At 42.0% G+C, this 57,671-nt stretch carries 52 protein-coding genes and 1 pseudogene (2 of these 53 cut by a window edge); 29 read left to right on the forward strand and 24 right to left on the reverse strand.

Features of this window, described 5'->3' with window-relative positions:
* Both CQ839_RS15145 and CQ839_RS15150 read left to right on the forward strand, forming a co-directional pair.
* On the forward strand, positions 1–240 hold the final stretch of the coding sequence (locus CQ839_RS15145) for an L-threonylcarbamoyladenylate synthase (protein ID WP_103669128.1). Its footprint begins 435 nt before the window's first position; the window shows 240 of its 675 coding nt (coding positions 436–675); its start codon lies off the left edge, out of view; its stop codon occupies positions 238–240.
* A gap of 333 nt (positions 241–573) precedes the next feature.
* The gene (locus CQ839_RS15150; protein ID WP_103669184.1) at positions 574–1,977 is read left to right on the forward strand and encodes a 3' terminal RNA ribose 2'-O-methyltransferase Hen1; all 1,404 of its coding nucleotides are present in this window, start codon (positions 574–576) and stop codon (positions 1,975–1,977) included.
* A 120-nt stretch (positions 1,978–2,097) separates the two neighbouring features.
* Here the strand turns inward: CQ839_RS15150 and CQ839_RS15155 are convergent, their stop codons facing one another.
* The 7 genes from CQ839_RS15155 to CQ839_RS15185 form a co-directional block, all read right to left on the reverse strand.
* The gene (locus CQ839_RS15155) at positions 2,098–2,466 is read right to left on the reverse strand and encodes a DUF1304 domain-containing protein (RefSeq protein ID WP_103669129.1); all 369 of its coding nucleotides are present in this window, start codon (positions 2,464–2,466) and stop codon (positions 2,098–2,100) included.
* Between the two features lie 69 nt (positions 2,467–2,535).
* Positions 2,536–2,667, reverse strand: a complete 132-nt coding sequence (locus CQ839_RS25715; RefSeq protein ID WP_258040751.1) for a hypothetical protein — start codon at positions 2,665–2,667, stop codon at positions 2,536–2,538.
* 59 nt (positions 2,668–2,726) lie between these two features.
* A complete protein-coding gene (locus CQ839_RS15165; RefSeq protein WP_103669131.1) occupies positions 2,727–4,337 on the reverse strand; it encodes a patatin-like phospholipase family protein in 1,611 nt (536 codons plus the stop codon).
* 83 nt (positions 4,338–4,420) lie between these two features.
* Positions 4,421–6,274, reverse strand: a complete 1,854-nt coding sequence (locus tag CQ839_RS15170; RefSeq protein WP_103669132.1) for a lipoxygenase family protein — start codon at positions 6,272–6,274, stop codon at positions 4,421–4,423.
* A 120-nt stretch (positions 6,275–6,394) separates the two neighbouring features.
* Positions 6,395–6,634, reverse strand: a complete 240-nt coding sequence (locus tag CQ839_RS15175; protein WP_103669133.1) for a ketohydroxyglutarate aldolase — start codon at positions 6,632–6,634, stop codon at positions 6,395–6,397.
* A 75-nt stretch (positions 6,635–6,709) separates the two neighbouring features.
* Complete coding sequence (locus tag CQ839_RS15180; protein WP_103669134.1) at positions 6,710–8,062, reverse strand: S8 family serine peptidase; 1,353 nt, start codon at positions 8,060–8,062, stop codon at positions 6,710–6,712.
* Positions 8,063–8,209: 147 nt separating this feature from the next.
* Positions 8,210–8,413: a hypothetical protein gene (locus CQ839_RS15185; RefSeq protein WP_103669135.1), complete on the reverse strand. Its 204-nt coding sequence runs from the start codon at positions 8,411–8,413 to the stop codon at positions 8,210–8,212.
* Positions 8,414–8,782: 369 nt separating this feature from the next.
* Between CQ839_RS15185 and CQ839_RS15190 the strand changes: the two genes are divergently transcribed.
* Together CQ839_RS15190 and CQ839_RS15195 are read left to right on the forward strand one after the other, a co-directional pair.
* Entirely contained in the window at positions 8,783–9,403 is a 621-nt protein-coding gene (locus CQ839_RS15190) for a Uma2 family endonuclease (RefSeq protein WP_103669185.1), read from the forward strand.
* A 193-nt stretch (positions 9,404–9,596) separates the two neighbouring features.
* Positions 9,597–13,157, forward strand: a complete 3,561-nt coding sequence (locus tag CQ839_RS15195) for an NB-ARC domain-containing protein (protein WP_219817792.1) — start codon at positions 9,597–9,599, stop codon at positions 13,155–13,157.
* A 50-nt stretch (positions 13,158–13,207) separates the two neighbouring features.
* Here CQ839_RS15195 and CQ839_RS15200 read toward each other — a convergent pair whose 3' ends face one another.
* Positions 13,208–13,897, reverse strand: a complete 690-nt coding sequence (locus CQ839_RS15200) for a GUN4 domain-containing protein (protein ID WP_103669137.1) — start codon at positions 13,895–13,897, stop codon at positions 13,208–13,210.
* A 112-nt stretch (positions 13,898–14,009) separates the two neighbouring features.
* Entirely contained in the window at positions 14,010–14,576 is a 567-nt protein-coding gene (locus CQ839_RS15205; protein ID WP_103669138.1) for a hypothetical protein, read from the reverse strand.
* Positions 14,577–15,073: 497 nt separating this feature from the next.
* Between CQ839_RS15205 and CQ839_RS15210 the strand changes: the two genes are divergently transcribed.
* From CQ839_RS15210 to CQ839_RS15220, 3 genes are all read left to right on the forward strand, one after another.
* A complete protein-coding gene (locus CQ839_RS15210) occupies positions 15,074–15,271 on the forward strand; it encodes a transposase (protein ID WP_103669139.1) in 198 nt (65 codons plus the stop codon).
* A gap of 142 nt (positions 15,272–15,413) precedes the next feature.
* Positions 15,414–15,905: a hypothetical protein gene (locus CQ839_RS15215; protein WP_103669186.1), complete on the forward strand. Its 492-nt coding sequence runs from the start codon at positions 15,414–15,416 to the stop codon at positions 15,903–15,905.
* Complete coding sequence (locus tag CQ839_RS15220; protein ID WP_103669140.1) at positions 15,902–16,354, forward strand: hypothetical protein; 453 nt, start codon at positions 15,902–15,904, stop codon at positions 16,352–16,354. Before CQ839_RS15215 ends, CQ839_RS15220 begins: the two co-directional genes overlap by 4 nt.
* 186 nt (positions 16,355–16,540) lie before the next feature.
* Here CQ839_RS15220 and CQ839_RS15225 read toward each other — a convergent pair whose 3' ends face one another.
* Complete coding sequence (locus CQ839_RS15225; RefSeq protein ID WP_103669187.1) at positions 16,541–18,190, reverse strand: ABC transporter substrate-binding protein; 1,650 nt, start codon at positions 18,188–18,190, stop codon at positions 16,541–16,543.
* 177 nt (positions 18,191–18,367) lie between these two features.
* On the opposite strand from CQ839_RS15225, the gene CQ839_RS15230 reads away from it, so the two are divergent.
* Positions 18,368–18,859: a DUF2059 domain-containing protein gene (locus tag CQ839_RS15230; RefSeq protein ID WP_146048748.1), complete on the forward strand. Its 492-nt coding sequence runs from the start codon at positions 18,368–18,370 to the stop codon at positions 18,857–18,859.
* Positions 18,860–18,872: 13 nt separating this feature from the next.
* Complete coding sequence (locus CQ839_RS15235) at positions 18,873–19,271, forward strand: GFA family protein (RefSeq protein WP_103669142.1); 399 nt, start codon at positions 18,873–18,875, stop codon at positions 19,269–19,271.
* 94 nt (positions 19,272–19,365) lie between these two features.
* Here the strand turns inward: CQ839_RS15235 and CQ839_RS15240 are convergent, their stop codons facing one another.
* Positions 19,366–19,719 carry an iron-sulfur cluster assembly accessory protein gene (locus CQ839_RS15240; protein WP_103669143.1) on the reverse strand — a complete coding sequence of 118 codons (354 nt, stop codon included), beginning with the start codon at positions 19,717–19,719 and terminating at the stop codon, positions 19,366–19,368.
* Between the two features lie 422 nt (positions 19,720–20,141).
* On the opposite strand from CQ839_RS15240, the gene CQ839_RS15250 reads away from it, so the two are divergent.
* From CQ839_RS15250 to CQ839_RS15265, 4 genes are all read left to right on the forward strand, one after another.
* Positions 20,142–21,317, forward strand: a complete 1,176-nt coding sequence (locus CQ839_RS15250) for an LL-diaminopimelate aminotransferase (protein ID WP_103669145.1) — start codon at positions 20,142–20,144, stop codon at positions 21,315–21,317.
* 738 nt (positions 21,318–22,055) lie between these two features.
* Positions 22,056–26,771, forward strand: coding sequence for a pentapeptide repeat-containing protein (locus CQ839_RS15255; RefSeq protein ID WP_103669146.1), 4,716 nt, complete (start codon positions 22,056–22,058; stop codon positions 26,769–26,771).
* A 181-nt stretch (positions 26,772–26,952) separates the two neighbouring features.
* Entirely contained in the window at positions 26,953–27,378 is a 426-nt protein-coding gene (locus tag CQ839_RS15260; protein WP_103669147.1) for a thiol-disulfide oxidoreductase DCC family protein, read from the forward strand.
* A 108-nt stretch (positions 27,379–27,486) separates the two neighbouring features.
* Positions 27,487–28,356, forward strand: a complete 870-nt coding sequence (locus CQ839_RS15265; RefSeq protein ID WP_103669148.1) for an aldose epimerase — start codon at positions 27,487–27,489, stop codon at positions 28,354–28,356.
* A gap of 90 nt (positions 28,357–28,446) precedes the next feature.
* Here the strand turns inward: CQ839_RS15265 and CQ839_RS15270 are convergent, their stop codons facing one another.
* A complete protein-coding gene (locus tag CQ839_RS15270; protein ID WP_103669149.1) occupies positions 28,447–29,391 on the reverse strand; it encodes an NAD-dependent epimerase/dehydratase family protein in 945 nt (314 codons plus the stop codon).
* A gap of 216 nt (positions 29,392–29,607) precedes the next feature.
* On the opposite strand from CQ839_RS15270, the gene CQ839_RS15275 reads away from it, so the two are divergent.
* Both CQ839_RS15275 and CQ839_RS15280 read left to right on the forward strand, forming a co-directional pair.
* The gene (locus CQ839_RS15275; protein ID WP_103669150.1) at positions 29,608–31,467 is read left to right on the forward strand and encodes an N-acetylmuramoyl-L-alanine amidase; all 1,860 of its coding nucleotides are present in this window, start codon (positions 29,608–29,610) and stop codon (positions 31,465–31,467) included.
* A complete protein-coding gene (locus CQ839_RS15280; RefSeq protein ID WP_103669151.1) occupies positions 31,454–32,410 on the forward strand; it encodes an AEC family transporter in 957 nt (318 codons plus the stop codon). The genes CQ839_RS15275 and CQ839_RS15280 overlap by 14 nt, the downstream gene beginning before the upstream one ends.
* Before the next feature lie 188 nt (positions 32,411–32,598).
* On the opposite strand, the gene CQ839_RS15285 is transcribed toward CQ839_RS15280, so the two are convergent.
* On the reverse strand, positions 32,599–32,820 hold the full coding sequence (locus CQ839_RS15285; protein ID WP_103669152.1) for a hypothetical protein: 222 nt from the start codon (positions 32,818–32,820) through the stop codon (positions 32,599–32,601).
* A gap of 657 nt (positions 32,821–33,477) precedes the next feature.
* Here CQ839_RS15285 and purS point away from each other — a divergent pair.
* Genes purS through sixA form a run of 3 tightly spaced genes read left to right on the forward strand, consistent with a single transcriptional unit; the run spans position 33,478 to position 34,947 of the window.
* The gene (gene purS / locus CQ839_RS15290; RefSeq protein WP_103669188.1) at positions 33,478–33,741 is read left to right on the forward strand and encodes a phosphoribosylformylglycinamidine synthase subunit PurS; all 264 of its coding nucleotides are present in this window, start codon (positions 33,478–33,480) and stop codon (positions 33,739–33,741) included.
* The gene (gene purQ, locus CQ839_RS15295) at positions 33,738–34,448 is read left to right on the forward strand and encodes a phosphoribosylformylglycinamidine synthase subunit PurQ (RefSeq protein ID WP_103669153.1); all 711 of its coding nucleotides are present in this window, start codon (positions 33,738–33,740) and stop codon (positions 34,446–34,448) included. Before purS ends, purQ begins: the two co-directional genes overlap by 4 nt.
* A complete protein-coding gene (gene sixA, locus CQ839_RS15300; protein WP_103669154.1) occupies positions 34,441–34,947 on the forward strand; it encodes a phosphohistidine phosphatase SixA in 507 nt (168 codons plus the stop codon). The genes purQ and sixA overlap by 8 nt, the downstream gene beginning before the upstream one ends.
* Positions 34,948–35,006: 59 nt before the next feature.
* On the opposite strand, the gene CQ839_RS15305 is transcribed toward sixA, so the two are convergent.
* The 6 genes from CQ839_RS15305 to CQ839_RS25720 all read right to left on the reverse strand — a co-directional run bounded on the left by CQ839_RS15305 (position 35,007) and on the right by CQ839_RS25720 (position 38,737).
* On the reverse strand, positions 35,007–35,261 hold the full coding sequence (locus CQ839_RS15305) for a hypothetical protein (protein WP_103669155.1): 255 nt from the start codon (positions 35,259–35,261) through the stop codon (positions 35,007–35,009).
* Positions 35,262–35,448: 187 nt separating this feature from the next.
* Positions 35,449–35,595, reverse strand: coding sequence for a hypothetical protein (locus CQ839_RS15310; protein WP_181016214.1), 147 nt, complete (start codon positions 35,593–35,595; stop codon positions 35,449–35,451).
* A 15-nt stretch (positions 35,596–35,610) separates the two neighbouring features.
* On the reverse strand, positions 35,611–35,823 hold the full coding sequence (locus tag CQ839_RS15315; protein WP_103669156.1) for a hypothetical protein: 213 nt from the start codon (positions 35,821–35,823) through the stop codon (positions 35,611–35,613).
* Between the two features lie 717 nt (positions 35,824–36,540).
* Positions 36,541–38,139, reverse strand: coding sequence for a GUN4 domain-containing protein (locus CQ839_RS15320; protein WP_103669157.1), 1,599 nt, complete (start codon positions 38,137–38,139; stop codon positions 36,541–36,543).
* Positions 38,140–38,143: 4 nt separating this feature from the next.
* On the reverse strand, positions 38,144–38,566 hold the full coding sequence (locus CQ839_RS15325) for a hypothetical protein (protein WP_103669158.1): 423 nt from the start codon (positions 38,564–38,566) through the stop codon (positions 38,144–38,146).
* 45 nt (positions 38,567–38,611) lie between these two features.
* Positions 38,612–38,737 carry a hypothetical protein gene (locus tag CQ839_RS25720; protein WP_258040752.1) on the reverse strand — a complete coding sequence of 42 codons (126 nt, stop codon included), beginning with the start codon at positions 38,735–38,737 and terminating at the stop codon, positions 38,612–38,614.
* Positions 38,738–38,927: 190 nt separating this feature from the next.
* On the opposite strand from CQ839_RS25720, the gene CQ839_RS15330 reads away from it, so the two are divergent.
* The 5 genes from CQ839_RS15330 to CQ839_RS15350 all read left to right on the forward strand — a co-directional run bounded on the left by CQ839_RS15330 (position 38,928) and on the right by CQ839_RS15350 (position 46,722).
* Positions 38,928–40,337, forward strand: a complete 1,410-nt coding sequence (locus CQ839_RS15330; RefSeq protein ID WP_103669159.1) for a trypsin-like peptidase domain-containing protein — start codon at positions 38,928–38,930, stop codon at positions 40,335–40,337.
* Positions 40,338–40,558: 221 nt separating this feature from the next.
* Positions 40,559–43,228 carry a DUF3536 domain-containing protein gene (locus CQ839_RS15335; protein WP_103669160.1) on the forward strand — a complete coding sequence of 890 codons (2,670 nt, stop codon included), beginning with the start codon at positions 40,559–40,561 and terminating at the stop codon, positions 43,226–43,228.
* An 87-nt stretch (positions 43,229–43,315) separates the two neighbouring features.
* Positions 43,316–44,170, forward strand: coding sequence for a carboxylating nicotinate-nucleotide diphosphorylase (gene nadC / locus CQ839_RS15340; RefSeq protein WP_103669161.1), 855 nt, complete (start codon positions 43,316–43,318; stop codon positions 44,168–44,170).
* An 18-nt stretch (positions 44,171–44,188) separates the two neighbouring features.
* Positions 44,189–45,061 carry a bile acid:sodium symporter family protein gene (locus CQ839_RS15345; protein WP_103669162.1) on the forward strand — a complete coding sequence of 291 codons (873 nt, stop codon included), beginning with the start codon at positions 44,189–44,191 and terminating at the stop codon, positions 45,059–45,061.
* Between the two features lie 59 nt (positions 45,062–45,120).
* The gene (locus tag CQ839_RS15350) at positions 45,121–46,722 is read left to right on the forward strand and encodes an Hsp70 family protein (protein WP_103669189.1); all 1,602 of its coding nucleotides are present in this window, start codon (positions 45,121–45,123) and stop codon (positions 46,720–46,722) included.
* A 52-nt stretch (positions 46,723–46,774) separates the two neighbouring features.
* Here CQ839_RS15350 and eno read toward each other — a convergent pair whose 3' ends face one another.
* The 3 genes from eno to CQ839_RS15365 all read right to left on the reverse strand — a co-directional run bounded on the left by eno (position 46,775) and on the right by CQ839_RS15365 (position 49,812).
* Positions 46,775–48,058: a phosphopyruvate hydratase gene (eno, locus tag CQ839_RS15355; RefSeq protein WP_103669163.1), complete on the reverse strand. Its 1,284-nt coding sequence runs from the start codon at positions 48,056–48,058 to the stop codon at positions 46,775–46,777.
* 426 nt (positions 48,059–48,484) lie between these two features.
* On the reverse strand, positions 48,485–48,850 hold the full coding sequence (locus CQ839_RS15360) for a cyclic nucleotide-binding domain-containing protein (RefSeq protein WP_103669164.1): 366 nt from the start codon (positions 48,848–48,850) through the stop codon (positions 48,485–48,487).
* 197 nt (positions 48,851–49,047) lie between these two features.
* Positions 49,048–49,812 (reverse strand): TIGR00297 family protein, encoded by a 765-nt coding sequence (locus tag CQ839_RS15365; protein WP_103669165.1) that lies wholly within the window; start codon positions 49,810–49,812, stop codon positions 49,048–49,050.
* 81 nt (positions 49,813–49,893) lie between these two features.
* On the opposite strand from CQ839_RS15365, the gene CQ839_RS15370 reads away from it, so the two are divergent.
* From CQ839_RS15370 to CQ839_RS15385, 3 genes and pseudogenes are all read left to right on the forward strand, one after another.
* On the forward strand, positions 49,894–50,529 hold the full coding sequence (locus CQ839_RS15370) for a DUF1361 domain-containing protein (RefSeq protein ID WP_103669166.1): 636 nt from the start codon (positions 49,894–49,896) through the stop codon (positions 50,527–50,529).
* 158 nt (positions 50,530–50,687) lie between these two features.
* Positions 50,688–52,631 (forward strand): S9 family peptidase, encoded by a 1,944-nt coding sequence (locus CQ839_RS15375; RefSeq protein WP_103669167.1) that lies wholly within the window; start codon positions 50,688–50,690, stop codon positions 52,629–52,631.
* Between the two features lie 676 nt (positions 52,632–53,307).
* Positions 53,308–53,515 (forward strand): annotated as a pseudogene (locus CQ839_RS15385) (hypothetical protein); the annotation flags it as partial.
* A 95-nt stretch (positions 53,516–53,610) separates the two neighbouring features.
* Here the strand turns inward: CQ839_RS15385 and CQ839_RS15390 are convergent.
* Both CQ839_RS15390 and CQ839_RS15395 read right to left on the reverse strand, forming a co-directional pair.
* A complete protein-coding gene (locus tag CQ839_RS15390) occupies positions 53,611–54,369 on the reverse strand; it encodes an ABC transporter ATP-binding protein (protein ID WP_103669169.1) in 759 nt (252 codons plus the stop codon).
* Between the two features lie 76 nt (positions 54,370–54,445).
* Positions 54,446–55,672 (reverse strand): ABC transporter permease, encoded by a 1,227-nt coding sequence (locus tag CQ839_RS15395; RefSeq protein ID WP_103669170.1) that lies wholly within the window; start codon positions 55,670–55,672, stop codon positions 54,446–54,448.
* Positions 55,673–56,436: 764 nt separating this feature from the next.
* Here CQ839_RS15395 and CQ839_RS15400 point away from each other — a divergent pair.
* The 3 genes in view from CQ839_RS15400 to CQ839_RS15410 are tightly spaced (at most 8 nt apart) and all read left to right on the forward strand, a layout consistent with a single transcriptional unit that may run on beyond the window.
* Complete coding sequence (locus CQ839_RS15400) at positions 56,437–56,937, forward strand: DUF2231 domain-containing protein (protein WP_103669171.1); 501 nt, start codon at positions 56,437–56,439, stop codon at positions 56,935–56,937.
* Positions 56,934–57,545, forward strand: coding sequence for a DUF2231 domain-containing protein (locus CQ839_RS15405; RefSeq protein WP_103669172.1), 612 nt, complete (start codon positions 56,934–56,936; stop codon positions 57,543–57,545). Before CQ839_RS15400 ends, CQ839_RS15405 begins: the two co-directional genes overlap by 4 nt.
* Positions 57,546–57,553: 8 nt before the next feature.
* A protein-coding gene (locus CQ839_RS15410; protein ID WP_103669173.1) for a cytochrome c oxidase subunit II crosses the window boundary here: on the forward strand, positions 57,554–57,671 show its 5' portion. Its footprint extends 803 nt past the window's final position; 118 of the gene's 921 nt are visible here — the first part of the coding sequence; the start codon lies at positions 57,554–57,556; its stop codon lies off the right edge, out of view.

Genomic DNA, 57,671 nt, shown 5'->3' on the forward strand with positions numbered 1-57,671 from the left:
AATCAGTCGAAAGAAAATCTTGAAGATGAAGATTTCATGCCTCAATCTAAGAATGGGAAGCGGCGTAATGTTTGCGAATTACCTAAAATAGAACTCTTTGATCACTTTTACAAATTAGTTGATTTGATCATTGATGATGGTTCTGACCAGACCTTTGAAGTATCCACAATCATTGATTTAACCGATGATCTTCATCCACAGATTTTGCGTCAAGGCTTAGGAAAATTTGAACTTTCTTAATCAACTCAAGACTTATGGTAGCCAAGAACTCAAGTTCTTGGCTAAAAGCTAAAGTCCACTGAAGTGGACTAGGGAATATTTCTGGGCAGGTACTTCATCAACCCATTGAAACGGGTTTGAGCTTTTAGCCAGCACTTGAGTGCTGGGCTACTGATTATCACAGAGATGAATTAATTTACGTTAAAGTAATCTAAAGCCAAGTAATTCCAAAACACAAAAAGACGTAGCTATTTTGTGTTTTTAGAACCTTTACGGGGTTTAGCTTTTAATTCACAGAAGTGCTGTCGCACTTTTGTGAATTGGTATAAATCAACTGTTACACAGTGCAAATCTTTGCTCTTAACCATCACCACAACTCATCAACCTGCGACCGATCTCGGTTACTTACTGCATAAACATCCCGATCGCTGTCAGGCATTTGCGACCAACTTTGGACAAGCATCAGTATTTTATCCAGAGGCAAGTACTGAACAATGTACAGCCGCATTATTACTGGATATTGATCCTGTTAGTCTGGTGCGTGGTAAATCAAAATCAAGTGGGGAAAGAACTTTAGAGCAGTATGTGAACGATCGCCCTTATGTTGCCTCATCATTTCTGAGCGTAGCGATCGCTGAGGTTTTTCGCACTGCACTTTCTGGTCATTGCCAGAATCTACCTGAATTGGTCAATACCGCCATTCCATTAACCGTGAGTCTGCCCGTTTTGCCCTGTCGTGGTGGTGAATCCTTTTTGCGACAACTGTTTGAGCCATTGGGATATGAAGTTACGGCTCAAGCTTTAACCCTTGATGAGCAGTTTCCCGATTGGGGCAACAGCCCTTATTTCGCGGTTAGTTTACAAAATACGATTCGCTTGTCGGACTTGTTGAGTCATCTCTATGTGCTGATGCCTGTTCTAGATGACGATAAGCACTATTGGGTAGGCGATGATGAAGTCGAAAAGTTATTGCGGCATGGAGAAGGTTGGCTGGGTAATCATCCTGAGCGGGAGCGGATTGCAAATCGCTATCTCCGCAAACAACGTCGCTTGACGCGCATGGCTTTGGAACAGTTAATTGCGGAAGATGAAGCCGATCTTGATAGCAAGGATATGATTCAGGCACAAGAAGAGGAAGCGATCGAGCAGAAAATTAGTCTCAATCAACAACGGATAGAAACAGTAGTAGCTAAGCTCAAACAACTTGGTGCAAAGCGGGTGGTGGATTTGGGTTGTGGTGAAGGGAAATTATTGCGATCGCTACTTAAAGAAAATTGCTTTGAGCAGATTACGGGAGTGGATGTATCCTATCGTGCGCTCGAAATTGCAAAAGAGAGATTGAATCGAGATTATTTGTCAGCAAGGCAACAGGATAGCCTGCAATTGATACAGGGTTCGCTCACCTATCGCGATGATCGCTTAAATGGCTATGATGCAGCAACCTTAATTGAGGTAATTGAGCATCTCGATCTCAATCGTCTAGCGGCGATGGAACGGGTTGTGTTTGAGTTTGCGCGTCCCAAAAGCGTAATTATGACGACTCCCAACATTGAGTACAATATTCGCTTTGAAGGTTTGCCAAATGGAAAACTGCGTCACCGTGATCATCGTTTTGAATGGACGAGAGCGGAATTTCAAGATTGGGCGCAGGGAGTTGCGGTGCGATTTGGATATACTGTGGAGTTTGACGGTATTGGTTCTGATGATACTGAAGTCGGCTCTCCAACGCAAATGGCAGTATTTGCGATCGATTGTTAGGAATGTGTTATTGGATATTAGGTCAATTAATTCGATTACAAACTATTCCTCTTTCTTCGATGGTGATCTCCAATCTCACAGAGCACATCAATGAACTGGAGTTAGCAGCGATCGCTCATACTATTTATTTCCTATCCAGATCAATACCAAAGGGATAATTGCTGGAATGGTTTGAATAATTAGAGTAGTCCATCTCAATGTAATTGCGCCAAATACACCTGCAATAACCACACAACCTAGAAAAAAGATGCTCAAAATTGTTGAATTAGTTGGATAAAAAGCTGACCAAAACAAACCTGCTGCAATGAAGCTATTGTAAATACCCGCATTTTTAACAATGCGATCGGCTTCAGTAGCTATTCCTTCAGGAAAATCGAATCTCTTTTCAAGTAGCCACGCACCAAAAAAGATTTCTCCAATTGCTAAACCTGCATGAATCAGACCAACAAAAACAATAGCTATTTGGGTAATCTTGGGAAGTAGTTCCATTTTGTTTTTCTAGGGCTAGAGTAGTAGTGAATCAACTTAAGTTGTTTTGTTGGATATCGCAGTATTTTCTTACTTTTGCTCAAATGTCAAAATCGAGCTAGCGATCGCAAGAAGATCTTCGCGAGAGTTAGGTATTTCAAAATGCTTCACATAGGCATTAAGACTTTCTAACAGCGATCGCTCTACAGCACTATTAGTCATGAGACACTCCTTAATAAATTCGTTTGATAGCGTTTGATCGCCTATCTCAATAAACCACATCAAGAATGTCCTTTATCATTTAGAAGTAGCTTGCGATGCAGAAATCGTCCTGCTATTATCCAAACTGTAGGCTTGACAATTACAAATGTCCATAACCTTCTTATCAAGCGACGCACGCTGCCAAGAAGAACGCTTTTCTTTCTATCTTCTTCATCTAATTTATCATTAACAAGGTCGATTAATGCCATTAATCTTTCCCCAATTGCTTTCTGTATTTTTTCTCGTTTGCTCAGATCAACTGCCTTTAGAAGATCATCTATAGAACCATTAGCATAGGCTTCGTGGGTTGCCCTATTAACTGGTAGAGTTATATCTTTTTCACCTTTCCCACCTTTTTTCGTAACAACTTCCCATTTTAAACAGAGTTGATCCTCTTCGCCAAGCTCTTTCCAGTAAGCTAAATTGGGATTGGAAGTGTTTTTAGAAAATTTTTCAAGTGCTTCTCTTGCTGATTCTCTGCCAATATTGTAATCATAAAAACGGAATCGGATATCTAAGAAACCAGCAAATGCAGATAGTAGCTCTCCAATTAACTTGTCATTTTTCGTTGTGATCTGAAAAATAGGACTTTTATTATCCAAGTCTTTAATAATCCAATCTTGAAATCTGGCTTGATTAAAAATCGCTGCAAGCAAAGCCTTTAGAGTTGTCCAAAGATCGATTTGCTCTGTTCTCCCAAAATTGATGTTTGAAGTAGAAGTTTTATTGCCTGGGGCAACATAGAGATAAAAGTGCTTGTTTGGTTCCTCGTGAGTCTTCTCGGTGATAGAAGACTCTTTATCATCAACCCATTCCGCTAACTTTTTAGCCAGTCCCAATGGTTCATTCTCAAAAACGCCTCCATCCGTATAACTATAAGTATTACTTTCACGTCCAGCAAATTCACCTTTTCCTGGACACCGAGTGATTTTTCTTACTTCAAATGCAAATGGAAATGCTCCAGATGACACACTACACTCTCGTAGTTTTTGCCAACTAGTTGGATGCATATCAACCCATTCATCATCTTTCTTCCCGTCTTCACTCTTATGAGAAAGAGAAATTTCAAATAAGTTAATGCCATCAACTGAATGATCTAATCGACAAACAAATCGATCCTTATATCTTGTGTAAACAAATTCACTGTCCCCGTCTGTATTGTTTGGTTTTACAGTGTAATCCCAACCATTGAGATTAGACATTGCAATTCCCACAAAAATTTCTTTGGCAGCAGAAGGATGAGCCTCATGTAAAAGAGGAGAATCCTTTATATGGTTTCCTGCAATTCCTTCTACTGCTTTTGATGATAGTAGCGAAAATTTATACTCTCGCTTATCTTTATCAAGTAGCTTTTCAATATCAACCTCATTAACCCACGCATGATATAAAGGATTGTCGTATGGCTTACGCAATTCTTTGCCATCACAGAGTAACTTTTGTGCAAGAATACCTGCTGTCATCCCACCTGCTGAAGCGCCTGTAATCACATCAATTTCAATTCGAGATGAAGAATCTTTTGCAAGCTTCTCATTATGTTGAGCGATCGCCTCTAACACCTCATACATGACACCTGCTTCGTAGCTGCCCAATGAGACAGCACCACTGATTGCGATCGCTAATTTGCGTGACATATATTTTGACTCCGAATAGAATTATTATCTGGACGATTGACCAAATTACGAATGAATCTTCTTCTGTTAAATGGTCTCATGATTCAAATGTTAATGCTCTGAGGAATCTTAGAAGGTATCAAAAATTTGTATGATTTTTCTGGATGAGTCAAGTTTCTTAGGATAATCTTAGATTCAATCTCTTCTAAGTTCTTTTGAAACTCTTGTAATGGCTTTTGCACTTGAGCGTCAATCAAATTTGTGTAATCTCCAAGTTTAGTGTAGTAAACTGATCCAAGCAAATAAGTTAGGTTCAGTTGCACTTGTGCCTGCTTAATCGGAGGCAGCAATTTGAAGTAATCTTGCTCGGAAATGTCATCAATTTTTTTGGGATCAGGAGTATATCCAGCCATTGGCATCGCAGGTGCATAGCTCATCAATGGGGCTTGAGGATAATTTACGGCGGCATGTTGAGCACTGGCAGTAAAAATAATTTGAGTTGTAGCATCTACCAGATAAGATAAGGTTCTAATTTTACCATCTTGCCCAATCCCATTCAACTTCCCTCCATTAGAGGAAAGTAGTTCATTTAACCAATTTTGCAGCTCAGTATCATTTAGTACATCGTCATCGCTCTTGTAGTAAATAGATAAGTAGTCCGATACCCATTGATGCAGAGCATCCCAAATCATTAGGGCATCATCTCTGTAGGGATAGTCTGGCAACAAGTCGGGATCATTAACCCCTCGACGAACAAATGTATCGGGTAACATTGAATCATTAAAATTGAAACCTTGGATTGCCTTAGCCGAAAGTGCCTGAGATGACAGATATGTACCTGCTAGAACTTCATCTACAGGCTGATTTTTACCAGTTAAAAATTTTTGAGCTAGGTCATTAATTAGCAAAGTGCCTTCAAAGTGTGGGCGTAGCAAAATATTCAGAGGGTGGGCTGAGGCAAGTTGCCGATTAGTAGCGATCGCAAAAGGTTCAATTAGTAAATGTGTGAGACCTAAATGAGAAATCAGTTCATGGTGATTAGCATCAGCGATTTGGACAATTGTTTTAGCAATCAGCCAAGCCCATTTTGCCGAATCTGGATCATTTTGGGATGGAGGTGAAATAACGGGAGTTTCTTCTGGATTTTGCCCACACTGAATAGCGATTGGTACCAAAGCACGAGATTCTGATGTAACTGGCGGTACGGCAAAAAGGGCTAGAGGAGCGCAGAGGTACTTCTGCTTCTCTGGGATCATTTCACTTGGATCTGGATCAACCTTTCCAGTTTCAACGTTAGCAAGAATGGCATAGTCAGCCAGATACAGTCGCCCTTCCTCTCCAGCTCTCTTTAAAGAGTCTCCTGGCATTACTAACTGGTAATGCGCCTCAGTTACTGGAAATCGTTGATCTAAGGCAGTGACTCTCTCTATCACTAGAGGATTAGATCCAGCAACACGCATCCGTGCAAATTCTGAATCTTCTTGGAATCGATTGCTAGTTTCGGGTAACCGAATAGCCTGAAAAAGAGCCTCGTATTCGTCAAATCCATCTCCAGAACTATTAATACGTTCCGAAATCAACATCTTTAATGTTTCTTTAAGTGTCCGAGATTTCCCCATCCACCAAAATCCAAAAAGTCCCATAAGGTGAAACCCACCTGCTCCAAATTCATTAGACTTCAACCGCTTTCGCATCGTCAAATAGGTTTCAAAATTATTTAAGGTATCCTTACCCTCCTTAAGGTTTTTGACTTGAATACTATTAAGTAGGAGTTTCAAGGCAGCCTCTGCTACTAAAGATAACCACCTAACAGAAGGGTAGTCCTCAAAAGAGAGCTTCTTTAGCATTGGCAATGGCGCAATATATTCATAGTCATATTGATATTGCCCTTGCTTCTTACTCAATTTATTCTGTCGTTTAGCTGGATTTGGATCGTTTTTTGGTAGAAAAGGTGACATTGGGGATGTATGCAGCGTTCCTGCACAATAAAGTTTTAGATAAATTAAACTGAATCAGTAGAATTCCTATTAAATAGGAAGAGTTTTTCTATTTAATAAGTATTCATATTCGCTAGCTAATTACCAAAGCTCTGATTCAGGATTTGGTAACTGATATGGCGCTGACTCCTCAACACTTTTGACTCCATCGACATTGGAAACTGTCTGGATTTTAGTTGCATCAATCGATCCAGCTATTATCCCGACTTCTTCCATGGTTCGCTCAACAATCACACCTACAGCTTCTAGTCTTTTTACCACCTCAGGAATATGGTTAATGTAATTGTTGTCAACAGTTATCATCAAGCTTATATCAGACATCTTCAACTCTCCTAGACTTGAGTTTTCTGGCTCTGTAATACTCCAGCCACAATTCTAGTTATACCAAGAGAAGAACTAGAATTGTGGAGCTTGAACCAGCCCAACACCAACATCACTTCTACTGAGACTTAGAGGTTTAGCATTACGCATAATTTCATCCCAAAGTGCTTGTCCTCTCTTTCCAGTTGCTTCTGCATACAAAGCAGCAATACCAGCTACATGAGGTGTAGCCATACTTGTACCCATTTTTTGACCGTATGTGCCTCTAATTATTGGAAGGCTTGAGTAGACCATCGATTCTGGTCTATTTTTATCATCTCCTCCTGGTCCAGCGATATTTATCTCCCCACCATTATTTGGATGGATACCACCATTAGAGTACCAAGCAACTTCAAGATTAGGATTGAGTGCAGACACAGCCATAATTGTCTTTGAATTTCCAGGAATTGCAACTGGACTAATACTACCGATCCGACGATCACTATCATTGGCAGCCGCAGCAATAACCAAGGTTCCTTTCTCCATAGCTCGTATACCTGCATTTTCAAAAGCCGAAGAAGGTGAAAGACCAGGTTTACCCACTGCAAGCGATAGCGAGATAATATCACAACCTTTTTTTACTGCCCAGTTAATACCATCAACCACAGCAATACCTATGCCTTCTCCATTATCAAAAAATACTTTAGCAATGTAAATATCGGCATTGTAAGCAATACCGTAGCGAGGGGGGGTGCTGGGATTAAGAGGTCCGCATGCTGTACCAGTACAATGCGTGCCATGTCCGTGAACGTCCTGTACTGGTAATGTTTCCATAACTCCTGTAGTTGGATTTTTAATCTTGACAAATGACTCACCTACGATTGTGCGTCCTACAAAATCAGGATGGGTAAGATCAAGTCCAGTATCAACAATTGCAACCTTTATACCTCTGCCACTGAAGCTAGAGCTGAGCACATTTGTTGCTTGTAAGCCCCATGTAGCAACAGATCCGCTAAACGGTGCGGCAGATGAAGAAACTTCTGATAGTAATAAGCTATCGATTAGATTATTAATACCATTGCGGTATCCCTGCAAATACTCAGTCGATACTGATGTAAAAGGATCCATCGTTAGTCTTGTAAATCTCTCTGGCTCTATAGAGAGAATAGGGCTGGTACAATCATTACATGCTGTACGAATAGCTGCTATTTGTTGTGGATCTCCTACAACTGCTGCGATTCCTAGTTCATCAAATAGAACAGTATCTAAATTATTCAATTCCTCTGAAGTTGAAACTCCTCCATCAAAATCAGCTGTGCTAGCTGATCGGGTAAGACCTGCAACATCAGCAAGTGCACTCATACCATCGGTATACGCTTCATCTTTAAAAATTACAAGATATCTCCCTGTTGTATCAGAATCAGAAATTGGGAAATCAAGAATGCTCATAAAATTTTAAACTCTTAAATAATGTGTAAATGAGTTTTTTCGATTTCCTGTGGGCAGCAGTTAAAATTAGATAAGTAGGTTTATCTACATCGATCTTCTTCCAAAGCCGTTCAGAAATATCCTCTGAAATATTCTTTGTTGTTGGTTTTAGAATGATAAAGGTAGTCTTACTCCCTCACCTGATAATAGATGCGTAATGGTCGCTCCAGGTGGGAAAAAGTCAACAGTAATTCGATAATCAGTTGATTTACCTTTGTGTTTCTCAACTAACGCCAATAGTTTTGGATCGTCTACCTTAATACCAGGGATAGCATCAATAATAGCCAACAAATCCTTAACTTGAATATCCATTTAAATTTTTTCCTAATAATTAAATACAACTCACTTAAGCAATCAACTTAGTCATTCAGGCAAGCATTTACGCTAAACTGACAAAAAAAGAAAACTCTTTTTTTGTCAGTTTAGATAATGTTAGCTGTTAGTAGAATGTCTAAAGGTCAGAAAAGGTCGGATCAAGGTAGGATAATATCGGTATATTTATGTAAATTTTTTTGATAAATGAGGATTTTCTGGCGATAGCATAAATATCAGTCAAGGTTTAAGGCGAAAAATGACAGAAGATGAGCCGATCGCAACTCACAAAAAAACTAAATCTGCCTAATAAATTAGAGATAATATAGAAACCACATTTTTTGTCATAATCACCGCCCAACAGCCATGATGTTCCGCACCTTACCTCCAGTTACGACCTTCGAGGAGTTTGTCAAATTTCTCCCTGAAAATTCTGGAGTGCGCTACGAACTACATAATGGAAATATTATTGAAATGGCTCAACCAGTTGGAGAACACGAAGAATCTAAGGGGTTTTTGACTGTAGAGATTTCCTTTGAAGTTAAGCGTCTGGGATTACCTTACACTATTCCAAATCAAACGATAGTTAGACCTGAAGGCAAAGATTCTGGATATTTCCCCGATATACTGGTCGTAAACCGTCCTAATCTCATCAAAGAAGCCCGATGGCAAAAAGAAGCGATTCTCAGTCAGGGTGCTTCGATCGCATTGGCTATTGAGATTGTGTCAACCAATTGGCGTGATGATTATTATTTGAAATATGCGGATTATGAAGAGATGGGGATTGCTGAATATTGGCTTGTTGACTATGCAGCATTGGGTGGGCGTAATTTTATTGGCAATCCTAAACAACCAACAATTTCGATTTGTAATTTGGTGGATGGAGAATATCAATTTAGTAAATTTCAAGATAGCGATCGCCTAATCTCACAAATTTTTCCCGAATTAAACCTTACCGCAATCCAGATTTTTCAAGCTGGTACGATCTAGCTTTGATAGCTGTCGCCATGATCCAAAAAACATAAAGTGAAAGGGAGTCGCAAAGCGACTCCCTTTCACTTTATGTGAAGGTTAGAAAAGGGCGGAAAAAGGTTGGATCTTTTTAGTGTATTTATATGAACTTTTTTAAAACATAGAGCCTGTACTATCGATACTGTAGGAATGTCAGTTAGTTTAAGGTGGGATGATGTCAGAAGAAGAGGCGATCGCGCTCGTCAGAAAGTTATTGCCGCAAGGCAACTTAACAAAAGTTCAAGAGATTGTATTGCGTCAATCTTGGTCTGGACAGACATATTTAGACATGGCTGTAAACGAGGGTTATGACACAGGTTATATCAAAGATGTTGGCTCAGAACTGTGGCGATCGCTGTCTAAAGCACTCAATGAAAAAGTTAATAAAAACAATCTGCGCATAGTACTGGAGCACTTTGCTCAGAAACAACAGGATGCGACTTTAAACTTACAATCCGTCGCTAATTGCCAAAGCTGGGGTGAAGCGATCGATGTTTCTAAGTTTTATGGACGGAGTAAGGAATTAGAAACCATCAGCCAATGGATTTTGGGTGATCGCTGTCGCATCGTCACATTACTCGGTATGGGAGGCATGGGCAAAACTGCGCTCTCGGTGAAAATTGCTGAACAATTGAAAGGAGAATTTGAATATGTGATTTGGCGATCGCTGCGGCAGGCTCCTTCCTTTGATGACAAGATGACCGACTGCATCAAAATCCTTTCGCGGCAGGAAGTTGTGACATTACCTACTGACCATCATGAGCAAATTACTTGTCTCATCGAATACTTTCGCAAATCTCGATGTTTGTTGATTTTGGATAACTTCGAGACGATATTACAGAATAGTCAAAGGACAGGCTTTTACCGTGATGGTTACGAGTCCTACGGTGAGCTTTTGTGGCGATTGGGAGAGACTGGGCATCAAAGTTGTGTACTGATTACCAGTCGTGAAAAGCCAGCAGAGATCGCCGCCCTCGAAGGTGATGGATTAGCAGTGCGTACCCTTGCTTTGTCTGGAGTGGAAACCGCCGCAGGACAAACAATTCTCACCCTCAAAGGACTATCAAGCTCCGACAAGGAAACCCGCCAACTGGTTGATTGTTATTGCGGCAATCCATTAGCGCTGAAAATTGCCGCAACTTCCATTCAGGATTTATATGGAGGCAGTATCACCCACTTCTTAGCAGAAGGGATAAAAGTATTTAATGGTATTGGCAATCTTTTAGAACAGCAGTTCCAAAGACTCTCAGACCCAGAGCAGCAAGTGATGTACTGGCTAGCAATTGGTCGAGAGCCTCTCTCTCTAACGGAATTGCAAACATCCTTCATTCCAGCATTGTCTAAGCCGAAGTTAATGGAAGTGATCGAATCTTTGCGTTGGCGGAGCTTGCTCGAAAATAGCACTGGAAGATTCACACAACAACCTGTAGTAATGGAATATGTGACCACCCGCTTGATTGAGGTAATCTGCCAAGAAATCATCACCGAATCACCGCAATATTTGCTCACCCATGCGCTGATGGAAGCACAGGCAAAGGACTACATTCGCGATATTCAATCTCTTCTAATTGTCCAGCCTATCCTCGATCAACTCCAAACTACCTTTGGTTCAACGCATCAGCTTGAGCATAAACTCAGTAGACTGATTACAAAGCTGCAAACTGCGCCAATTGCCCCAGTCGGATACGGTGGTGCTAATCTGCTAAATTTACTCGCTCAATTGGGAACCGACCTCACAGGCTATGACTTTTCGCGACTGACGATCCGTAACTGTGACTTGCGATCACTGAACTTACACCATGTTAACTTTACCAAAACTACCTTTCGCGATTGTCTTTTTGCTGCAACCTTTGGGGGAGTTACTAGCGTTGCCTTTAGTGCCGATGGACTTTCCCTTGCCACCAGTGATACCAATGGTGAAATTCAGATTTGGGATGTCAGCAATGGTAAGCAACTCTTTATTTGCAAAGATCATAATAGTTGGGTTTGGGATATTGCTTTTAGCCCAAAACATCCAATTCTAGCCAGTTGCGGACAAGATCATACAATCAAACTTTGGAATACAACTAATGGAGAAGCTCTCAAAACTTTGCATGGACATAGTAGTATTGTCACCGCGATCGCCTTTAGTTCAGACGCGCAGATCCTTGCGAGTAGTAGCTATGACCACCGAGTTAAAGTCTGGCATTTAGGTACAGGAGCATGTCTGCAAACTCTAGAAGGACATCATGCTTGTGTTTGGACAGTTGATTTTCATCCCGCCTGTCAAATGTTAGCCTCGGCTGGAGAAGATCACAGCATCAAGTTATGGAATCTAGAATCTGGAATTTGTATCCGAACATTGGCGGCGCATCAAGAATGGGTAAAAGCGATCGCCTTTAGTCCAAACGGACAAATATTAGCCAGTGGCAGCTTTGATCAAACTATTAAACTATGGGATCTAGATACTGGTGAATGTTTGAGAACATTACTTGGACATACAGGAGCCGTAACTTCACTGGAATTTAGTCCGCAAGGCGATCGCTTAGTAACAGGCAGCTATGACCAATCTATAAAGATTTGGGATATCGCAACGGGGCAATGTCTGGATACATTGAAAAAACATACGAATCGGATTTGGTCAGTGGCCTTTCATCCCCAAGGAAACTTAGTGGCGAGTGGTGGGGATGATCATGCGATTAAAGTCTGGGAGCTGCAAACGGGAAAATGTACCAAAACCTTGCAAGGACATAGCAATGCGATTTATGCGATCGCCCATAGTCATCAGCACAACTTACTTGCGAGTGGCCATGAAGACCAGACGATTAAACTCTGGGATATTAATCTTAATGATCCACAAAACTTAAAGCCTGACCTTCAGCCTTTTCGGATACTGCGTGGACATAGTGATCGCATTTTCTCCGTTGCCTTCAGTCCCGATGCAAAGATTCTCGCCAGCGCCAGTGCCGATCGCACGATTAAGCTCTGGCATCCCCATACAGGCAAGAACCTCAAAACCTTGTATGGTCACAACAGTTGGGTTTGGGCGATCGCCTTCAGCCCCAATGGTAATTTGCTTGCAAGTGGCAGCTACGACCACACAGTTAAAATTTGGGATATAGATTCTGGTCAATGTTTACAAACATTGGTAGGTCATCCCAGTTCTGTACTAGCGATCGCCTTCAGCCCTGATGGAAAAACTCTCTTCAGCAGTGGCTACGAAAAGCTAGCTAAACAATGGGATCTCGAAACAGGCAAATGTCTTACTACTTGGGAAGCAGATTCTAATCGTGTTTGGACAATTGCGGTCAGTACTGACAATCAATATATCGCCACTGGCGGCGATGACTCGTTGGTTCGATTGTGGAACGTTGAGACAGGAGATTGTCTACATAAACTTGCTGGACATACTGGTCAAGTACTCGATCTACTATTTACACCTACAGGCGATCGCCTGATTAGCAGTAGTAGCGATCGCACAATCAAAATCTGGAATCTAATCACTGGACTTTGCCTAGCAACGTTACAGAATCATCTCAATTGGGTCTGGTCGCTCAGCCTCAGTCAAGATGCTCAAACTCTCCTCAGTGGCAGCAAAGATGAAACCATAAATCTCTGGGATGTAAAAACAGGAAACTCTCTGCAAACCCTGCGATCGCTTCGTCCTTACGAAGGCATGATTATCAACGATGTCGCAGATTTGACTGAAGCAGAAGTCGGGACTTTAAGAGCTTTAGGCGCGTCAGAAGTATAGCGATCGCCCACGCCAACAAAAAAAGCACGCGGCGCGTGCTTTTTTACTTTTTACCAAGCAGGGTGTGAAAAAATTGCCTGCATAGTCTTATTGCCGCGCAATTGGTTGGAAAGCGGCAAATGTCCTCTCGGAGCATCAAGGCTCCAAATAAACTCATTAGGATAGCGGGTAAAAGATCCATCTTTTTTCCAGCCTATCTTTAACCAAAACTTTTCCCAACCCTTACCAAGACTGAGCCAAATTTTTCGCTGTACCGAAAAGCCAAACTTACCTTCGGAATAAACTAGCCAAAGTTGATTAATCGTCTGTAAATCACTAATGGGAATTGACTTTGCGTCGGTAAAATAGAGCCAGCCTCGCAGCAAAGCCGCTGCACCAGCAGCCTCACATAGCTTTCTGCTAGTAACACGATCCGCCTCTTCAAAGTCTTGCTTCGCTAGCAAAATTTGAATTGGTTGATAATCGATCGCCTTTTCCGATTTTAAGGTGACTACGCCATGAAGATAATGAATTTGGGCTAGTTCAAGCGCTCTAGGTAGATCGCTTTGCAATAATGTTTGATGGAGTTTACCATCGATCCATGTCACATCAGTATTTGCGGCTTTACGTGCTTGAATAAATTCATCTAATATTTGTAAGCCCTCTTCTCCCAAAGTGGCCAATTCGGCGATCGCAGGTAATTGGTTTGCCTCTTTACCCGAAAACAACTTATCTTTTAACGCAGTTAGTTTTGTATCCATCAGAATCTTAAAAATCGCAAAAATCGCACCACTTTGAATTTACACCCTTACCTAGCCCAAAGACTTTAAAAAGCAGCACCCTATGGGTGCTGCTTTTTAAAAGCGCAACTAATTAGTCGATGTAACCCATCAATCCTGCATTGTCGATCGCATTGGAGGCAACAGGTCTTGCACCACCCATTTGGGAATAAGTATCATCAATTACTAAACCTGATGAGCCAACAGGACGCTCACCAGCAATATAAAACTTATCGACAATCACAAAACCATCTTCGACGATCGGACGTTCGCCTGATGACATAAATGTGCCAGTTACATGAACGCCGCCACTAACAATTGGGCGTTCAGCACCCATGCTAGTGAAAGTACCACTCACTACCAACTTGCTAGCCTCGATCGGACGTTCACCTGAACTGTTGAAATATTCAACCGCACGAAAGCCGCCATCAACAATGGGGCGATCGCCATAATGCTTAAGGGTTTCAGTCACAATTAATGAACCTTTTTGTTCGATTGATGCTGCGACGGGTTTAGAATCTTCCTTCACCGCCAAAGCTGAGATATCCACTGTACCTGTTTTTGCAGTTGTTTCGTTGTCAGATTTGGCTTTGGTGGGGCGAGCGGATTTTTCTTCTGGCTTGGCGCTTTCTGGCTTGGTGCTTTCGTTACTTGTACTCATGCTTTACTTTCCTCAAAAATTTTATATTCAAGATATGCTCAAAAACTTTTAATTGGCAATGACGATTGCTGGTGCAATCATCGCGATCATTAAAAAAACTTCTAAAGCTGTAGCCTTTCTAGTTAATTCTACAGAAAAAGTTAATACTCTAAATATTTTGATAAGTCTTTATGTCTAATTTGAAAATACAGCTAATATCAATGTTTCGAGCTAATATAGCCCTAAATTTCTTATTATCTCCTGATTCCTATAGTTTATTACATCTCGAAATACAATCTATAAAAAATCCAAATCTCAACTCAGTAATGCTTAATTATTAAAGCAATTTTCAGGTTTTCACTATAAACCAGATGAATATACGCAAAGAATTATACCAATTTACAAAAGTGTGACAACACTTCTATGAATTAAAAAGCACACCCTGTAAGGGTTTTAAAAACATAAAGTAGCGTAGCCACCTTTATGTTTTGGTATTAGCTAGATAAATTGCTACAAGAATGTGTAACATCCCCGACCTATTTGGAGCAGGAGGAATCCTGAAACAACTAACCACAGCATTGGGGGAAAGAGCATTAGAAGCAGAACTATCAAACCATCTAGGCTACGGAAAGCAAGAACGCTGGCCAGAAAGACAAAGCAACAGTCGCTACGGCTATAGCCAGAAAACAATCCAAGGAGACTTTTCAGTTTTTTGAAGTTTATTGAATTGATATTTCTGGTAACTAACTAAAATAAATATAGGAACAAAACTAGAATCTATTTAGTCATGATACCTAACAAATATAGAATCTCGAACAATGCATCAAAGTTAATGCATCTTAAAACATGGAGTCAGGTATGAAAGTTTCTAAAATTAGTCATTCCTATGTAGTTAAGCTAGGCTGGGGAACCTTTACAACTATTGTGGCTTTGGCGATCGCTGCTCCTAGTTTTGCTCAAAGTGCAGTTTCGTTGGGAAGAAATTTTCGACCAGATCCAAAAACTTTAGATGGCTCTGGTGGCGGTAATGTCAGTATTGCCAGTACTGCGGGGATTGCAGATAATTGTCGTGGTTTTGCTCATGCTGAGCCAAATCATACAATTACTTTGAACGAGACTTTTCCTGTAATGGATCTTTTAGTCTATTCCAGTAATATTAATGATGATCCGACCATGTTGATTAAAGGTCCAAATGGCATCATCATCTGTGCTGACGATGAGTCAGGTGGACGCAATCCACAAGTTACTCGCCGTATGCCTAAGGGTATTTACAAGGTTTGGGTTGGTTCTAAAAATGTTAATCAATCTTTTGGCTATACGTTGTCTTTGAGTGAAATACGTCAAAAATGAAATTCTTGAAACTGTCGATCGCTTTAACAGGATTAGCTCTAGCCCCGATGTTACTATCAGTTGCTCCAGCTATGAGCCAAGAAGCACTAAGGCCAATTTCTCCCAAATTCACACCTGATCCTCAAGTCTATGTTGGTAAGGCAGGTGGAGATGTTCCTTTGGCATCTATTGCTACTAGTAAAGCTAATGGACAATGCCAAGGATTGACGCAGCAAGCCCCAAACTATAGTTTGACAGTGCAAAGAGATTTTGGTTTTTTAACCTTGAAGATTTCAGGTGATCAAAATTTGTCTCTACTCGTTAAGGGGCCTGATGGAATTTATTGTCGCAGTGGTAAAAGCCCTGAACTTTCGGGTGCTTGGGTTGCGGGGAACTATGAGATCTGGATCAGTACACCTGATGGAGATCGCGCCCCTTATCGTCTAACGATTAGCGAAACTAGCCAATAAAATAATGCTAGAAACTTATAAAAAGTCGCTCTCGCGTAGCGAGAGAGTTACTTGTCTTAGGACAAATCAAAACCCAAGAATTGATTGGCGGCGCTTCGCGCCGCCAATCAATTCTTGGGTTTTATGTCTTAGTAAGCTTGGCGACAGCTATAAATAACGCAAAAGAGCGCTTCGCGCTCTTTTTCGTTATTTGGAAATATTCCAGTAGGGAAGTTGTTGGTTTGGTTCGATTTTGACTCCCTGTAACCCTTTTTGAGCAAAGGCGTATTCTTTGTTTTGCCAGAGCGGAATAAATGGTACATCCTCAGCTAGAAGTTCTTGAATCTTTTGAAGTATTTGCGATCGCTTAACTACGTCACGTTCTTTACGCTGCTTAGCAATCAACCCATTCATTTCTGTGCTGTTATAAAATGACCCTTGAAACTGACTACTACCCTTTGTGCAGCGATCGCCTTTTGCTTCTTCACATTCTAAAAATGGCTTGATGTAGTTATCGGGGTCAAGAATATCAGGAACCCAATCAAGTAAATAGGCGGGATATACGCCTTTATCCAGAAAAGCATAACCAACTGTATTTTCAACGCGCTCAGTTTTGATCTGCAAAATTTTACCGACATTCTTTTGCATTGAGGCTCTTAGAGTGCTAGCGATTAGATCCCCATTACCGCCATATTTTGGGGAATACCAAATTGTAATTTGAGCAGGCTTATCGTCGGAATATCCTGCCGACTCTAGCAATTGCCGCGCGAGTTTACCGTTGCCATCACCATATTTCTGCTCAAATACAGGCTTGGATTCTACAAAGGCGCTAGGAATCAAGCTATATAGTGGCGCACGTTGATTGAAAAATATGCGTGATTCGAGTAGGGGGCGATCGATTGCGGCAGATAGAGCTTGGCGCACGCGCACGTCATTCAGTGGTGCTTGTTGCGTATTTAATACCATATACAGGATAGTTGCACCTTGACCTGATGCGATCGTCCAACCATTTTGCTTAGCGTTAGCCTCTACATTCTTGATCTGAGTTGGTGTAAGTGTTTGAAATGCGATATCAACTGCACCAGTCTTAAATGCGTTCAGTAAGTTGGAATTAGAAGAGAAAAACTGAATATCAATCCCTTTATTGGCTGGCTTTTTACCCCAATAATCGGGAAATGTATCTAAGCGTAAGTAGCTACCTTCGACAAACTGTGTAACTTGATAGGGGCCAGTGCCAACTAATTTATCGGGTAAGAATAATAGCTTGCCTGTCTTTTCATCTTTAATGTGTTTATAAACCTGTGGTGATATTGCGGCTGCTCCTGTAAACGCTAAGAACTTTGGGAAAAATTGCAAAGGTTGTTTGAGCTTAAAAATCAGTTCAGTTTCGCTAGGTACAGAAATAGCCTCGATCACATCGGTCAAGATATATGCTGGTGCGCCTTTAGAATTCATGAAGCGGTCTAAGGCAAATTTCATTGTGTAGGCATTGAAATTAGTGCGATCATGAAATTTGATCCCTGTTCGCACTGGCACTGTATAGATTAATCCATCTTCACTAACTTTGGGCATATCCGCCGCCAGTTGAGGAATGATTTCGTTGGAGCCTTCTTTATATGTGTAAAGACGTTCGAGCGTGTTGTAAAAAATATTGCTGATAAAAAATTCGTTGGCATCGGCAGGATCGAGCGTGCGAATTTTGCTGGTTGTGCCCAAAACGATGCGCTCATCAGTGCGATCGCTAATCCCCAGTCTCCCGTTATTGATGATTTTGCCATTTGTACAGGCAAATAATGTGGTTATTGTGATGATGGCGATCGCAAACCAAGCCAAAAAGCGACGCAGCAAATATCTCATTGATCTATTTATTGATTTATTAGCCGAAAACATAACTGGATTTCTTACTGCTAAATCTTCCCACAATGTCGGATCGATGTAATGTTTGAATCAGGAAAAAAAATAGGTATTGTAAAATGAATAATTAGTGGTGCGAGGCTTTGGCTCGCACCACTAATTATTCACAGGGAAGAGAGTATGAAAAAATCTAGTTTGATATTAGTTACTTGCATGTGTCTTTTTGCATATCCTGCGATCGCCTACGCCGAACAAGATGTACCTGCACCAATCACGGTTACCGCAAAATCCAAGAAACAATTAGCTAGAGAACTTCTAGTTGAGCTAGGTATTGGCAAGCAATATGACTTATATTTTTGGAATAGTGTCGATCTTGCTTACGGTACGGGTACTAGAACCAAGGTTAGTGAATGGCTGCAAAAGACTCTGGTACAAGTGGCAGGATGGAGATATGTGGAATCTCAGTATGTGGCACGTTTAGAAGCTAACTTTTCGGAAATGGAACTAAAGGAATTGATGGAATTAGCAAAGCGCCCATTGATGAAAAAGTTGCTGAGAACTGAGATTCAAGCCTATGAGGAGACAAGTACAAAGCGAGCGAGATTACTTTTTCAAGCATGGGATGATTACAATTCAGGCAAAATAAATATGCCGCCCAACTTATTGAATTAGTTGTACAGAACTTATGTCTCTATTAACTGATTCCAACTCAAATACGAATATCTTTGGTGGCTGTCATTGCGGAGCCATCCGCTTTCGGGTGAAGGTAAGAACATATGAAGCGATCGATTGCAATTGCTCTATTTGCCAAAAGAAAGGGATTTTGCATTTGATTGTCCCTCCTGAAGATTTTGAGCTATTGAAAGGTGAAGATAATCTATCAACTTACACTTTTAATACAGGTATCGCCAAGCATCATTTTTGCAAAACTTGCGGGATTCATCCTTTTTATCGTCCGCGATCGCATCCTAATGATTACGATGTCAATGTTCGTTGCCTCGATGATGCAGCAATAGAACAGTTTACGATTACGCATTTTGACGGCAAACATTGGGAAGATAATATTCAGCAGATTACCTCATAAAAACTTACAAGGGTAGGCGGCGCTTTGCACCGCCTACCCTTGCCATATCAATCAAAAAAAAGAAGCCTCGCAATGCGAGGCTTCTTTTTTTTGATTAACTACAAGCTACAGGTGCACCAATTTCTTTAGGAGTGGCAAAAGAAGTACCGCAACTGCAAGACTTGCTGGCGTTAGGGTTACGGAAGCGGAATCCACCACCCATGAGATCCTCGGTGTAGTCGAGTTCTAGACCTTGTAGCTGAGGCAAATTGCTATTGTTAATAACGATTTGTACACCGTTATATTCATACTGATTATCATCAGATTCAAGTTGATCAACAAAATCCATCAAATAAGATAAACCAGAGCAACCGCCTTGCTTAATGCCTAAACGCAAAGGAGCAGAAGTGGCGCGTTGACTTTGGAGATTTCTTACGCGAGCGATCGCTGCGTCAGTCAATGTAATCATGCGAAATTTTCCTATATACGAATCGTGCTAAGAGCAATATTAGTCTTCTAGTAAGACAAGCGCAATACTAGCTAGAGAAACATTGGTGTAGCCAGCTACTTTAACGGCTTTATAAAATGGTTTGGTAAGAAAGCATTTATGTACACCGAAAAGACGCACACCTTGATCTAGAAGCAATCCAGTTTTGAAATGAAAATTGCGATGTAGTTTTACAGCCTTAGCTAGGTTGGATTTTGTTTTACAGCAGACCATGATTTTTCTTTCGATAATTCAACAACTTACCCTATGTTATCTCAAGCATGAATGAGTTGTGAGGATACGCGACACACCCTCACGCCCTTTTTATCACACAAATGTATAAAAATAGGAGATGTGGTGCTTTGCGCCACATCTCCTATTTTTATAAGTACTTGCTAAGTTTTATGCAATTTGCCGATCGCCTCCAGCCTTTACAGTCCAACGTATTTGCCGATATGGACATTGCTAAAAGTCAGGTCAAAGCATCTGGCATGGCGGTAATTGACCTGTCGCTTGGTTCATCTGATTTGCCAACCGATGCATTTATCCTAGAAGCGATCGCTGACGCTCTTAAAGATACCAGTACTCACGGTTATTCGCTATTTGGTAGCACTCTAGACTTTCGTGAGGCTGTAGCAGCATGGATACAGCAACGATTCCATATCAAAGTCGATCCAGAAACAGAAGTATTACCGCTAATTGGCTCACAGGAAGGGACAGCCCATTTACCGCTTGCTTTGCTCAATCCCGATGATTTTGCCCTCTTACAAGACCCTGGATATCCATCGCACTATGGCGGCATTCATTTGGCTGGAGGGCAAGTATATGGAATGCCTCTATTGGCAGAAAATGACTTTTTACCAGTCTTTGCCGATATTCCAGAGACAGTGTTGGCACAGTCAAAAATGATGGTGTTGAGCTATCCTCACAATCCCACTACAGCAACAGCAACGTTAGAATTTTTTCAATCTGCTGTCAAGTTTTGTCAACAGCATAATCTCGTATTAGTTCATGACTTCCCATATCTCGACCTAGTATTTGATGGATCAACGCCACCTTCAGTTTTGCAAGCTGATCGCGATCGCAGTGTCAGCATCGAATTTTTCACCATGTCTAAGTCCTACAATATGGGCGGTTTTCGGGTTGGGTTTGCCGTCGGCAATCGTGAACTAATTAAGGCTCTTCGCCAAATTAAGGCTACTGTAGACTTCAATCAATACCAAGGGATCATGCGCGGTGCAATCAAAGCTTTAACAGGCGATCGCACACCAATTGATCGAGTCGTTGCCACTTTTCAGGAGCGCCGAGATGTAATGATCAAGTCACTTCAAGCGATCGGTTGGGAAATCTCCAATCCTAGTGCCACAATGTATCTCTGGGCGAAGTTGCCTGATCGCTATGCCCATAATTCAGTTAAATTTTGTCTAGACTTGATTAAATCGACTGGTATCGCCCTTGCCCCTGGGTCGGGATTTGGCAAACATGGAGAAGGCTATGTAAGGTTTGCTTTAGTCCATCCCCCTGAAGTTTTACGAGAAGCTGCTACAAAAATCGGGACATTTTTGCATCTCTCATCATAAAAACCTGATGCTATACCAAAGCACAAAGTGGCGCAGCCATTTTGTGTTTTTAAAACGCTTACAGAGTTTAGTTTTTAATTCACAGAGGTGTTGTCACACTTTTGTGAATTGGTATTACGGAGAAAAAGGACGTTGGTCTTGGAGACCAAATCTCTATCTATAATCTCTATCTATAGCGGTGATTAAGTTAGTTAGGGCAAATCAAAACCCCAAAGAGTAATGGCAGTGCGCAGTATCGCCATTACTCTTTGGGGTTTATGTCCTAAGCAAAACTTACATTGATATATACAAAAAAAATGGGGCTTGGCTTGTAAACCGTCTTAACACTATGACATTGAAAGATTAGGAAGGTTTTTGTTACCCGTAACATGAGTGAAAATTTTCAAATCAGTTTTAAAGAGAGGCTAGGGATGATAGCATTTCTAAAAAAAATGACTTCTATAATTAGAATTAGTAAAAGTGAAATATCAACACTGCTTTTGTAGGCTTTATTTGTTAAAATTATCTTAAGCTGTGTCTGCTAAGAAATAATTAAAGCTTGCAAGAGTCTAAAATAGAACGCTTACTGTTATAGGTTTAAGATTTGCTGATGAAAATCGTTATTTATTGAAATCATATTTACGCTGTTGTTAAACTACTGTTTACAACAACAAAAATTTATCCAAATAAATTGCGATCTGGATTTTAGTAAGCGCCTAGCGGTGGTGCAAGCCCGAACATAATGCTGAGGATTGATTCATGTCTTCCAATAAAAACATCCCACAAAAAGGTCAAGGTGCTGGTGACCCAGATAAGAAGCAATCAGCGCAATCTGAAGCTGCTGATGTTGATTGGATGATTATGTCGGATATTAGTACGCGAATTGGCGGATCTCCAGCAGTCAAATCAAGCTCAAATCAATCACCAGTCAAATCATCTTCTCAAATATCAAGTAATCAAGATGTTGATCATGATCTTGAAGATTTAGAGTTTTTGCGATCGATAGGTTTGGATGATGCAATTGAGAGTCCATCTTCTTCAAGAAACACAGTAAATACATCAGGGGGTAAAGCCACTGATAATAATGAGGTTAACAATATTGACTGGTTAATTGTGACTGATCTCAGTGTGAGAAAGGAAAACGCGGAGATTAAAGCACAACCAAATCCTTCATATCAAGATATAGGTCAATCCCAGACAACTCTTCAGCCACTAACAGATAACATATTGGATGGTCTAGATGAAGACCTGGGCTTGAATGAGTTCGACTTTTTGGAGGATTCTGATTTCTCCGATCTAGATTCTTTAAACTTGGGCATTTCAGACTCACTCAGTATTGATGAGTTGCAAAATGAGATCGACAATACTGAAGGTAAGATCCAAGGACTAGCAGAATTGCTAGACGAAAACGATGACTCAAGTTTTGATTTGATTGCTGATGTTGAAAATGATGACTGGGATAGCATTTCAGGAATCTTTGAAAACGATTTTAATCAGTTAACTAGAGATCCCGATCTAGAAATTGCTGTTAAATCTCCTGAAATATCAGATCAAGTTTCAGCGTGGGGTGGAGCTACTGAAGATGCTTCAGAGAATATAGATTTAGGTTCTGATTTGTTTTCTGATAGTAATGATGCTGAAAATTTATTGGTCGATAATTTAGAGTTGTCTGATGAGATCCAATCTGATCAGATAGTTGAAGATTTTGAGATTAGGAATGACTTTCAAAGCGAATTTCAAGACGACCTGCAAAATGTACAAGATCAAGATTTATCTTTTGATGGATTTGCAGTTGGTAGTCTAGAATCAGAATTTGACAGTAACCTAAATGATGACTTTGGCGCAGCACAGTCTCTAGAATCATTTGAATCAAGTGTGACTGAAGATGATTTTTGGTCTACTACTTCGTCAAATCTTGAGCCTGAATCCGTACTTGATGAGTCAGTTGAGAATGCATTCACTAATGATTGGGGAGAAATTGCCGAAAATGCGATCGAAGATGCGGTTTGGGACAGTACTCCTAACATAGCAGCTGATCTAATATCATCTACATCTATTGATAATGCTTTTGGTTCATCTGATGAATGGGAGAGTCAGCCAACAATAGATCAATTTGAAGTAGAAGAAAATATTGGCTTTGATCTGCCTAATCTAGCTTCTTCCGAAATGGAAAGTTATGTTAATTTTGAATTAGATAATGTAGATTCCAATTTGGGATCTATTGAGACAGAATTTGAGGCAGGATTTAGTTCACAAATTGATCCAGCTTTTGAACAGCCATTTGAACAGCCATCTGAACAGCCATCTGATCAGATAGACAGTGAACTTGAGCCTCAAATTGGACTCGATGAAGATTGGAGTATGGAGATTGAAGCCAATGCTATCAGTGGCGATTTCATTGGGGTTGACTCGGATAGGGACTTGGCGTTAGAAGATGAGATGATTGTCACTGCTCCTAGTGAAGAGGTTGATTGGAGTGCAAGTCTAGAAGCTGAAATTGGAAATGGGAACAATGTCGTTTGGGATGAACCGTTAGTTGAGACAGAAGACTATTTGCCACCTGTAGAAGAATCTTCGGAAATTTTTAATGATGATTTATTGGGTTTAGTTGACAGTAGTATAACAGAGCCTCCTTTCAATGAAGGTTTTGATTTTGGAGACAATCTTGATGCCAACGGTTGGGCGATCGCAAATAACGGCAATCAAATCGTTGAAAGTATCAGTGAGTCTGAAGCTTTTGATTATAATGATATATCAGGCACTCTAGATGTACATGAACAACTTGCTGAGCAGCAACAATTTACAGACTTCAGTGAATTTATCGATCCTTCCCATGATGATATTGATGCAAGTTTAGAAGCTGGTGAATTTGGCTTTTCTGAGAACTATCTTCCTGCATCTTCGGATTGGGAAAATCTTAGTGAATCAATTGCGGAGCAAACTACTGACTCTGATTATGCCGATAGTTTTGCTGCGGAGCAATCTTCTAATTTAGGTATAACTGATAACTTTGCTAATTATAACGATAGTTTTGCTAATGACTCGGATGTAGCTGATAACTTTGCTAGTTATGCTGATAGTTTTGCTACTGAAGAGGGGTTAGTTGATAACTTTGCTAGTTATGCTGATAGTTTTGACAATGATGTAGTTCCACAAGTTAATGCTAACTTGGGAAGTCCTAATTGGGATGCAAGTGATGCAAAATCAAGTCTTATAGCTAGTAATGATATTGATAATATAGGAAGTATACTTGATGAAAATTTCGATCTAGCTTCTTTCGATGAAGATAGTTTACTAGACATTCCTCCTTCCGATTTCAACCTCGGCAGTATCCCCACAACACTCTCTCCAAATCGTTCTAATGCATTTTCAGAAGATTCACTTTCGGGATTTGCCCATCAGCAGCCTTCAATCGCTCCTATAGATAATTTTGCGAACAATTTAGTCTCACAAAGCGATCCATTTGAAGAGGCTTTGGCAAATGATTTACTTAACGACAACTATGAAGAAGTGAATTTTGAGGAAGAAGCTTTAGCTCATGATTTACTTAATGGGCTTGTACCAGAAGACGATGATTTTGTGTCAGCAAAAGAGTCCCCAACTATGTCAACTCCTATGCCATCTCCAAACTCAAATTTTGCAGCATCTACAAAGTTCGAGCTAGGATCAAATGATCGCGACTTTTTGGATGATTTTGACCTAGAAAGTATCGACCCACTTGGTGACAGTGGATTCGACGATGGATTTGCCTCCATCCCAATATCTACTGGTCTGACTCCACCAGCACCACCAATTGTGCCAATGCCTCCGAGTCTTCCTCCCCTCACTAAACAAGAACCTACTTCTCCATCTATCAGTAATTTACCGCCGCCACCACCATTTCTACCGCCGCTACCTCCAAAGCGCAACCCAACTCAGGGTACAACTCCAGTAATAACTCATCCTGCGGCAAATGCTGGTAATCAGCCATTGCCCCAAAATAGAATGGGCAGAAGAAGTGAAGAAGATGATTTTGACCGATTTCATTCTCAATCAGACCAACATAGAAATCGCAGCAAGCCTATCGACTCAATTGATGAGAGCTGGTCAAATTTATTAGATGCTGATACTGTACTTTCTGGAGGAAGAACTTCAACAGGGTCTTCCTATTCTGATATAAACAGTGCAACTCCTCCTAGTGCAGGAAAATCTGCGGGAAGATCTTCACAAGGCAGAGAAAGGAGAGAGCGCAATTCTCCCTCTAATGTTTCTAGGCGCAAAGAAACAGGATTGCCTGATTTTGACGATCTTGGTTTAGAAGTTCATGACGACAATACAGATTGGTCTGGGTTGCTAGATAGCGGTGATTTATCTGACAGTATCACTACGATCAGTCCTCAAAGTACGCAGCTACCTTCACGGGTGAGAACTAATCCAATAGCTGATTCTCGCTTTGACATGACTGGGGTGAGTGAGACTAAAGAAATTCCTCGCGATCGCCGTAAACCAATGGCAAGCTTCGGGGATTCTACACAAGCGCGGATGGGTACACATCCCGATCAAATCGATTTCAATCGATTTACCGAAGATAGCTATGATGCATATAGTGGATATGAACAGCCATCTGCACCATCGTCAAACAATCCTAGTAAACCCAAATTAACTATACCGAGTATCAGCTTAGAGTCGCTATGGCAAAACTATCTCAAAATTCCTGCGATCGGATTAGGTGCGATCGGTGGGGCTTTTCTGCTTTATAGTCTACTCAATAGACCTATTTTTGATTTGGGTCTGCGGTGGGGACTGTTTAAAGATGCCAGTGGAAGAGACTTTACAAATGCAGATTTCAAAGGAGCGAAGCTGGATAATGTGGACTTCAGCAAAGCCATTCTCACAGGGGCGAAAATGCAAGATGCTAGTCTTGTTGGGGCAAACTTTCAAGGGGCAAACCTTGATGGAGTAAACTTTACTAAAGCAAATCTCAATCGGGCTAGATTAATTCAATCTAGTGTCATTTGGGCGGAGTTCAGCAATGCTCAATTGAATCTTGTCGATTTCGCGGGTGCAGATTTAGCCCGTTCTAATTTTGTCGGCGCTAAAATGGAAGGAGCTAATCTAAAAGATTCTAAAATAGGCGCTCAAGGGACAGAGAAAGCAACAAAATTTAGTGCGACGACTTTGCTAGCTTGGCAAATTGTCAATGAGCCTCGTGAAGGGCGTAACTTAGCTAATCAAGATCTGTCAGGTTTAAATTTGAGTTTTACAAGTCTAAAACGCGCCAATCTAACTAATGTTAAGCTCAACTATACTGACATGACTAATACAGATCTGAGTGGAGCCAATCTCTCTGGTGGTCAGATAAATGGGGCTAACTGGAGTGGCGCAAAGCTAAATGGTATTAACCTTACTAATGTTCAGTTTGATAAAAACAAGCTACCTAAGACAGATGAAGAAACAATCTGTCCGAATGGCAAGAAAGGCCCTTGTAAGTTCTAGATAAGAAGTATAGAGAGCAAAGTTCTCTCTATACTTCACAAGATTTGCTTAGGAAATCAAAGCCCAAACAAATAAAGGTGGCGCTTTGCGCCACCTTTATTTGTTTGGGCTTTGATTTGTCCTAGCTATCCATTGCTTTGCTATATTTAACGAAACCTATCGTCAGAAATTAGCACACCATATGTCTTACGCAGTAATTTACGACGGTAATTGTAACCTCTGTGCTAACTTTGTCAGCATCTTAGAGAAGTTCGATCGCGGTCGTCAGTTTTTCTATATTCCGATGCAAGATGATCAGACATTGCAGCAATTTAATGTCACGCCTGATGATTATGAAATGGGGATGATTTTAATCGATCACACAGATCCTACGCAAAGATGGCAGGGTAGCGATGCCGCCGAAGAAATTACGCGATTATTGCCAATGGGTAAAGCCTTAATTGCTGCTTATAGGGCGATCGCACCAGTTAAAGCTCTTGGAGATTCAACCTATATCCAGATACGAGACAATCGCTATAAGTGGTTTGGGAAACGCGATCGCATATATCACACCGCTTATCCTGTTGGCTGTGCTGCGGATAAACCAAATACTTCCTGCTCCCTCTAGCTAAAAAAACAAGATAGAGTTGCGGCGCGTTGCGCCGCAACTCTATCTTGTTTTTTTAGAGCGGCTATAGCTATATAATCATTTCTGGAAAGTTACAGGGCAAAATCTGTGTATAAAGTCTCCTCCGATCAAAAGCAATACAATACCTATACCTTGTCTGATGAAAGTGCAGGTTCTCAGATAGAAGTTGTCCCAGAACGTGGTGGCATCGTCACTAGCTGGCGTATTAATGGTCAAGAGGTTTTCTATCTTGATGCTGAGCGCTTTACCCATCCAGATCTTAGTGTTAGAGGCGGCAATCCAATTCTGTTTCCGCTCTGTGGTAATTTGCCCAATGATACTTACAATGTTGATGGAACGGATTACAAAATTAAACAGCATGGCTTTGCCCGTGAGTTACCTTGGACAGCTACAGCACAGAGTGCTAGTGACGGCGCAAGTGTTACGGTTGAGTTGAGTAGTAACGAACAAACCAAACTTGTTTATCCCTTTGACTTCCATTTAGCTTTTACCTATACATTACGTGGTAATACTTTAGAGGTTCGTCAGGAATATAAAAATCTTTCCTCTACGCCAATGCCTTTCTCTTCTGGGTTTCACCCCTATTTCCTTTGCGGCGACAAAAGTAAGATCGAGGTAGATATTCCTTCTGTGGGCTATCAAGACAATCGTACCAAGGAGAATTTCGTTTTCGACGGGAAGTTTAACTTTGAGCAAGATGAGATTGACTCAGTGTTTGGCAAGCTTTCTAGTCGTTCAACCTCAGTAATTGATAACGATCGCAAGCTCAAGATTGCGATCGATTACGATGACTTTTATACTTATCTTGTATTTTGGACTGTTAAGGGTAAAGACTTCTATTGTCTAGAGCCTTGGAGCGCGACTCGTAATTCTCTAAACACCAAAGAGTATTTGACTGTGCTGGAGCCTAATACTAGTTGTTCTGCTGTCATGCAGATTACTGCAAACTTCTTTTAAATTAAGGGCTTTAACCTACTGTAACAATATAAGTTTTGAACCCCAAAAGATTAATGGCGGCGCGAAGCGCCGCCATTAATCTTTTGGGGTTTAGTTTTTAGTTATTTGCTCATCTGTGGAGAAATCAATATCTGCTTGCTGACGATTGGAGGGAAGATAATCTTGTTCAAAAGAAGTTTTCAATCCAGACAATAGATCGTATTTGGGATTCCAGTTTAAATCTTGCTGGGCTTTGGTGACTGACGCAAAGAAATGTTGTAGGCGAAATGGGAATGCTTTCTTTTTGCCAAAGTCAAAGTCTTTGGGATTGTAATAGACAAAGTTGAGTTGACTAGGATCTTTGCCAGCAGCGATCGCACATTGCTTGGCAAGTCCGATAAAGGTGACATAGCGCGTATCGGAAACATTATAAATTTCGCTGATCGCCTTTTGATTGCCCAAGACGGATGCCATTGCGGAAGCGAGATCCTCAACATGACCAAGTTGGGTAATAAACTTGCCATTGCTAGGAATGGGAATTGGGCGATCGCGGACAATGCGATCGAAGAACCATGCTTCCACATCGTTATAGTTTTGTGGGCCATAAATATAAGTAGGACGAATGGAAGTATAGGGTAAACCTGATTCAGCACTGACTTGTTGCAAATAGGCTTCAGTGTCCAGCTTGCCTTTGTGTCGGCTCTTTGGATCAGTGGCATCAGACTCGTAGCATGGCAAAATATCGCTATTGAGATACACACCTGCGGAACTCATATATACAAAATGCTGGAGGCGATCGCGGAAAATTTCGACTAGCGGCTGAGTATCGCTAAGTTCGCGACCATTGTTATCAAAAACTGCCTCAAAAGATTCACCACTGAGTTTGTCCTTCAATTGTTGCGGATCAGTGCGATCGCCAATAATCGTGCGAAGTCCTGCTACGGGGGATGGCTTCTTGCCCCGATTAAATAAAGTTACTTCATGTCCCTGTGATACCAACAATTTGACCAGCGACACACCGATAAACCTTGTACCGCCCATTACTAAAATTTTCATTTTTTAATTGATTTTAATTACATTTACTTAAGTAACTAGGCAAATGTCAAAATCTGTACCATCCGCTACGCAGACGGTACAGATTTTGGTTTTGTTTTTTTAATTGCGTCTAGCTACTTAAACTCAGAATATAGCGTTTTGCACTGAAGATTCCGCGATGACGCTAGTATTAAATGGTGCTTTTTGTATTGCTCATCTAAGCAAGTAATCGGAATTATGCGGCGACTGATCGGAATTTTTGTAATTGGGCTGTTGAGCTTTGTCATTGCGATCGCAGCAGGTGCTCAGAACTTTGTCCCACCTACTCAACTACATCTTACTTATCCACCGTTGCGTCATATCACCACCAGCGATCGCCTATTTTTTATTGGGACTGCGCCTAAAGATGGCAATGTCAGTATTAATGGCAAAGCTATATCGCGTAGTAAGGCGGGACATTTTGCGCCAAGTTTGCCGCTTCAGTTGGGTGAAAATAATTTTGCGATCAAGTACGTTAATGAGACTGGCGATCGCAATAGTGAGCGTCTGATTAATGTCAAAGTTTTAAGGGAATCTCGCATTGCATTGCCCCCACAAAATATTGGATTTGTTGAAGAATCACTATTGCCAACTGTGGATACTGCGCGACAACCCAATGAAAGAATCTGCTTCGATGCGATCGCTACGCCCAATTCAACGGTTTTAGTGAGAATCGGCGATCTTGAAATTCCCCTCTTACCTCGTCGTCGTAATGTTCAATTACCGCCAAATTCCTCAGTACTGACGGGCAATAATGAAGCTACAGCAGAATCTCCTTCGGGATATTTTCGTGGATGCACCACCTTTGAGAAGCCAAGCAAATTGGGGCAGCCTGAATATGAAATGCACGTAAAGGATAAATTTGGCGATCGCATTGTCAAGCAAAAAGCCAAAGGCAGCCTAGAGATTCTCTCTTCGTCAAACATCCAAGTTGCCGAAATAACCGCGATCGCCGCTGATGCGAGAACTGGTGCAAGTAGTGATTTTTCAAGACTCACACCTTTACCTAAAGGAACCAAAGCTATAGTGACAGGCAAACAAGGTGATTGGCTAAGGCTTGACTATGGCGGTTGGGTCAGAAAGAATATGACTAAGCTTGACCAAGCAGAACCACTACCACCCTCAATTGTCCGCAGTATTAATACTAAGCGAGTTGTCAATAAAGCTAATCAAACTGACAATCAAAATAATGTGTGGACAGAGGTGACAATTCCGCTAGAAGTGCCAGTACCTCTAGCGATTACCCAAGGCGATCGCGTATTTTCATTCACTCTCTATAATGTGATCGCTCAAACTGATACGATTTCAATCGATCCAGACTCGATTATTAATAAGCTGGAATGGTTACAAACTGAGCCTAATAAGGTTACATATACGATTAGTCTCAAACCAAAGCAGCAATGGGGATATAAAGTTCGATACCAAGATTCAAATCTGATTTTGTCCCTTAAACATCCACCAATTCTTGCGATCGATACATCAAGTAATTCGCAACCACTTCAAGGGGTGAAAATTCTCATCGATGCAGGACATGGAAGCGCTGAAGACTTAGGAGCGCGAGGTCCAACTGGCTACCCCGAAAAGGATGCCACACTGATCACCTCAAAGCTATTCCAAACTGAGCTACAAAATCGCGGTGCTAAGGTAATTATGACCCGCATCAATGATGCTGATGTTCTTTTGGAGCCAAGGGTCGATAAAATTAATCAAGAAGAGCCAACTCTAGCAATTAGCGTTCATTACAATGCTTTGCCTGATAATGGGGACGCGATTAATACGTCAGGGATGGGAAGCTTTTGGTACAATCCACAGGCGCAGGACTTTGCCAAGTTTATTAACGCTTATGTCGTGAAAAAGCTGAATCGTGCTGATTATGGAGTTTATTGGAATAATCTTGCCCTCGCCCGTCCCACAGTTGCTCCATCCGTACTTTTGGAATTAGGCTTTATGATTAATCCTGTTGAATTTGAATGGATTATCGATCCGCAACAACAAAAGTTACTGGCTAAGACCCTTGCCGATGGCGTTACCGAATGGATTTTGAATGCTGTTAAGTGATCCCGACCAATTTTGGTCTAGCTTCCATTTTGGTGAACTGATCAATGCTTATATCCCACTGATGGTATGGACGGGAGTTGGCCTAGTAGCGTCTAGGTTTGCGCCGCTCAACACCTCCAAATTTATGGGTATCACGCTGTATTGGGTGGGCGTGCCATTACAACTATTTGTCCTTGCTAGACATACTCAATTTTCGGATACACCCTATATTCCCTATGTGGCGATCGCAGCGTTGATTCTCAGTTGGCTGTTGGCTTTAGTCGGTTGGCAGTTTGCGAAACAAGAAGATAGCGATCGCTCTAGCTTGGGGAGCTTTATTTTAGCGACCATGCTCGGTAACACAGGATTTGTGGGCTTGACGCTGACAAGTTCTTTGACAAGTTCCACTTACACAGATTGGGCAGTTTTATACAGTATTGCTAGTAACGTCGCGGGTAATTATGGCATTGCTGTTTTTATTGCCAGCTACTTTGGCAAGAGTGATGTGAAGCCACCTTGGTGGAAGCTATTGCTTGATGTTGCCACTGTGCCGAGTCTATGGGCTTTTGCGATCGGTTGGTATACACGCCCGATCGGGCTACCTGATGTGATCGAGTCGGGACTAGATGTGAGTATATGGGTAACGATCGCCTTTGCGTTGTCTCTGGTGGGACTACGATTAGGCAAAATCGAAAAGTGGGACAGCCTCAAACCTGCGGCGATCGCAGCTTTTTTGCGCGTGGGAATCGTACCTTTAGCGATCGGGCTGGGGGCGACTATGTTTGGACTCCGAGATGATCCACGTCTGATTCTGACGCTGATGTCGGGGACTCCAACAGGTTTATCGGTGCTAATTCTTGCTGAAGTCTATAACCTCGATCGCGATTTACTAATCAGCACGATCGCCTTCTCATTTATCGGACTAATTTTTATGCTACCGATCTGGATCGTCTTTTTTGGCTAAAGAATATTACTTTTTGTCTCTGAGAGAGGGTTTGCAAAGCAAGCCCTCTCTCAGAGACATTTTAGATTTATCCCGAACTGACGTTAATTATGTACATCTACTTAAGAAAAAGCCAAAAGCCAAAATAGAGTTGCGGCACTTCGTGCCACAACTCTATTTTGGCTTTTGATTGGCTATTGCTATATGTTTTAAAGCCACCAACCAGTCCAATCCTTAAAGTTTTTCCAAAAATCATCGCCAAATTTCCAAGCTAGCAAACCACAAATGATGCCACCGATCAAAAAACATAGCAAAAATGCACCACTCAAAATACTTAAGCTCCCAAAGCCACCTGCAAGCCCACCAATGAGAAATCCGCAGCCAAATCTAACAATAAATGTCTGCATGTCAAAGCGTTTTGGTGAAGTCATAAAGCCTATCTCTATAAATTCGTGAAGAGTATACTGGACAAGAAATGATAGCTATAAATCTAACCGTAATAGTTTACCAAGCACTGAAGAACTAATGCCTTGCTCTTGGGGCAATTTGTAATCAGAATAAAAACCGCAATATTTTTGTTGAAAGTGATACAAATCATCACTTTCAACAAAAATATTACGGTTAAAGCGCTTTACGCTGCAACTCTAAGAAACCATTTAAGAATTCACTAGATCCCCCCCAGCCCCCCTTAAAAAGGCTACGGTGTACACACAAGTCATAAAACCTATTCAAGTCAACAATTAATCGCCCCCTAACCCCCAATTCTGGGGGAACAAGAAAATAAAATTCTTTCAAAGTCCCCCAGAATTGGGGGATTTAGGGGGCTGAGATAAATCGAAACGTAGACAGTTAGACTTGTGTGTACACGGTAGCTTAAAAAGGGGGGAGAATTAAATTCTTCCCCCTTTTTAAGGGGGATTGAGGGGGATCTCTTAGAGTTTTTGACCGCAGAAAGTAATTCTTAAATGGTTTCTAAAATAGGTCATGCTTTGCACGACCTATTCTTTCTGGGTTTATCTTGCTATATGATCGATTATGTCGGTCATATAGCAAGTATGGCGATCGCATCTCACCATTTCACAGCAAGCATGAAGTATCAAGCCCGAATATTTGTCACCTTACGTCCCTCAGTTCTCGATCCCGCAGGTACTGCTGTTCAGTCTGCACTTAAACAAATGGACTATCACGTTGATTCAGTCCGCATTGGTAAGTACGTCGAAATCATCCTAGATGCCACAGATGAGGCGGAAGCATCTCAAAAGCTAAATGAAACCTGCGATAAGCTTTTGGCAAACCCAGTGATTGAAAATTATCGCTTTGAGTTAACTGTGATTGAGGAGCCAAAAGTATGAAATTTGGCATCCTAGTTTTCCCTGGCTCCAATTGCGATCGCGATGTTGCTACAGTCACCAGTGGTATTTTGCAACAGCCGACAAGGTTAATCTGGCATACTGATACCGATATTAGTGATTGCGATGTGATCGTCGTTCCTGGGGGATTTAGTTATGGTGATTATTTGCGCTGTGGGGCGATCGCTAGATTTGCACCCGTAATGAGATCGCTACAAGAACATGCGGCTAAGGGCAAATATGTGCTCGGTATCTGTAACGGATTTCAGATCTTAACGGAATCTGGACTATTGCCAGGAGCTTTAGTACGCAATCGAGATTTGCATTTTATTTGCGATCGCGCGCCGTTAAGGGTTGAGCGCAATGATTTAGCCTTCTCTAAGAAATATCAAAAACAGCAAATTATTACTCTACCGATCGCTCATGGGGAAGGTTGTTATTTTGCGGATGCGGATGCTTTAAAAGAACTCGAAGATAATAATCAAGTCGTGTTCCGTTATTGCGATGCGATCGGAAATGTTAATGAAGAATCTAATCCAAATGGCTCGCTGGAAAATATTGCAGGGATTTGCAATAAGCAAGGCAATGTGCTTGGGATGATGCCTCATCCTGAACGTGCTGCGGAAGGAGTTTTGGGTGGAACTGATGGCAAAGGATTATTTGAAGGACTGATGGAAGTATTAGTTGAGGGCTTGTTAGTTAATGCCTAGTCTGTATCTAATTCGCCATGGCATTGCTGAGGAGCGCGGAAGTTATGAAGATGATACGCAGCGTCCTCTCTCCGATGAAGGAAGCAAAAAGACTAAGCAAGTTGCCAAACGTCTCTATGATTTGGGTTTGAGGTTTGATCTATTGCAAACTAGCCCTTTAGTTCGTGCTCAGCAAACATCGGATATTTTTGCCAATGTTTTTAGTGACTGTCCTGTACAGCAGTTATCAGAACTTGCTCCTGATGGCAGTTTTGAAGATTGGCTGAAACGGGTAGCTGCATGGCTCGCACAACATCCACAACCTGCTAAAGCGTCATTAGGGATTATTGGTCACGAGCCTGATCTGACCACTTGGGCAGAAATGCTGATTTGGGGAGAGTCTAAGGGTGTATTTGTTTTAAAAAAAGCTGGCATTATTGGTTTAGTTCTACCTGAAACGCAACCTTGGACGAGTAATGGGATTCTATTTCTATCCATTCCACCTAAGCTACTGATTTAATAGAGCTAGGAACGAGTGACAAGTCTAGAAAACAAGATGTTGGGCTTAGATTGTATAAGCTACAAGGGTAAAGCAGTTTGCAAAATCATTTCGGCTGGAACTGATAGCCAAACATTAAATTTGTTTGCATCGGGTGTAATCAAGACTGCTATGCCCAAATCCAAATCCATTCTGCACCCTGCGATCGCATCGTCGAGAGAGTTATAAGCTTTATCTACCACAAAAGTTTTGCCTAGATAAACGATCGCTTTTTCTGGGCCAGTAATTGTGTTGATAACGATCGAGCGAACTTGGTTTAGTGAATTGAGGATCATTGCTTTTTGCCATTTGAAAGAATTTTTCTATGAGATTAGTATCTCGTTCTATCAAGGCTGGGGTTGCGATCGCAAATCAATGCTCCTGTGATGTTGAGTGTGAGTAAATGCGATCAAGATCACAGGAGATCAAGGAAAAAGGAAAATATTGCTAGGGGTAGAGCATTTGTGACACTATCTCGTAACACTACCAAATCACCTGTAAATAGCTACATCGCCGTATTTTTTCATCTTTAGAGACTAATGGGGCTTTGTGAACTAGGCTGCTTGCTACGATTAAGCGATCGCTTGGATCGCCGTGAAATCCTCTAGGTAATCGAGTGGAACGTAACATGGGTATCGAGGATAATTACTGTTCCGCTTTCCATAGTAGATCGATTGGAGAAATGATATCGTTCTCAAATACGATACTGTCTTTGAGTGGATTGATATTTTCTGAGAGGCTATGATTTACAGTATGGGGAATGGGTTTACTGAATGCCAAGATGATGTGATGCAATATTTCTAGTTGGGTGTCGTCTATGGTATCAATGGCTGTTTTTAAAATTTCTCGACTAATCATGAGTTTAACCAAGATAAGAATTTGTTGTTGAAGTTTATTTTAGCAAAAAGCAATTTTATTCAAGGAAAAAGGAAAATATTTGTAGAGGTAGAGCATTTGCGCCAATATCTCGCAACTCTCCACTACAATCTTCATTCGCAAATGCTCTACCCTCTTTGCTTTCATCGATCATTTATCCATGCGGTTTGAGGATTGTCGATGAAACATAAGGGAAAAGAAAAATATTTGTTTACAGGTATTAAGGGCAGTGCATTCCCGCCACAGTTTATGAATTTTTAGATCCGTCTAAATCGGGAATGCACTGCCCTTAACCTTCAACTTTCACCCAAATTCTCAACCCGCCCAAAAACTTTAACATTCACTGACTATCTCCAAACCGCAGGGATAAATTGTTGGTGACAGCGAAGAGGGTAGAGCATTTGCGAATGAAGATTCGGGTGGAGAGTTGCGAGATAGTGGCGCAAATGCTCTACCCCTACATCTAATACCAAAACACAAAGTGGCACAGCCATTTTGTGTTTTTAAAGCCCTTACAGGGTTTGGTTTTTAATTCACAGAAGTGTTGTCACACTTTTGTGAATTGGTATAATTTATCAAAAAAATTTTTCCTTTTTCCTTTTTACCTTTTCCTTGATATGACAGGTAACGAAATGCTAGGATGCTGATTATGCTGTAGGAAATTGTCGGTTTACAAATCTTTATAGAGGTGTGAAAGCTTTATGGTTTACACTTCACAAGTCTCTGCGCGAGAGAAGAGACACAATTCTTTCCTATTTTATCATTAAAATTATAAACCTCCAATCTTACCGAAATTCGTGGGAGGCTTGCTGGGAGAGCATTTTGGGCATTTTTAGTGTCATTCATAAATTCAGTATACGTCCTCCAGCCCCCAGCACCAAATAAAAAACTATAATGTGGATGATACCAGCCAACTTTTGCCGCAAATTTTTTCCACACCTTCAAGTCATATTTACCAATCTCGCCGCCGCACTCCAGCCAGAGTTTTTTCTGAATGCTAAAACCAAATTTGCTACTGCTGTAATGCACCCATAACTGATCAATCGTTCGCAAGTCTTCGCAAGGAAAAGCCGCAATATGCTCAGTATCTAGCCAACCCTCTTTTTCGCGATTAGCAACCTGACACATCAATTTCGCCGTCAGTTCATCCGCTTTGCGCCATTCCTTTGCCTTCAGCAATTTCTCCAACTCGCGATAATCAATCTCCTTTGCGCTCACCAATTCCACAGGATTTTTCTTGATCTCTGGCACTGGTGACACTGGCGGAGTTTTTCTGCCAATAACTTCTCTTTGAAACTCTTTAGGAACCGCTGGGGGTGAAACTTGCGGTGATGAAGGAGTTTTACTACCACTAGAACTAACTGCTTCCCTTGGTTGAAGACTTGGAGCAGATTGCTTATTTGCCAAACGTTGAAAAGCTTTAATAGCCTTAATATCCGTCCCACCTGCCGCAACATTTACCCTTAGCCATAACTGAAAAGCTAAATCATAATCTCCTTCATTTTCAGCCTCAAGTGCATTTTCTCTAAGCAAAGCAATATCCGAGAGATTCGCAAACATAGGCAATAGGATGTAATGCAACTTCGTTTCAGGCTCAATCTTGACATAGGGCGACTGCACATAATTCTTGTACCTTTTTGTCAACTGCGGCACACGCGCCTTCAAATAATTAGCAAACCTCTCCACCGTCGCACAATTCCCCTCACCCTGAATCCGCAACGCCTCCAACAACACATTTGTAAACGCCCCTTGCCCAATCTCATCAATCTCATAGGAAACCTGTGACGGACTGCAAGAAAAGAACGTAATCACACCCTGTTGCTTCTCCTCACCGATGCCCATCCCCGCATTCTTCGCGCCATCACTGCGACAAGCATCGATCAACATCACCACATTATCCGCACCACTCCGCCGCAAGCGTTCCGTCACATAACCAATTGGAATCGCCAGATCGGGAATAGAACGCGGATTACCATCACTAGGCAACAGATAATCGCGCCCCTCACAAGGCATCCCATGACCACTAAAGTAAAACCATAGCGTATCCCCTGCCGATAGAAATGGATTGGCAAAGCGATCGCCTAAAAAAGACTTGAGCGTGCCATAGGTCGGCTGCGTCTTGCGTCCCTGAGCATTGCGCGGCGAATCATCGGTGAAAAAGTACAGATCGTCATTACTAACACCCAAATCCTGCATGAAAAAATCACGCATCCTCTCAGCATCGCTTTTGGCATACTTCAGAGGCGAAATCTCATCATAATCATTGATTCCGACAATTACCGCGCAATTTCTCGCCATAGCTTTAAACTGTCTCCGAAGCCTTAGAAACCTTGGGCAACTCAGCTCGTTTAAATTTTAACTCGATCGCACCCTTACCAGATGTCTCGATACCAGTACCCAATAGCTTAATCTCACCCTTACCCGAAATCTCTACCGCCAACTTAATCTCATCCAGTTGCAGTCCCGCTAGCGGATCGATTTGTTTTTGCGCATCAGCAAAGACTCGACCGATAATCCTTACAAACTCGGACATTTGCGTCGCTAGTGTCACTGCCTTAACACGACTTTCTTTAAGTTCTTCACCCGAAACTGTTGCTGTAGAAGAACCATAAGGATTATTACCTTTCCCGACAGCTTTCTGACCTGTTTCAGTAGATTGCGAGCGATCTTTGGGTTCACTCGTCACGATCCACAATTCCTCATCACCCCAATTTGATTCCTGCATTTTTGCCTCTAGACTGCATATTTCTAGCAATTATGCATTATTTTCTCACATTTGATAAGGAATCCAATAGGCGATCGGATTTAAAAACAACAGCCCATACAAATCTGGATTTTTAAGGTAAGGGGAAATCCCACCGTGGTTGCTTTGCCACTCTAGCAGCAGGATTGACATCTTCCCTTTGCGTAACATGAGTTAGTCAATTGCGCTCCATATGCTGAAAACCCTAAAATTAGTTTCATAATGAAAGTGGCTGGGTAAAGCAACTTTATGCACTCAAAATACTTCTAACATTATGTGAGTTGGATTTTGCAGCATTTGCTCCACTCAAACTAAATGATCGATCGCGACTGAGGATGGTTTTGTGAAACAAGGATTAATTAAATTTTTGGCAGCTAGCCTAATATTGTGCGGTGGCGTAAGCGCGATCGCAACTTTTCCCTTAGTCGCGCCGCCCCCTGCTAATGCCCAAGATGAAGATACAAATATTCGTGTCTATAAACAAGCTAGCCCCGCAGTCGTATCGATCCAGTCTCGCAGTGGTAATGGCAGTGGCTCAATTATTGATCCCAAGGGCTTGGTTTTGACTAATGCCCATGTAGTACGTGGCTCCACCACAGTAAATGTGATCCTGAGTGATAAGCGCCAATTTCGTGGGGTTGTCATTGCTAGCAGTCGCAATCCTGATCTTGCCATGATCAGACTAGAGGGCGTAACCACAAACCTCCCGACAATTCAAATTGCATCTTCCAATGGAATTCAAGTGGGGCAGAGAGCTTTTGCGATCGGTAATCCCTTCGGCCGTTTTGCAGGAACATTGACCACAGGGATCATTAGTCGCATTGACAGCGATCGCAAGTTATTGCAAACAGATGCGGCTCTAAACCCTGGGAATTCGGGGGGGGCCTTGCTGAACAGTCGTGCCGAACTAGTGGGAGTAAATACTGCTATTTTTACCACTAGTTCAGTCAATAGTGGCATTGGTTTAGCGATCGAGGCTGACACCGTTAAGCAATTTATTGCCGCAGTTCAACAAGGGACGATCGCGAATAATCCCACTCCTGCTGTTGCCAGTCCTACTGTTCTTAATCTTGATGGCAATGCGATCGCCTCAGTCTTAACAGCTTCAGACAATACTTTGCCCGATGGCAGCTATTACAAAGCCTATCAATTTCAAGGTAAAGCAGGACAATCATTAGTGATTGAAATGCGTGGTAATGGGATTGATCCCTATCTAGTTTTATTTGACTCAACAGGGCGCAAAATTGCGGAGGATGATGATGGCGGTGGCGGTAAGAATGCTCGGATTGCGGTTACTTTACCCAGTACTGGTAAATATACTCTCTATGCCAACTCCTATGAAGTCGGACAAACTGGCTCTTTCACGATCGCAGGTCGGCTGAGTAATAACTTCACTTCTCAATCACCAATTGAACCAACAGACGATCTCCGCATCATTTTACAGAAAAATGGAATATTAGGAACTCAGAGTCGAGTCTATGCTAAAGATGGTAGTCTCTTTGATGCTTTTAGTTTTAATGGTCTAGCAGGTCAAGTTGTTCAAATTGAACTTGTCAGTTCTGATTTTCATCCCTATTTAGTTTTATTTGCACCAGACAGCAGGGTATTGCAAGAAAACAATGGGTTACCCAGTCGTAAAAATGCCTCAATGACGCTCGAATTGCCTGTTACAGGAACCTATCGCACGATCGTTAATGCTTTTGATCCCAATGGCAAAGGTGCATACAAACTTATAGTCAAAACAGTTAGATAAAAGCCCTGCACTCAGGTGCGGGGTAAGAGCTAAAACCCGTTGAAACGGGTTAATTGAACTTATTCCGTAGTCCACTTCAGTGGACTTAAGCTTTTAGCCCGCACTTGAGTGCAGGGCTTGTTTGCTTGAGTGCTTCTAAAACTTTTCGATAATCCCTTGCGAACCACCGAGAAAATCTGCCAAGATGTAATAAATGTCGTTTGCTTTAAGGGAAGATTTGCGTGACTGTTGCTGCTTCTGTTTCTTCGCCTGATGTCAAGAGTTTGACCGATTCGGGAATTTATATTACAATTCACGGTCACTTTTATCAGCCTCCGCGTGAAAATCCTTACCTAAATGCGATCGAGCGGCAAGAAAGCGCGGCTCCTTTTCATGACTGGAATGCGCGGATTCACCATGAATGCTATCGCCCCAACGCATTCTCTCGGATTGAGCGCCATGATGGCAAAATCGTCAAGATCGTCAACAACTATGAGTACATGAGTTTCAACATGGGGCCAACACTGCTCTCATGGATGGAATTTCACGATCGCGATACCTACCAAGCGATTTTAGATGCTGATAAACGCAGCGCCGAGCGCCTTAATGGTCATGGCAATGCGATCGCACAGGTGTATAACCACATCATCATGCCCTTAGCGAATTGGCGGGACAAATTGACGCAAATTCGTTGGGGCAAAGAAGATTTTAAGGCGAGATTTGGGCGTGAGACTGAAGGGATGTGGTTGGCTGAGACTGCTGTAGACTATGAAACCCTTGAAGCTTTAGTTTTAGAGGGGATCAAGTTTATTATTCTCGCGCCATCTCAAGCCCAGCGCTGTCGTCCTCAACCCACTGAAAACAACCCTAACCCTGCATGGCAAGAAGTCGGCGGAGCACAGATTGATCCCAATCGTCCCTATCGTTGCTATTTGCGCCGCCATAATGCCAATAACAGCAATGTATCGGAACTTGGTCAATACCATTTGCCAGCAGATACTGATGCTTATATCGATGTATTTTTCTATGATGGGCCAATCTCGCGTGATATGGGCTTTGGCGATCTCTTAGGTAGCTCTCATAATTTTGCCAAGCGTCTTAGTCAAGCTGTACAGGGAGATCACCGTCCGCATCAGATTGTTTCGGTAGCAACCGATGGCGAAACTTTTGGACATCATAAGCACTTTACTGAAAAAACCCTTTCCTATGCCTTTGTCGAAGAATTTCCCAAGCGCGGCTGGAATGTCACTAATTATGCTCATTATTTAAGCCTCTTCCCACCCCAATGGGAAGCAGAGCTAAAATCTGTAACTGCTTGGAGTTGTGCTCACGGAGTCGATCGCTGGCAGGGTGGTTGTACATGTGGTGGCGAAGGATCTGGCTATCAACTCCTATGGCGGCGACCACTGCGCGATAGTCTCAACTGGCTACGCGATCGCCTAGCTGCTGTCTACGTAGATATCGGGCGCAAATATTTTAATGATCCTTGGGAAGCACGCGATCGCTATATTGACGTGCTGCAATATTCTCTGCGCGATGGCATATCTGAACATTCTCCAGTTTTAGAGAAATTTTTTGCGCAGCAGTCTGGGAGCAAAGTTTCGACCTCGGCTCAGAGGGTTGATGCTCTTAGGTTGTTGGAAATGCAACGCCACGCTTTGCTCATGTTTACGAGTTGCGGTTGGTTTTTTGAAGAATTATCACGACCTGAAACCGTACAGATTTTGCGCTATGCCGCCAGAGCGATCGAACTAGCAGCTGATGTTGCAGGAGTATTGCTAGAGGATGAGTTTATTCATCGCATGGCAAAATCACCCAGCAATCTCGTTGAATTTAAAGACGGTGAAGGAGTCTTTAAACATCAAGTGGCGACTAACCGCATTACCCTCGCTCAAGTTGCTGCCCAATATGCCCTTAGTTCGACGTTGGGTAACTATGCGCGATCGCAACAAATCTATTGCTACCAAATTCAACAACAGGATTATCAACTGCAACGGATTGGCTCAATGTCCTTAGCGATCGGGCAGATTCAATTAGTTTCTGGAATCACGCAAGAATCTGTAAATTACATTTTTGCAGTACTGCACCTTGGTGGTGATGACTTCCATTGCTGTATCCAACCCTTCACAGGAAGACGTGAATACGAAGAGATCAAAGCAACTCTATTTAAGGTTCTCAAACAAGCGAATACGGCAGCCGTAATTCTGACGATGGCTAGCAACTTTAGTGGTGAACAGTTCAATCTGCATCATCTCTTTGCGGAAGAGCGCCATCGAATTTTGCGAATGCTCGCCGATGAGACTTTGACTAGACTCGATCAGCTTTACGAACAAGTTTATCGTGATAACTATGGAATCTTGATCTCATTCCGTCGGGATGATCTACCAGTACCGCGTGAACTGCAAGTCGCAGCGGAGATTGTGCTAAACAATCGCCTCACCGAGGAACTCAAGCGATTAGAAACTGGCGAATCACTCCCGAACGTGGGATTAGATGCTGTCGCGATCGAGGCGCTTAATTTGGGCTGTAAGTTTACCCATGAGGAAGATGCCGAAATTCTCGAAAATTATATTTTGAGACAAATTCAGCAACTTTCGCAATTGCAAGATATCGACGAAAAGTCGCTATTTAGCTATCTCAATCAGATTGAGCAGTCTTTAGCAATTAGCGATCGCCTAGATCTGGAGTTAGATCTTGACCTTTCTCAAGAGGCTTTCCTCAACTATCTATCAGTAAGGATTGCCCCAAAGTGTGTACTTGCTAGACAGATTCTCGATTTGGAATCTACTCAAAAACAACCAATTCATATAGAGGTTAATCTTTGCGAAAGTATTTCTAATTTGGAGCTACATCAGTTAATTGATACAGCTAGTAAATTAGGTATTGCCACTGAAGCTTGGCTTCATGCTTAGATCCTGATTCCTAAACTGTAGGAGCAATTCATGAATTGCCCCTACAGTTTAGGAATTTCTTTTCAATCATTTAAAAATATCTAGATAATGCTTCCTCCTTTTATTGTTTTAGATCCATTTATTGAAGACTGGTTACGCGAAGATATCGGGCGTGGCGATCGCAGCACTAGTGGTTTATTTCCAGATGGTAATGCGCCTATTGGAAAGGCTGTGTGGATTGCCAAAGCTGATGGTGTGGTTGCAGGACTAGCAATCGCGGCACGAGTATTTTATTTGTTAGATCAATCAGTAAATTTCGTCGCGATCGCGCAGGATGGGAAACCTGTCAAATCAGGTGAACTGATCGCCGAAATTACGGGCAGCCTTGCCACATTGCTTATGGGCGAAAGAGTTGCGCTTAATTTAGTAATGCGATTATCAGGAATTGCTAGCTCTACGGCAGAATATGTCAAGGCGATTAGTAGCACGAAAGCGCATCTAGTTGACACCCGCAAAACTATTCCAGGAATGCGCATCTTAGAGAAATATGCCACTTTCATTGGTGGTGCGATCAATCATCGCTATGGCTTAGATGATGCAGTGATGCTTAAGGATAATCACATTGCGGCGGCTGGCGGCATCACAGAAGCGGTACAACGAGTACGCGAAAATATTCCATTTACCACATCGATTGAAGTAGAAACTGAGTCAATTCCTCAAGTAAAGGAAGCAGTGCAACTAGATCTTGATGTGATCATGCTCGATAATATGCCAGTAGAAATGATGCGGGAAGCAATCATTCTCATCCGCCAAAATAGCAGCCATACAAAAATCGAAGCTTCTGGCAACATTACGCTCAGTACCATTGCTCAAGTTGCAAATCTAGGTGTAGATTATATTTCCACTTCGGCAATGGTCACGCGATCGCATTGGTTAGACATCAGTATGCGAATTAGTTCCTAATTCATCTCATAACAAAATATGCAAGAAAGTATGTTTACGACTCTAATCTTACCCATTGCCTTAGCTCTAATCATGCTGGGGATGGGACTATCACTAAAGTTTGAGGATTTCCAACGGATTACAAAATATCCTAAAGCGGTGTCAGTGGGATTATTTAGTCAAATCGTCCTGTTACCAATCATCGGCTTTATAATTACACAGATTGTAGCAATGCCGCCTGCGATCGCAGTGGGATTGATGATTATTTCCATTGCCCCTGGTGGTGTGTCATCAAACATGATTACTTACCTCGCTGGTGGAGATGTAGCTTTGTCGGTGACATTGACGGTATGTAGTAGCATAATCACCATATTTACGATTCCGATCCTTGCAAATCTAGCTCTAAATCATTTTATCGGACAGAGCGCAGCGATCTCTTTGCCCATTGGAACAACAATGGGGCAGATCTTTTTAATTACGATTATTCCTGTTGTGATAGGAATGTATATACAGTATAGGTTTCCTGAGCTTTCCCGCAGTTTAGAAAAGGTTACTAGTCGCCTAGCAATCGGCTTTCTCGCTTTAATTATTCTGATTCTCGTTATTCGCGAATGGAGCCGATTACCTGAGTTTATTGTGCAGGCAGGTGTAGGAGTGATTTTGCTTAACTTGTTCTCAATGGTCGCAGGTTTTGTGATCAGTAAACTACTAAAGCTCAGTTCATCGCAGCAGATTTGTATAGCAATCGAAGTTGGAATACAGAATGGAACTTTAGCGATCGCGATTACAGCAGGAATGTTGGGAAATCAAGATATGGCAATCCCTGCGGCTATTTATAGTCTGTTCATGTATATGACTGGATTTGGGGCAATTCTCTATGGCAAGAGCTTATCGAAGAATGCCTTAGTTTGATAATAATTATTTTTCTATAGCGGCAATTAATTACCACTATGGGTCAAGGAACTACAATTATGGAATATGCAATTGATTTCGGGACGAGTAATACCGTTATAGCGAGAATTAATGAGAATGGAGAAATGGAAACGGTCAAACTAGCTGACTATAGCAGCCTCATTGCTGACAATCCGCCATTGATTCCTAGCTTTGTCTATGTGCAGGATGCTGCCAAAGAGCAGGTGCTAATTGGTCAAGAGGTTAGCGATCGCGGTTTAGACAACAAGAGTAATAAAGGCGAACAGCGATTTTTTAAAGCTTTCAAAAGAGCGATTGGCTCTAATATGTCCATGTTTGTACCAGAAGTAGATGGACGCGAAATAGAATTTGAACTAGTGGGAGAATGGTTTTTAAAAAAAATCATTGAGAGCTTACCAGATGTTGACTCATTAATATTTACGGTTCCAGTTGATAGCTTTGAGTCATATCGTAATTGGCTTGGAGAAGTTTGCGAGAAACTAACCGTAAATCAGGTGCGAATCCTAGACGAGCCTACTGCTGCTGCTTTGGGATATGGAATTAATGGTGGTGATGAAACTATCTTAGTAGTAGATTTTGGCGGTGGTACGTTAGATTTGTCATTAGTAAAATTATCTTTTGCGCAACTACAAACGGAATCTACCCAACCCAAATCACCTTTAGGTTTCTTATTAAAATGGGGCGATCGCACAGTTAAAAATAAACCTTTAACTAATAATCAAAGTTCACAAACCGCTAAAGTTCTCGCCAAAACTGGGCAAAATCTTGGTGGCATTGATATTGATAATTGGATCATTGATTACTTCCATTCCACTTTAGGCTTGCCGAAGAACTCGCTCATAGACCGCTTAGCTGAACGAATTAAGATCGCTCTTTCTAACGCTGAATCATCAACTGAGGTTTATTTTAATGATCAAACCTTTGAATCCTATGAATTAACTTTGACGCGATCGCAATTAAATCAAATCCTCGAACAGCATAAATTTTTTATTAATCTCGATAGCGCTCTTGATCGCATTCGCCAACAAGCAAATCGCCAAAATATTGATTTAGATCAAATCGAGGCAGTGCTCTTAGTAGGCGGTACATCCCAAATTCCTACTGTAAAAGAATGGGCTGTGCGGCATTTTCCTGTCGAGAAAGTAAAAGCTAATAAACCATTCGAGGCGATCGCTCATGGAGCAATTTCGCAGGGATGGGAATTAAAGGACTTTCTCTATCACAGCTATGGTGTACGCTTTTGGGACAAGCGCTACAAAAAACATAACTGGCATACGATTATTAAATCGGGTGAGACCTATCCATTACTCAAACCAGTAGAACTCACGCTTGGTGCATCTGTTGTCGATCAGCCAAGCATTGAGTTAGTTATTGGTGAGTTGGGTGAAACCAATGTAGAAGTTTATTTTGAAGATGACAGACTTGTTACCCGTGTTTTAGATGTCAAGCAAGTTGCAGCGCAGATTCTCAATGAGAATAGCAAGGCGATCGCGAAGCTTGATCCACTAGGGCAAACTGGTAGCGATCGCATCAAGGTTTCCTTCCAAGTAGACGAAAAGCGCACATTAAGAATTACAGTTCTTGATCTGTTAACCAAACAAAATTTATTAGCAGATATCCCTGTGGTGCAACTTGTATAGCAAGGTTTTTAAAAGCACAAAATGGCTACGCCATTTTGTGCTTTGGTATTGCTTAGCGCGAAGGTCCTAAACCAACAGCGCCAGCATAGACAGCTTGGCTGCCAAGTTCTGCTTCGATTCTTAGCAAACGGTTGTACTTAGCAACACGCTCACTACGACAGAGAGAACCTGTTTTGATTTGACCTGCACGAGTGGCAACGGCAAGATCGGCGATTGTGGTATCTTCAGTTTCACCAGAGCGATGGCTGATCACCGAGCGATAACCATTCTTGTCAGCAGTAGCGATCGCCTCCAAAGTCTCAGTCAAACTACCAATCTGATTGAGCTTAATCAAAATTGCACTAGCGCAACCTTCACGAATACCACGCTCTAGACGAGTCTTGTTGGTTACAAACAAATCATCACCCACCAACTGAGTATTGGTGAGTTGATCGGTCATTGCCTTCCAGCTAGCCCATTGATCTTCTTCCAGTCCATCTTCGATCGAGACAATCGGATACTTGGAGATCAGACCTTCGTAATAGTTGACAAACTCTTGAGGAGATAGAGATTTACCATCGATCGCATAGTTGCCATCTTTAAACAGCTCGTTAGATGCGACATCTAGCGCCAAAGCAACATCGACCCCTGGTTTATAGCCAGCTTTAGTGATTGCGTCGATCAGCAATTCTAGAGCTGCTTGGTTAGACTCTAGGTTAGGAGCAAATCCACCTTCGTCGCCGACAGCCGTTGATAAGCCTTTTTCATGAAGGATCGAGCTAAGCGCCGCGAATACTTCCGCACCGTAGCGCAATGCTTCTTTAAAAGTCGGTGCGCCTAATGGCACAATCATGAATTCTTGGATATCAACGTTGTTATCTGCGTGAGCGCCGCCATTGATAACGTTCATCAGGGGAACTGGCAAAACATTCGAGAGAGGTGTGCCCAGATAACGATATAGAGGCTGTCCGATCGCTGCGGATGCTGCTTTGGCATTAGCTAGAGATACTGCCAAAATCGCATTTGCACCAATTTCGGATTTATTGGGTGTGCCGTCCCGCTTGATCATAATCCGATCAACGAGTTCTTGATTCAGAGCATCTACCCCTTTCAGTTCGGGTAGTAGCTTTTCAGTAATGTTGCGAACTGCGATTAAAACCCCTTTGCCTCGGTAGCGTTTTTTATCTCCATCCCGCAATTCATGGGCTTCAAAACTACCTGTAGATGCGCCACTGGGAACCTGTGCGAGACCGATTGCGCCGTTGGCAAGTTTGACTTCCGCCTCAACGGTTGGGTTGCCGCGCGAATCGAGGATCTCTCGTGCAGCGATCGCAATGATTTCTGTGCCTTTAGTCACTTTGAGCTATTCCTTTAATGTTTTAAGTAAAGCTTTCGCAACAATCTTACAGTTTAGCGCTGTCCCATTTCTCAAATGTTAGGTGTTCATCAAAAAAGTTGACAAAATTCACTTTTAGGTATCGGTTATAGCTACACATCCAAAAGATAGTTGCGGCGCTTCGCGCCGCAACTATCTTTTGGATGTATCTCTTACATTGCTATATCTTTTGGGTTTGATGTCTTAACTTCTCTAGCTACAGCTAACCCAAAAGATAAAGATGCGGCGCTTCGCGCCGCATCTTTATCTTTTGGGTTTTGATTAACTGATGTTACGCAGAACGAGGTTACCGTCGCGCCCCCGTGCCAGCCCTAGACCTATGCTATGACAGGGATTCTATGCTGCGTAAGGTAACTGATTAACTAAAAATTGCTTTGGCTAAAGCTATTAATGCGATAAAACAAGAGCATCTAGTTTTCTGATTCTTTCAACCATGATTTTCATCACGTTAATTGCAAAATTAGGAGTTTGCTGTACCAAAAAGTTAAACCGCTTTTGATCTACGGGGACTAGCTTACATTCAGTTTTGGCGATCGCTGAGGCACTTCTGGGGCTGGAGTAAATCAGTGCCATTTCTCCAACAATGCCGCCAGCAGACGTGGTGTCCAATAACTTACCATCTATAAAAATTTCTACTTCCCCTTCGATGACCACATACATATGATCCGCGATTCCACCCTGTGCAAAGATTACTTGCCCTTCTGGGATAATCTCAAAGTCTTTGGTATTAGCAAACAAATCAATCGTAGTCAAAATTGAACTCCGCTTTATACAAAAGCAAATAAAAAAGTGAAATAGAAATACAACAAAGATTGTAATTGCAAATTAAACAGCTTTAGAAACAATTTAATCTCTTGAAATAATTGATGATATTTACTACTGCTGCTAGTTTTAAGGCTTAATTAAAATTTGACAGCTTAAATTTGTGAGTGCATCTAACAAGGTTAAATTTACATTAACTTGAGGTTAAAAGCTCGTAATAACTGTGCAATTAAAACCACGATCGCTGCGCCAATAGTTGTATTAATTCCATTGACAAGTTCATTAGTGAGCCAGTCATATTTTTCTTGTAAAGTGGCTCCGATCAAGCTTTCAATATTTGTGGCGACGAAAGCAGCGATCGCACACCAAAGCAGATCCCAAGGACTAGTTAGTAATCCCACCGCCCAACCAATTGCTGCCATTAATAGCGAACCGATAACTCCAGCGATTGTACCTTCTAGACTGACAGCTCCCTCAGTTCCTGCTTCAACTGGCTTGAGCGTGGTGATCAAAAATGTACTTTTACCGTAAGCTTTGCCAATTTCGCTAGCAGTCGTATCCGCAAGTTTGGTGCTGAGGCTAGCGACATATGCCAATAACCAAAGCGGATTGGGAGCAATTGCTTGCCCGATCGCACAGAAAGCACCAGTCGCCGCCGATCCCCAAAGATTTTCGGGGCCTCTTGCGCCATCGCGTTTTTCAGCAATGCCTTTTGCTTCTTTGATATCCTTGCCAATTCGAGTTACCCCCGAACCGACGATCAGATAGCTTAAAATAACGACATAGCCTTGCCATCCTAGACAGCCCCAGACTGTAATTCCCAAAGCCCATGCATGACAAATGCCTGCGGTGGTTAAGACTTTACGTGGTAATAGTAAGGCGATCGCACCGAGAAGCGTATTAAGGGCGATCGCGATCAACCAGCCCTGTGAAATGGGGAAACTATTTATCATGGAAGTCAATCTTAAAAATTAGTAAGGTTGGAATTGCCCACCCTACTGCCTATTTATTCAAAATACTACGGAGTAAAAATAATGACAGAAGCACTTGAGCTGTTTTGGGGAAATTTAAGTGGTTTTATGGTTTGGAATCTTTTCTTAGCAATAATTCCTTGCGCACTTAGTTTTATTTTATTTGCAAAGCGATCGCCAAAACGACTACCTTTAAATCCGATCTGGTGGTTCGGCTTAGCAACTTTCATCTTATTTTTGCCCAATGCGCCTTATATCATTACCGATATTATTCATTTTGTGGATGATGTCCGAATGCCAAACGTTTCTGACAACGGCATAATCTTCATCTTAATTCCGCAATATATCGTTTTTATATTATTAGGTTTTCAGTGCTACGTGGCTTCAGTCATGAAGCTCATCAAATATTTAGGTTGGCTGAAGATAATTAAAAATACAACTTGGCTCGAAGTAAGCGTAAATTTTATCTGCGCTTTTGGTGTGTATTTGGGACGATTTAATCGATTAAATAGTTGGGATTTGTTCACTAACCCCCTAAATGTTGTTCGCAATACAATTTATAACTTTGCAAGCCCTAATTTTCTCTTTGGCACAATTTTATTTTTCATCACCTTTACTGGGCTTTATTACATTTTCAAATGGATTAATATGTCGCTAGTCTTCTACTGGCACAATCGCTCTAACCAAGTTTCGGCATAACCTATATGAAAGAGCATCAGTTCGATATCTCGATCTTTATTTTGGATTATGCCTATGAAATTATTTGTCAAAATTTCCATGTTTCCGTACAGCAGTTTTTTTTGAGCAAAAACTGCTGTAATACCAATAGATAGTTTGCAATATTCACCATAAAATTTATGCCTCTCGCGACCTACGGTTCTTGGAAATCGCCAATTAGTTCAGATTTGATCGTTTCTAGTAGTATTCGCCTCGGCGCGATCGCCATTGATGGAGGTAATGTCTATTGGAATGAAGGCAGACCACAAGAATTAGGGCGTAATGTGATCATGCGCTATGACATGGATGGTAATTATCGCGAAATGACACCCGCATCAATCAATGTGCGATCGCTAGTCCATGAATACGGCGGCGGCGAATATCTGGTAAGCGATGGACGTATCTATTTCTCTAACTTTAGCGATCGCCGCATTTATCGTAAAGTTGGCGGTGGATCATGCAAACCACTGACGACCGAAAGTGCCTATCGTTATGCCGATTTTGTTTGGAATCGGATTTATGGCAAGTTGATTTGTGTTCGCGAAGATCATACGAGTGGAGGTGAGCCGATTAATACTTTGGTGGCGGTAGATACCAGCAACGGCGAAGATATTCAGGTATTGGTCACAGGAGCAGATTTTTATGCTTCGCCTAGATTGAATTCTACTGGCGATAAACTCGCATGGATTAGTTGGAATCACCCGAATATGCCTTGGGATGGAACTGAACTTTGGGTAGCCGATCTTGTGGAATCAGATACAGGCGTTCTCACAATTCAAAATCCACAACTGGTCGCAGGAGGTACTGAAGAATCTATATTTCAGCCAGAATGGTCACCCGATGGGAAGCTCTACTTTGTTAGCGATCGCACAGGTTGGTGGAATCTTTATCGTACTTCAGTAGAAGATATTGCTATTGAAGCTATCTGTCCAAAGTCTGCTGAGTTTGGTTTACCGCAGTGGGTATTTGGCATGTCTACCTATGACTTTACAGGTGATGGTAAAATCCTCTGTTCCTATACAGAACATGGTAAATCTCATTTAGCAATTCTCGATCCTGCTAATCTAGAAATAGGTTTACAAGAAATCTCTACGCCCTTTAGTTCCATCTCAGGATTGCACTGCGAAGGCGATCACGCTGTTTTTCATGGTGGTTCGGCAACGGAGCCAACTGCGATCATATTAATGGATTTGCGAACAGGAACTTATCAAAAAGTACGGGTTGCCTCAGATCTACAGCTTGACCCAGACTATATTTCCGCAGCTCAGCCGATAGAGTTTCCCACCGAAAATGGGAAGACATCCTATGGATTATTCTATCCTCCGAAAAACAAAGATTTTCAAGCAGATGATTCCGAAAAACCACCTTTGTTAGTCAAAAGTCATGGTGGCCCCACCGCTTCGACTTCAGGAAGTTTAAGCCTCGGCATTCAATATTGGACAAGTCGTGGCTTTGCGGTGCTAGATGTGAACTATGGCGGCAGTACAGGCTATGGACGCGAATATCGCGATCGCCTTAAGGGGAATTGGGGCATCGTCGATGTGGATGACTGCGCAAATGGAGCGAAATTTCTTGCCGATAAGGGTTTAGTAGATGGCGATCGCCTTGCGATTTCGGGAGGGAGTGCTGGCGGCTATACGACACTTTGCGCCTTGACATTTCGCGATGATTTCAAAGCAGGGGCTAGTCATTATGGCATTTGCGATCTCGAAGCTCTTGCTACGGATACCCATAAATTTGAGTCACGCTATCTCGATAGTCTAATCGGCAAATATCCTGAACAGAAAGAAATTTACATTCAGCGATCGCCCATTCATTTCACCGAAAAACTTTCCTGTGCGATCGCCTTTTTCCAAGGTTTAGAAGATAAGGTCGTGCCACCCAATCAAGCGGAAATGATGGTGGATGCTCTACGTCAAAAGGGTTTACCCGTTGCCTACGTTCCCTTTGAAGGCGAACAGCACGGCTTCCGCAAAGCCGAAAATATCAAACGCGCCCTCGATGGTGAGTTCTATTTCTACGCACAAATTTTTGGCTTTTCTCCTGCTGACGAAATTGAAGCGATTGCGATCGAAAATCAATAAGGATTTGAGAGCTTTGCGCTCTCAAATCCTTACAGAAAAAAAATTAAAACAAAAAACTCGAATTTCCTTGGGAATATCTTTTCAGAATGAATATACTCAATATTGCCATTGGATTCTCAATTCTTCTATACTTTGCAATCCCTTGGATAGGAATTTTGACTGGATTTTATCATTTCTTACCTCCCACTTTAGTTGCCTTATTATCGTCATCTGCCACCTTTTACGTCCTTGTCACGGGAGTCTTTTTGTGCCTAAGATTCACTTGCCTGTATAAATATTTAAAGCTAACTAAAGGCATTCAAATTACGTTTGCAATATCTAATATTCTAATTATTGGAAGCATTATTCTCACTAATCTAGGATTAAAAGGCGCTGATGGACCAGTCGGTTTTGCTGTTATGCTTTTCTTTGGAATGTTTACGTTGTTAGGACTAATTATCCTTTTATTTGGAGCCGTAGCTCTATTAATTAGATCATATCAGAAGTTCAGGGAAAGATAAATTTAGAATTTTGAAGTTGTAGAGATATTAAGTGTTAAAAATAATTGTATTTTTGGCTTATAAATGTCAGGCTCGATCAATTAGGCTTTTGACATAATTTAGGAAGTCGATACAAGTCAGCAACCCCGATGATAAAGAGACGGGGCAGCCTATCAATTAAGGAGCCGAGCCAATATCTGTTTGAGGGACGCGATCGCAAGACGGGCGAACTCAAGTGGACTGGTACTCGTGTTGACCTCATTTTCGGTTCAACCTCGCAGCTACGAGCGCTTGCGGAAGTATACGGATGTAAGGACTCTTAGTCGAGGTTTGTGCATGACTGTGCATGACTTTGTAGCGGCGTGGGACAAGGTGATGAACCTTGATCGCTTTGACCTCAAATAGAAAAAATAAATAATTGATCCCCAAAACGTTGTGGCGAGCTAAGCCCGCCATAACGTTTTGGGGTTTTATATGGATCGTTTTTAGAGTTTTCCTAATCAAATTACATGGTTTAGATCCGACGGCGAGAGGCGATCGTGAATGATTTGACCATCGCGGAACCAGATAATCCGATGCGAATTTCGAGCTACATCAGCTTCGTGTGTGACCATCACCACTGTAATACCACTAGCATTCAACTCACCAAATAGTTCCATTACTTCCTGAGTAGTATGCGAATCTAGCGCCCCTGTGGGTTCATCGGCTAGCAACATTACAGGATTATTAACGATCGCCCTTGCGATCGCAACTCTCTGCTGTTGTCCACCCGACATTTGATTCGGTCGATTATTTAACCGATGTCCCATCGCAACCCGTTCCAGCGCTGCCGCCGCCCGTTCTTTTTGTTCCTTAGGACGAATATTGGCATAAGCCATTGGCAACATCACATTCTCCATTGCTGAGAGTTGTGGTAACAGATGATATTGCTGAAAGATGAAGCCGATTTTGAGATTGCGAACTTTAGCAAGATCGCGTTCCTCCATATGAGAGACATCTTGTTCATCTAGAAAATATTGCCCTGACGTGCTGCTATCAAGGCAACCAATGATGTTCATACAAGTAGATTTACCCGAGCCAGAAGCACCCATGATCGCGCAATATTCGCCTTCTTTAATCACAAAGCTAACATCATCTAGTGCCTTCACTAGCGTATCGTCCCGACCATAAAATTTACAAACATTATTCAGTCGGACGATTTCACGGCGAGAATCATCAGCTATTTCGGGAATTGATGCGATCGCACTAGTAGTAGTCATTTTTTAAGGAAAAAGAAGAAAGGAAAAAAGAAAAAAGTAGGATGGGTTAGGCGTAGCCGTAACCCATCAAAGCAGGCTAAATACTTCTCAAAGCCACAATTGGATCGAGTCGGGCTGCTTGTCGCGCAGGAAAGATGCCAAAAAATAGACCAATCCCACCCGATACTCCCACAGCAAGGCATATTGCGCTGATGGATACACCAGCTTGTAATGGAGAAACTGCGGCGATCAGTAGAATGCCGCCAACGCCAATACCTGTACCGATTGCACCACCTAGCAACGACAAAATCACCGCTTCAATTGTGAACTGGGTGAGAATATCGCTGGGTGAAGCACCAATCGCTTTGCGAAGTCCGATTTCGCTTGTGCGCTCAGTGACTGACACCAGCATAATATTCATAATGCCAATACCGCCAACTAGTAGGGAAATACCTGCGATCGCAGCAAGCATGATCGTTAATGCACCTGTAATATTCCCAACAATTGCTAGCGCGTCCTGTTGGGTACGAATTGTAAATGTATCGTCAGCATTGACATCAGAAGTACGGTGGCGCAATCGCAATAGATTTGAGATTTGGAATTGAGCAGCGTCTACATTGTCGTTACTAGTTGCTGACACATTAATTACAGCAACAGCAACTCCATAGGGGGAAGTTTTGCCAGTCAGTCGGCTAGACATGGTCGTAATCGGCATAAAAATTGTGTCATCTTGGTTCGTACCCAGAAAAGCGCCTTTTTCCGACATTATGCCGATCACTTCATAGCTAGTACCGCGCATTCTCACCGTCTGTCCAATAGCCGATCCCTGTGGAAATAACTCTTTCGCGATCGCAGCTCCGACTGTGATCACTCGCGCATTCCGCTTAATATCTTCCTCGTTAAAAAAGCGACCTGCGCTAACTTCGGCATTGCGGACGATCGCATAGGTGTCCGTCGTCCCGATCAGGGTGGCACGTTTAGTATTGTTACCTGCGATCGCCAGCTCGGAGCCATTAATCTGCGCGGCAACACTGCGAACGGTAGGTACTTGGGTAGCGATCGCTTCGGCATCGGCAAGTACTAAGCGATTGGGCGGCGCAATTACATTCCGTCGCGCATTGTCTGTACCAGTAATCACAAAAATTACGTCAGTACCAAGGGACTGAAACTGTTCAGCAGCATATTTTTGTGCGCCTTGACCGATCCCAACCATCAAAATTACCGAGGCATTGCCGATGATGATACCGAGCATCGTCAATGTGCTACGCAAGCGATTAGCGGCAAGGGTTTTGCCTGCCATCCGAAAGCTTTCCCAAGTATCCATCCTTAAATTTCCTGATGTGTGCGATCAACTTACACCAAGTTTAGAGCTAAACCTGAGTGATGGCTTCAACCATTGGACTGGAATCTTGTGGAGATTTTGCCGCAGGCAAAAAGAAAACTTTAAAACCTTAAGTACCTAAATTACCCAAAACCGTAAGATTATACCAAATCACAAAGTGGCGCAGCCATTTTGTGATTTTAAAACCCTTACAGGGTTTGTTTTTTAGTTCACAAAAGTGTTGTCACACTTTTGTGAATTGGTATTACGCCCCATGCGGAGATTAACCTTACGGTTTTGAGTTTGTAATTAATTATGCTCATCTACTTAGTGCTTCCTGAAAAAGTACAAAAGCTTACTACATAAGGGCTTTAAGTTTTTTTGTCATAAAAAGTGCAAGGTTATAGCATCTAGAGGCTCAAAACCCTTGCACTTCAGTAGAAAATCGCTGGGTAAATTTGGGAAATATGCGACAAAATACTATTTTTAAAGCTGTATTGCCTTTAAATTAGCTCTGTAGACTTTTTCAGGAAGCCCTACTTAATAGATCGCTTGAGCTTTGACGAGTTGTCTTTTGACTTAGATCGCCTATTCACACGAGGATGGCAAAGCCTCGTAGTAGTAATGGCTTTTTGAAATCTCTAGCAACCAAATCTTAGGCATATTCTTAAAATCCAGATAAACATTTACAAGAGCTTATTCTCATTTGTTTAGACTAAAATAGCTGCATCCGCAAATCTAATCCTTCATTGAGTATTGAAAATACTATGCTGGAATACCTTCCACCGTTAAATGATCATAATTTGCCATATCCCGACACAATTCATCCGATTGTGGTGCATTTTGTGATCGCAATGGTGTTGTTTGCAGTGGTATGCGATGCGATCGGCTACTTCACCCGTAACCCTCGACTCTACGAAGTGAGCTGGTGGAATCTATTTTTTGCCACAATTTCTATCTTTATTGCGATTATCTTTGGACAAATTGAAGCAGGACTCGCAGAACCTTATAGTTCAGTAGAACCTACATTGAATTTACATACCATCATCGGTTGGTCGCTATCGGGAATCATTGCTGCGATTACGGGATGGCGCTATGTGCTACGAGTTAATGATCCTAAGACCTTACCTGTTTCATTTCTGGGCGCAGGTTTGTTACTCACAGGAATAGTTCTTTTTCAAGTTTATTTAGGCGATCTACTGGTTTGGGTCTATGGACTACATACCATACCAGTGGTAGAAGCTTTAAAGGAGGCTGGTTTGAAATGATTGCGACTTTAATCGATCAATTACATGGTCAATTGGGCTTAAATGGTTTGCCCTATAGCATTCCCATCCATCCCAATCTAGTTCACATGACCCTTGGCTTATTCATTGTAGCGATCGGGTTTGATTTTGTGGGCGTATTTTTCGTTTTAGAAAAACCTCTATTTAAATTTATGGCGATCCCTGCGGCGAGGTCGAACTTTTTTGATGTCGGTTGGTACAACATGGTCGCCGCCTCAATTATCACTTTCTTCACTGTCGGCGCGGGTTTTTACGAAATCTTACTAGCTACACCTGATGAGAATGTCAAAAGTGCTTGGGGATTTCAAGCGATGGAGACGATGATCTGGCATGGTGTCGGCGGTGTGCTTTTGTTGGCGCTGATTGTAGGAATGACTGTCTGGCGTGGCTTTCAGCGTTTTCTTTGGCGCAAGGATATGGGTCAACAGGTGCAATGGAGCTATTTGCTGGCAGGATTGGTAATTTTTGCGATCATGTTTGTGCATGGGACTTTGGGCGCACAGCTTGCCTCAGAGTTTGGGGTGCATATCACTGCCGATCGCCTGTTACGCTTGGGTAAGAATGTCGATCTCAATCAGTTACTGAAATAGGGAGATCTATGAAACTACGCACGATTTTAACTTTGGTGGGTGTGGCGATCGCGATCGCCCTCATCAGTCTCTGGATGGGACAAGCTGCCTATACATGGTTCCCGCCGCAAGCTTCCGCAGAATCGA

This window comes from Pseudanabaena sp. BC1403, assembly GCF_002914585.1.
Lineage (GTDB): Bacteria > Cyanobacteriota > Cyanobacteriia > Pseudanabaenales > Pseudanabaenaceae > Pseudanabaena.

What these genes read in the sequence shown, in the direction of transcription:
- CQ839_RS15155 (WP_103669129.1), bottom strand. Translation starts at nt 2,466, where the DNA reads ATGGAACTACTTCCCAAGATTACCCAAATAGCTATTGTTTTTGTTGGT.
- CQ839_RS25715 (WP_258040751.1), bottom strand. Translation starts at nt 2,667, where the DNA reads ATGACTAATAGTGCTGTAGAGCGATCGCTGTTAGAAAGTCTTAATGCC.
- CQ839_RS15165 (WP_103669131.1), bottom strand. Translation starts at nt 4,337, where the DNA reads ATGTCACGCAAATTAGCGATCGCAATCAGTGGTGCTGTCTCATTGGGC.
- CQ839_RS15170 (WP_103669132.1), bottom strand. Translation starts at nt 6,274, where the DNA reads ATGTCACCTTTTCTACCAAAAAACGATCCAAATCCAGCTAAACGACAG.
- CQ839_RS15175 (WP_103669133.1), bottom strand. Translation starts at nt 6,634, where the DNA reads ATGTCTGATATAAGCTTGATGATAACTGTTGACAACAATTACATTAAC.
- CQ839_RS15180 (WP_103669134.1), bottom strand. Translation starts at nt 8,062, where the DNA reads ATGAGCATTCTTGATTTCCCAATTTCTGATTCTGATACAACAGGGAGA.
- CQ839_RS15185 (WP_103669135.1), bottom strand. Translation starts at nt 8,413, where the DNA reads ATGGATATTCAAGTTAAGGATTTGTTGGCTATTATTGATGCTATCCCT.
- CQ839_RS15190 (WP_103669185.1), top strand. Translation starts at nt 8,783, where the DNA reads ATGTTCCGCACCTTACCTCCAGTTACGACCTTCGAGGAGTTTGTCAAA.
- CQ839_RS15195 (WP_219817792.1), top strand. Translation starts at nt 9,597, where the DNA reads ATGATGTCAGAAGAAGAGGCGATCGCGCTCGTCAGAAAGTTATTGCCG.
- CQ839_RS15200 (WP_103669137.1), bottom strand. Translation starts at nt 13,897, where the DNA reads ATGGATACAAAACTAACTGCGTTAAAAGATAAGTTGTTTTCGGGTAAA.
- CQ839_RS15205 (WP_103669138.1), bottom strand. Translation starts at nt 14,576, where the DNA reads ATGAGTACAAGTAACGAAAGCACCAAGCCAGAAAGCGCCAAGCCAGAA.
- CQ839_RS15210 (WP_103669139.1), top strand. Translation starts at nt 15,074, where the DNA reads ATGTGTAACATCCCCGACCTATTTGGAGCAGGAGGAATCCTGAAACAA.
- CQ839_RS15215 (WP_103669186.1), top strand. Translation starts at nt 15,414, where the DNA reads ATGAAAGTTTCTAAAATTAGTCATTCCTATGTAGTTAAGCTAGGCTGG.
- CQ839_RS15220 (WP_103669140.1), top strand. Translation starts at nt 15,902, where the DNA reads ATGAAATTCTTGAAACTGTCGATCGCTTTAACAGGATTAGCTCTAGCC.
- CQ839_RS15225 (WP_103669187.1), bottom strand. Translation starts at nt 18,190, where the DNA reads ATGAGATATTTGCTGCGTCGCTTTTTGGCTTGGTTTGCGATCGCCATC.
- CQ839_RS15230 (WP_146048748.1), top strand. Translation starts at nt 18,368, where the DNA reads ATGAAAAAATCTAGTTTGATATTAGTTACTTGCATGTGTCTTTTTGCA.
- CQ839_RS15235 (WP_103669142.1), top strand. Translation starts at nt 18,873, where the DNA reads ATGTCTCTATTAACTGATTCCAACTCAAATACGAATATCTTTGGTGGC.
- CQ839_RS15240 (WP_103669143.1), bottom strand. Translation starts at nt 19,719, where the DNA reads ATGATTACATTGACTGACGCAGCGATCGCTCGCGTAAGAAATCTCCAA.
- CQ839_RS15250 (WP_103669145.1), top strand. Translation starts at nt 20,142, where the DNA reads ATGCAATTTGCCGATCGCCTCCAGCCTTTACAGTCCAACGTATTTGCC.
- CQ839_RS15255 (WP_103669146.1), top strand. Translation starts at nt 22,056, where the DNA reads ATGTCTTCCAATAAAAACATCCCACAAAAAGGTCAAGGTGCTGGTGAC.
- CQ839_RS15260 (WP_103669147.1), top strand. Translation starts at nt 26,953, where the DNA reads ATGTCTTACGCAGTAATTTACGACGGTAATTGTAACCTCTGTGCTAAC.
- CQ839_RS15270 (WP_103669149.1), bottom strand. Translation starts at nt 29,391, where the DNA reads ATGAAAATTTTAGTAATGGGCGGTACAAGGTTTATCGGTGTGTCGCTG.
- CQ839_RS15275 (WP_103669150.1), top strand. Translation starts at nt 29,608, where the DNA reads ATGCGGCGACTGATCGGAATTTTTGTAATTGGGCTGTTGAGCTTTGTC.
- CQ839_RS15280 (WP_103669151.1), top strand. Translation starts at nt 31,454, where the DNA reads ATGCTGTTAAGTGATCCCGACCAATTTTGGTCTAGCTTCCATTTTGGT.
- CQ839_RS15285 (WP_103669152.1), bottom strand. Translation starts at nt 32,820, where the DNA reads ATGACTTCACCAAAACGCTTTGACATGCAGACATTTATTGTTAGATTT.
- purS (WP_103669188.1), top strand. Translation starts at nt 33,478, where the DNA reads ATGAAGTATCAAGCCCGAATATTTGTCACCTTACGTCCCTCAGTTCTC.
- purQ (WP_103669153.1), top strand. Translation starts at nt 33,738, where the DNA reads ATGAAATTTGGCATCCTAGTTTTCCCTGGCTCCAATTGCGATCGCGAT.
- sixA (WP_103669154.1), top strand. Translation starts at nt 34,441, where the DNA reads ATGCCTAGTCTGTATCTAATTCGCCATGGCATTGCTGAGGAGCGCGGA.
- CQ839_RS15305 (WP_103669155.1), bottom strand. Translation starts at nt 35,261, where the DNA reads ATGATCCTCAATTCACTAAACCAAGTTCGCTCGATCGTTATCAACACA.
- CQ839_RS15310 (WP_181016214.1), bottom strand. Translation starts at nt 35,595, where the DNA reads ATGTTACGTTCCACTCGATTACCTAGAGGATTTCACGGCGATCCAAGC.
- CQ839_RS15315 (WP_103669156.1), bottom strand. Translation starts at nt 35,823, where the DNA reads ATGATTAGTCGAGAAATTTTAAAAACAGCCATTGATACCATAGACGAC.
- CQ839_RS15320 (WP_103669157.1), bottom strand. Translation starts at nt 38,139, where the DNA reads ATGGCGAGAAATTGCGCGGTAATTGTCGGAATCAATGATTATGATGAG.
- CQ839_RS15325 (WP_103669158.1), bottom strand. Translation starts at nt 38,566, where the DNA reads ATGCAGGAATCAAATTGGGGTGATGAGGAATTGTGGATCGTGACGAGT.
- CQ839_RS25720 (WP_258040752.1), bottom strand. Translation starts at nt 38,737, where the DNA reads ATGTCAATCCTGCTGCTAGAGTGGCAAAGCAACCACGGTGGGATTTCC.
- nadC (WP_103669161.1), top strand. Translation starts at nt 43,316, where the DNA reads ATGCTTCCTCCTTTTATTGTTTTAGATCCATTTATTGAAGACTGGTTA.
- CQ839_RS15345 (WP_103669162.1), top strand. Translation starts at nt 44,189, where the DNA reads ATGCAAGAAAGTATGTTTACGACTCTAATCTTACCCATTGCCTTAGCT.
- CQ839_RS15350 (WP_103669189.1), top strand. Translation starts at nt 45,121, where the DNA reads ATGGAATATGCAATTGATTTCGGGACGAGTAATACCGTTATAGCGAGA.
- CQ839_RS15365 (WP_103669165.1), bottom strand. Translation starts at nt 49,812, where the DNA reads ATGATAAATAGTTTCCCCATTTCACAGGGCTGGTTGATCGCGATCGCC.
- CQ839_RS15370 (WP_103669166.1), top strand. Translation starts at nt 49,894, where the DNA reads ATGACAGAAGCACTTGAGCTGTTTTGGGGAAATTTAAGTGGTTTTATG.
- CQ839_RS15375 (WP_103669167.1), top strand. Translation starts at nt 50,688, where the DNA reads ATGCCTCTCGCGACCTACGGTTCTTGGAAATCGCCAATTAGTTCAGAT.
- CQ839_RS15390 (WP_103669169.1), bottom strand. Translation starts at nt 54,369, where the DNA reads ATGACTACTACTAGTGCGATCGCATCAATTCCCGAAATAGCTGATGAT.
- CQ839_RS15395 (WP_103669170.1), bottom strand. Translation starts at nt 55,672, where the DNA reads ATGGATACTTGGGAAAGCTTTCGGATGGCAGGCAAAACCCTTGCCGCT.
- CQ839_RS15400 (WP_103669171.1), top strand. Translation starts at nt 56,437, where the DNA reads ATGCTGGAATACCTTCCACCGTTAAATGATCATAATTTGCCATATCCC.
- CQ839_RS15405 (WP_103669172.1), top strand. Translation starts at nt 56,934, where the DNA reads ATGATTGCGACTTTAATCGATCAATTACATGGTCAATTGGGCTTAAAT.